The 57,671-nt window shown below is 40.6% G+C and carries 45 protein-coding genes and 1 tRNA gene (1 of these 46 running past the window's edge); 30 read left to right on the top strand and 16 right to left on the bottom strand.

What is annotated here, in order from left to right:
* From ACRD64_RS17410 to ACRD64_RS17400, 3 genes are all read right to left on the bottom strand, one after another.
* Positions 1-44, bottom strand: partial view of an SDR family NAD(P)-dependent oxidoreductase gene (locus tag ACRD64_RS17410; protein ID WP_430934735.1) — the 5' portion only. It extends 838 nt beyond the left edge of the window; only the first 44 of its 882 coding nucleotides appear in the window; it begins with the start codon at positions 42-44; its stop codon lies beyond the left edge, outside the window.
* A gap of 307 nt (positions 45-351) precedes the next feature.
* Positions 352-2,793 carry a TonB-dependent receptor domain-containing protein gene (locus tag ACRD64_RS17405; protein WP_430934734.1) on the bottom strand — a complete coding sequence of 814 codons (2,442 nt, stop codon included), beginning with the start codon at positions 2,791-2,793 and terminating at the stop codon, positions 352-354.
* Positions 2,794-3,078: 285 nt separating this feature from the next.
* Positions 3,079-5,100, bottom strand: a complete 2,022-nt coding sequence (locus ACRD64_RS17400) for a thioredoxin domain-containing protein (protein ID WP_430934733.1) — start codon at positions 5,098-5,100, stop codon at positions 3,079-3,081.
* Positions 5,101-5,711: 611 nt separating this feature from the next.
* On the opposite strand from ACRD64_RS17400, the gene ACRD64_RS17395 reads away from it, so the two are divergent.
* Positions 5,712-5,927: a DUF3820 family protein gene (locus tag ACRD64_RS17395; RefSeq protein ID WP_430934732.1), complete on the top strand. Its 216-nt coding sequence runs from the start codon at positions 5,712-5,714 to the stop codon at positions 5,925-5,927.
* A gap of 234 nt (positions 5,928-6,161) precedes the next feature.
* On the top strand, positions 6,162-7,385 hold the full coding sequence (serB, locus tag ACRD64_RS17390; RefSeq protein ID WP_430934731.1) for a phosphoserine phosphatase SerB: 1,224 nt from the start codon (positions 6,162-6,164) through the stop codon (positions 7,383-7,385).
* Between the two features lie 205 nt (positions 7,386-7,590).
* Here serB and ACRD64_RS17385 read toward each other — a convergent pair whose 3' ends face one another.
* Positions 7,591-8,742, bottom strand: a complete 1,152-nt coding sequence (locus ACRD64_RS17385) for a THUMP domain-containing class I SAM-dependent RNA methyltransferase (protein WP_430934730.1) — start codon at positions 8,740-8,742, stop codon at positions 7,591-7,593.
* 510 nt (positions 8,743-9,252) lie between these two features.
* A complete protein-coding gene (locus ACRD64_RS17380) occupies positions 9,253-10,563 on the bottom strand; it encodes a carboxypeptidase-like regulatory domain-containing protein (protein WP_430934729.1) in 1,311 nt (436 codons plus the stop codon).
* A gap of 459 nt (positions 10,564-11,022) precedes the next feature.
* Here ACRD64_RS17380 and ACRD64_RS17375 point away from each other — a divergent pair, with 459 nt between their 5' ends.
* The 8 genes from ACRD64_RS17375 to ACRD64_RS17340 all read left to right on the top strand — a co-directional run bounded on the left by ACRD64_RS17375 (position 11,023) and on the right by ACRD64_RS17340 (position 17,049).
* On the top strand, positions 11,023-12,381 hold the full coding sequence (locus tag ACRD64_RS17375; protein ID WP_430934728.1) for an MATE family efflux transporter: 1,359 nt from the start codon (positions 11,023-11,025) through the stop codon (positions 12,379-12,381).
* A 136-nt stretch (positions 12,382-12,517) separates the two neighbouring features.
* A complete protein-coding gene (locus ACRD64_RS17370) occupies positions 12,518-12,925 on the top strand; it encodes a DUF134 domain-containing protein (protein WP_430934727.1) in 408 nt (135 codons plus the stop codon).
* Between the two features lie 63 nt (positions 12,926-12,988).
* Positions 12,989-13,306 (top strand): NifB/NifX family molybdenum-iron cluster-binding protein, encoded by a 318-nt coding sequence (locus ACRD64_RS17365; RefSeq protein WP_430934726.1) that lies wholly within the window; start codon positions 12,989-12,991, stop codon positions 13,304-13,306.
* A gap of 271 nt (positions 13,307-13,577) precedes the next feature.
* Positions 13,578-13,919 (top strand): NifB/NifX family molybdenum-iron cluster-binding protein, encoded by a 342-nt coding sequence (locus tag ACRD64_RS17360; protein WP_430934725.1) that lies wholly within the window; start codon positions 13,578-13,580, stop codon positions 13,917-13,919.
* Positions 13,920-13,921: 2 nt separating this feature from the next.
* Positions 13,922-14,764 (top strand): damage-control phosphatase ARMT1 family protein, encoded by an 843-nt coding sequence (locus ACRD64_RS17355; RefSeq protein ID WP_430934724.1) that lies wholly within the window; start codon positions 13,922-13,924, stop codon positions 14,762-14,764.
* Positions 14,764-15,663: a P-loop NTPase gene (locus ACRD64_RS17350; protein ID WP_430934723.1), complete on the top strand. Its 900-nt coding sequence runs from the start codon at positions 14,764-14,766 to the stop codon at positions 15,661-15,663. The genes ACRD64_RS17355 and ACRD64_RS17350 overlap by 1 nt, the downstream gene beginning before the upstream one ends.
* On the top strand, positions 15,635-16,510 hold the full coding sequence (locus tag ACRD64_RS17345) for an ATP-binding protein (protein ID WP_430934722.1): 876 nt from the start codon (positions 15,635-15,637) through the stop codon (positions 16,508-16,510). Before ACRD64_RS17350 ends, ACRD64_RS17345 begins: the two co-directional genes overlap by 29 nt.
* Before the next feature lie 98 nt (positions 16,511-16,608).
* Complete coding sequence (locus ACRD64_RS17340; protein ID WP_430934721.1) at positions 16,609-17,049, top strand: acyl-CoA thioesterase; 441 nt, start codon at positions 16,609-16,611, stop codon at positions 17,047-17,049.
* A 922-nt stretch (positions 17,050-17,971) separates the two neighbouring features.
* Here the strand turns inward: ACRD64_RS17340 and ACRD64_RS17335 are convergent.
* From ACRD64_RS17335 to ACRD64_RS17295, 9 genes are all read right to left on the bottom strand, one after another.
* Positions 17,972-18,685, bottom strand: coding sequence for an SDR family NAD(P)-dependent oxidoreductase (locus ACRD64_RS17335; RefSeq protein ID WP_430934720.1), 714 nt, complete (start codon positions 18,683-18,685; stop codon positions 17,972-17,974).
* A 100-nt stretch (positions 18,686-18,785) separates the two neighbouring features.
* On the bottom strand, positions 18,786-19,100 hold the full coding sequence (locus tag ACRD64_RS17330; RefSeq protein ID WP_430934719.1) for a hypothetical protein: 315 nt from the start codon (positions 19,098-19,100) through the stop codon (positions 18,786-18,788).
* A gap of 108 nt (positions 19,101-19,208) precedes the next feature.
* Positions 19,209-19,282, bottom strand: a tRNA-Arg gene (locus ACRD64_RS17325).
* Positions 19,283-19,734: 452 nt separating this feature from the next.
* Positions 19,735-20,289: a 2-oxoacid:acceptor oxidoreductase family protein gene (locus ACRD64_RS17320; RefSeq protein WP_430934718.1), complete on the bottom strand. Its 555-nt coding sequence runs from the start codon at positions 20,287-20,289 to the stop codon at positions 19,735-19,737.
* 53 nt (positions 20,290-20,342) lie between these two features.
* Positions 20,343-21,104 (bottom strand): thiamine pyrophosphate-dependent enzyme, encoded by a 762-nt coding sequence (locus ACRD64_RS17315; RefSeq protein WP_430934717.1) that lies wholly within the window; start codon positions 21,102-21,104, stop codon positions 20,343-20,345.
* A 2-nt stretch (positions 21,105-21,106) separates the two neighbouring features.
* Complete coding sequence (locus ACRD64_RS17310) at positions 21,107-22,192, bottom strand: 3-methyl-2-oxobutanoate dehydrogenase subunit VorB (protein WP_430934716.1); 1,086 nt, start codon at positions 22,190-22,192, stop codon at positions 21,107-21,109.
* Between the two features lie 91 nt (positions 22,193-22,283).
* Entirely contained in the window at positions 22,284-22,508 is a 225-nt protein-coding gene (locus ACRD64_RS17305; RefSeq protein ID WP_430934715.1) for a 4Fe-4S dicluster domain-containing protein, read from the bottom strand.
* 162 nt (positions 22,509-22,670) lie between these two features.
* Complete coding sequence (locus ACRD64_RS17300) at positions 22,671-24,014, bottom strand: aminotransferase class I/II-fold pyridoxal phosphate-dependent enzyme (protein WP_430934714.1); 1,344 nt, start codon at positions 24,012-24,014, stop codon at positions 22,671-22,673.
* Positions 24,015-24,148: 134 nt separating this feature from the next.
* Positions 24,149-24,670 carry a flavodoxin gene (locus ACRD64_RS17295; RefSeq protein WP_430934713.1) on the bottom strand — a complete coding sequence of 174 codons (522 nt, stop codon included), beginning with the start codon at positions 24,668-24,670 and terminating at the stop codon, positions 24,149-24,151.
* 185 nt (positions 24,671-24,855) lie between these two features.
* Between ACRD64_RS17295 and ACRD64_RS17290 the strand changes: the two genes are divergently transcribed.
* Positions 24,856-25,746, top strand: coding sequence for an RluA family pseudouridine synthase (locus ACRD64_RS17290; RefSeq protein ID WP_430934712.1), 891 nt, complete (start codon positions 24,856-24,858; stop codon positions 25,744-25,746).
* Between the two features lie 333 nt (positions 25,747-26,079).
* Here the strand turns inward: ACRD64_RS17290 and ACRD64_RS17285 are convergent, their stop codons facing one another.
* Positions 26,080-28,137: an acetate--CoA ligase family protein gene (locus ACRD64_RS17285; protein WP_430934711.1), complete on the bottom strand. Its 2,058-nt coding sequence runs from the start codon at positions 28,135-28,137 to the stop codon at positions 26,080-26,082.
* Between the two features lie 530 nt (positions 28,138-28,667).
* On the opposite strand from ACRD64_RS17285, the gene ACRD64_RS17280 reads away from it, so the two are divergent.
* From ACRD64_RS17280 to ACRD64_RS17235, 10 genes are all read left to right on the top strand, one after another.
* Entirely contained in the window at positions 28,668-29,255 is a 588-nt protein-coding gene (locus ACRD64_RS17280) for an RNA polymerase sigma factor (protein WP_430934710.1), read from the top strand.
* Between the two features lie 271 nt (positions 29,256-29,526).
* Positions 29,527-30,570, top strand: coding sequence for a FecR family protein (locus ACRD64_RS17275; RefSeq protein WP_430934709.1), 1,044 nt, complete (start codon positions 29,527-29,529; stop codon positions 30,568-30,570).
* Positions 30,571-30,661: 91 nt separating this feature from the next.
* The gene (locus tag ACRD64_RS17270; RefSeq protein ID WP_430934708.1) at positions 30,662-34,042 is read left to right on the top strand and encodes a TonB-dependent receptor; all 3,381 of its coding nucleotides are present in this window, start codon (positions 30,662-30,664) and stop codon (positions 34,040-34,042) included.
* Positions 34,043-34,065: 23 nt separating this feature from the next.
* Positions 34,066-35,856 (top strand): RagB/SusD family nutrient uptake outer membrane protein, encoded by a 1,791-nt coding sequence (locus ACRD64_RS17265; RefSeq protein WP_430934707.1) that lies wholly within the window; start codon positions 34,066-34,068, stop codon positions 35,854-35,856.
* A gap of 156 nt (positions 35,857-36,012) precedes the next feature.
* Entirely contained in the window at positions 36,013-38,280 is a 2,268-nt protein-coding gene (locus tag ACRD64_RS17260) for an alpha-L-rhamnosidase C-terminal domain-containing protein (protein WP_430934706.1), read from the top strand.
* A gap of 330 nt (positions 38,281-38,610) precedes the next feature.
* Positions 38,611-39,696: a [FeFe] hydrogenase H-cluster radical SAM maturase HydE gene (gene hydE, locus ACRD64_RS17255; RefSeq protein WP_430934705.1), complete on the top strand. Its 1,086-nt coding sequence runs from the start codon at positions 38,611-38,613 to the stop codon at positions 39,694-39,696.
* A gap of 182 nt (positions 39,697-39,878) precedes the next feature.
* On the top strand, positions 39,879-41,414 hold the full coding sequence (zwf, locus tag ACRD64_RS17250; RefSeq protein WP_430934704.1) for a glucose-6-phosphate dehydrogenase: 1,536 nt from the start codon (positions 39,879-39,881) through the stop codon (positions 41,412-41,414).
* 275 nt (positions 41,415-41,689) lie between these two features.
* Positions 41,690-42,406, top strand: a complete 717-nt coding sequence (gene pgl, locus ACRD64_RS17245; protein WP_430934703.1) for a 6-phosphogluconolactonase — start codon at positions 41,690-41,692, stop codon at positions 42,404-42,406.
* 185 nt (positions 42,407-42,591) lie between these two features.
* Positions 42,592-43,452, top strand: a complete 861-nt coding sequence (locus tag ACRD64_RS17240) for a toxin-antitoxin system YwqK family antitoxin (protein WP_430934702.1) — start codon at positions 42,592-42,594, stop codon at positions 43,450-43,452.
* Positions 43,453-43,569: 117 nt separating this feature from the next.
* Positions 43,570-45,240, top strand: a complete 1,671-nt coding sequence (locus tag ACRD64_RS17235; protein WP_430934701.1) for a S8 family serine peptidase — start codon at positions 43,570-43,572, stop codon at positions 45,238-45,240.
* 39 nt (positions 45,241-45,279) lie between these two features.
* On the opposite strand, the gene ACRD64_RS17230 is transcribed toward ACRD64_RS17235, so the two are convergent.
* Positions 45,280-46,161, bottom strand: coding sequence for an AraC family transcriptional regulator (locus tag ACRD64_RS17230; protein ID WP_430934700.1), 882 nt, complete (start codon positions 46,159-46,161; stop codon positions 45,280-45,282).
* Between the two features lie 136 nt (positions 46,162-46,297).
* On the opposite strand from ACRD64_RS17230, the gene ACRD64_RS17225 reads away from it, so the two are divergent.
* The 9 genes from ACRD64_RS17225 (at position 46,298) to ACRD64_RS17185 (ending at position 57,498) form a co-directional block, all read left to right on the top strand.
* A complete protein-coding gene (locus ACRD64_RS17225; RefSeq protein WP_430934699.1) occupies positions 46,298-47,191 on the top strand; it encodes a dihydrodipicolinate synthase family protein in 894 nt (297 codons plus the stop codon).
* A gap of 15 nt (positions 47,192-47,206) precedes the next feature.
* Positions 47,207-48,688: an aldehyde dehydrogenase (NADP(+)) gene (locus tag ACRD64_RS17220; protein WP_430934698.1), complete on the top strand. Its 1,482-nt coding sequence runs from the start codon at positions 47,207-47,209 to the stop codon at positions 48,686-48,688.
* Positions 48,689-48,698: 10 nt separating this feature from the next.
* Positions 48,699-49,715 (top strand): 4-hydroxyproline epimerase, encoded by a 1,017-nt coding sequence (locus tag ACRD64_RS17215; protein WP_430934697.1) that lies wholly within the window; start codon positions 48,699-48,701, stop codon positions 49,713-49,715.
* Positions 49,716-49,800: 85 nt separating this feature from the next.
* Complete coding sequence (locus ACRD64_RS17210) at positions 49,801-51,054, top strand: NAD(P)/FAD-dependent oxidoreductase (RefSeq protein ID WP_430934696.1); 1,254 nt, start codon at positions 49,801-49,803, stop codon at positions 51,052-51,054.
* Between the two features lie 141 nt (positions 51,055-51,195).
* Complete coding sequence (gene xseA / locus ACRD64_RS17205) at positions 51,196-52,563, top strand: exodeoxyribonuclease VII large subunit (protein ID WP_430934695.1); 1,368 nt, start codon at positions 51,196-51,198, stop codon at positions 52,561-52,563.
* 501 nt (positions 52,564-53,064) lie between these two features.
* Positions 53,065-54,864: a DAK2 domain-containing protein gene (locus tag ACRD64_RS17200; RefSeq protein ID WP_430934694.1), complete on the top strand. Its 1,800-nt coding sequence runs from the start codon at positions 53,065-53,067 to the stop codon at positions 54,862-54,864.
* A gap of 10 nt (positions 54,865-54,874) precedes the next feature.
* Positions 54,875-55,648 (top strand): DUF1295 domain-containing protein, encoded by a 774-nt coding sequence (locus tag ACRD64_RS17195; RefSeq protein WP_430934693.1) that lies wholly within the window; start codon positions 54,875-54,877, stop codon positions 55,646-55,648.
* A gap of 15 nt (positions 55,649-55,663) precedes the next feature.
* On the top strand, positions 55,664-56,290 hold the full coding sequence (plsY, locus tag ACRD64_RS17190; RefSeq protein WP_430934692.1) for a glycerol-3-phosphate 1-O-acyltransferase PlsY: 627 nt from the start codon (positions 55,664-55,666) through the stop codon (positions 56,288-56,290).
* Between the two features lie 506 nt (positions 56,291-56,796).
* The gene (locus ACRD64_RS17185; protein WP_430934691.1) at positions 56,797-57,498 is read left to right on the top strand and encodes an SDR family NAD(P)-dependent oxidoreductase; all 702 of its coding nucleotides are present in this window, start codon (positions 56,797-56,799) and stop codon (positions 57,496-57,498) included.
* Positions 57,499-57,671 lie beyond the last annotated feature (173 nt).

Here is a 57,671-nt window from a genome sequence, read left to right as displayed (position 1 = left end):
CCGCTGGTAGCACCTGTTATTATTGCGGTTTTGTGTTTCGTCATTATTCGGTTGGCCTAAAAAATTGATAGAACTTATGGGGGTGTGCGTTCAAACCGTAAATATAAGCATGTATTGGAATATTCCGGATAAAAATTTTACGAATAGAAATTTTGGTGGAGTGGATGGACCATATGGTATACCGAAGTGATGGAAACCAGTCGCCAGTCATCAGTTCAGGATAAATCCAAATCTAAGATTTTGTGCTGTTTTAGAGGATTCCGGAAGAACCTTCCAAATTAAAATACGGTGTTGTTCGGGATAGTCAGTCAACGGTCACCATCAGATGTCACTCAACAGTTGTTGAATACATCATTCCATAGACTCATCGCCGCCCAGGGAGTCATCAACTGTTCCTTTTCTTTTGTCGGGCTTATAGTTGTTGAACCGGTACGTCAGCACAAAGGTAAGCACGGGTGTATGGATCTTCTGAAAATAATGGTCCTTGAAGCCGATTCCGTCATTGGTGTTCTCGCGGTTGTTGCTTGAGAATACATCCCTAAGCTCAACTATGCCGGTCAGCTTTCTTTTCATAAACTCCTTGCGTACGGCAATATCAAAGGTGTATACCGGTTGGTAAATGCCTTGGGAGGTGATCCTCTTGCTATAGTAACGCCAGTTGCCCTGCAGTTGCGTGAGTGAATTAAGCTTAACGGTTTGGTTAACCCGGTAATTCCAGGTCAATCTGTCTTCGTCGAAACTATAATCTTCCCATTGTCCTTTTACCCTGTAATTATACAGGCTTCCCGACAGATCCATCCTCCACCATTTTACCACATCAAAACTGTAACTTGCATCTACACCCAAATAATAATCCTTGCCTACGTTTTCGGGAAAACGTTGAATAATATTATCCTCATAAATACTTCTTACCCATTCCACTTTGTTATGGGTCATACTGTAATAAGTTTCCAGCGAGAAATAGGAATTTTCCATTTTTTTGAGGTAATTCAATTCGTACGAATCGATATACTCGGGAAGCAAACTGCTGTTCCCGTGCCGGATATTATAGGCGTCGACCCAGGTGTAAAAGGGCTCGAAATGATAACTTTGCGCGCGTTCAATCCTTCGGGAATAACTGGCCATCAGCTCTTGGTTGGCGGGGAGTTTATAGGACAGGTGTGCCGATGGAAAATAATCATATCTGTCTATGGTAGCTTTAATGTCGCCCACTAGGGTGTTTGACCCGGTGCGCAATGCCTCCACCGTTCTGTTTGTATATTCTCCTCTCAGTCCTATTTGATATCCAAATTTTGACGTTTGATTGCCATAAATAAAATATAGCGCATGAATGTTTTGTCTGAATTCAACGTGATTGTCGTACAAAGGATTATCTACCCATAGTCCTGAGCCTGCCAGGATGTCCGATTGTCCTGTTTCATCGTCGCTGTTGTTAAAGGTACTTTGGTATCCGGCCTCAATTTTACCGTGTTTACCGGTTGGTCGGGTGTAATCAAGCTTTGTTTCCAACCGCCCCATAGGGCCTTCTTCGGTACTCTTTTTGCCTTCGGTGATTGTTCCGTCAATATCGCGCAAAACATTTTTACTATACTCGTCCGATTCTCTTTGGCGATAGGTAAATGTTGCTCTCATCTCATGACCTTTCGTGTCGAATTGATGGGTGTAGAAAGCATTCACCGAAATACCCTCGTTGCCGCGATACACATCTTCATCGCTAATATATGGTGTTGGTGTTAAATGATAATTATTATATTCTGAATAATCTAAATCGGCATAGTCCCATTTGTTTCGGCCACCATAACCCACATCTATATTCATGGTTTTCAGGGTGTCGATTCTAAACTCAAGGCCACCTTTTATGTTATATCGGTCAAATTTATTCCGGATATCGCCATCGTGTTCGATGCTAAAAACGGAATCGCCTGAGAAGGTGTTCCTATAGCCGTTTTTTTCGCCGGAATATTCACCCAGGTAATAATCGCCGGAAATAAAATAGGTCATTTTCTTACGCTTCAAATTGAAAAGAAAATCCCCGGCGGCATTGTTTGTCCCGGCTTTTAGATTGTACACTCCGCTTAGCCCGCTTGAACTATTTTTCTTTGTAATAATATTGATAATACCGGATGTTCCGTCGGGGTTATATTTGGCAGACGGATTGGTGATGATTTCGATGTTTTCGATGGTGGAGGCAGGGATTTGTTGCAGGGCTTCCGATGGCTCCAATATAGATGGTACACCATTCACCAATACCGAAAAACTGGTGCTTCCCCGCAACGAAACATTACCTTCGATATCAACCACAATGGACGGAACATTTTCCAGGACATTGACTGCCGAGCCGGAGATAGACGTGTAATGTTTGCTTACATTGACTACCTTTTTGTCCAGCTGAAACTCAATGGCGGCTCTTTCTGCTACCACCTCCACCTCTTCCAGGTTTTCGGAATTTTCCCCCAATGTAATTAAACCAATATCTATTTGTTGGTTTTTACGTTCAATGACAACATCGTTTATCCGTTTAGTTGAGTAGCCAATAAAACTTATATCGAGATAGTAAACCCCCGGGGGCAAACCTTCTAATTTGAATTTGCCGTCAGCTTTGGTTACCGTGCCGCCCAACAGTGTATGGTCCGCCGAATGGTAGATGGCCACGGTAACATATTCCAATGCCACCATTCTATGTGCCGCCACCACTGTGCCACGTACAACACCGCTGTTAATCTCAGCCTCGGCAAAGCCCGTTGAAGGTATGCACCAAAGCATCGCCAAAATACAAATAAACACTCTACACATACAAAAGCTGTTTTTTAAATAGCCCACCTTGTTTATTTCAGGTCAACAGTAAGTATTATAATACCGGCCTGAATAATTCAAGTGTTTTTTACTTTTTGCTTATTACAGATAAAAGCCGAAAAAGTGTCCTTAAGCTTTTTCGGGGGATAACCCTCGATATATAGCCTGGACTGAATCGGCTTTGGGTGCAATATTCAAAAATATCATGAAATAAAGCAGGCTAGAAAAAAGAATTTCAAATATAGAAAAAGCTATTTAAGTAAATAATTCTTTGGCTAAAAAAAATTACGGTGTCGTGCTCATCAACTTTCTAAGTCCTAAAATGGACTGGATGGGTAGTTTGCAGGCATTGTTTTTGCAGAGATAAAACGTGAGTTGTTTATTTCGTTTTCCTTTTGCCACAGGAATTTTCTCGCTTTCTGCTGCAATAAAAACAAAAGGATTAAAGTCCATCAGGAATTCATCCCTGGCTTTTTCCTTGCCTTCCCCTGAAATTACCAATTCATAATTTTCGTGGATGAAGAACAGCTTAAGTCGCTGCCAGTTGGCGTAATATTTACCATGTTGATCAATTCTTCCGGACAGGTTTTTAAGCATTTGCAACGAGGTTGAATAAGCTTCTTTGTTCAAGAAATACTTGCTCAAGCGATAAAGATTAACCGCCATCACAGAATTTGATGCAGGTATTACGTTATCGGACAGCTCGGATTTTCTGATCATCAAAGGATCGTCCAGGATGGAGGTATAATAAAACAATTGGTTATCCTCGTTAAAGAAATGACAGGTCGCATATTCGCATAAGTCCCTGGCGTTAAAAAGCCAATCCTCGTTAAAAGTAACCTGATACAGGTCTATCCAAGCGTCAATCAGAAGCGCATAGTCGTCCAGGAAGGCATTGATGGTACCCTTTTGCCCTTTCAGACTCCTCCAAAGGCCTCCGTCAGTTTTAAATGCTTTGCGCACAAGGAATTCTGAAGCATGGATGGCATCCTTCAGGTATGAGTGCTGTCCTGTGGCTCTGTAAGCATGAACCAGACCCTTGATGATAATCGCATTCCACGAAGTCAGTATTTTGTCGTCCAAACCGGGGCGTTCCCTTTTGTTTCTGGCTTCAAATAAAATTCTTTTGCCTTTTTTCAGGAGGGTGGATAAATCTTTTGCATTTAATGCACGATCATGGGCGAATTGTTCAATGGAAGAGGTCTGAAACAATACGTTGGCACCATATTCCCAATTTCCGATATCAGAGATGTTGTAAAATGCGCAAAAAAGTTCGGCATCCTGATGGAGCAGTTCCGTCACCTCGCTTTTTGTCCAGACATAATATTTCCCTTCGGCCCCTTCGCTATCCGCATCCAGTGAGGCATAATAACCGCCTGTTGGAGATTTCAATTCGCGGTTTACGAACGTGACCGTTTCTTCCACGATTTGCTTGAATAATGGGTTGTGGGTGAGCTGATAGGCATTGGCATACACTTCGAGCAGTTGCCCCTGGTCGTACAACATTTTTTCAAAGTGAGGCACTTTCCAATAGGCATCGACCGAATATCTCGAAAAACCACCGCCAACATGGTCGTAGATCCCACCCCAGGCCATTCTGGACAAGGATAGGTTAATGTATTTTTCGATGTCGGTATTGGATTTTTTAAACAGATAAGAAAGCAGGAAGCTGTACTCCACAGGCATGGGGAACTTAGGTGCCCCTTTGTTGCCTCCCCATTCAAAATCGAGGTTATCCTTCCATGATTCTATGGTATGGTCCATGGTTTCCACGGTAAACAAGGCGGAATCTTTCACCAGACCGACAAAATCCATCCTTTCAATACCCTGTTTTATTTGTTTTGCCAACTGGTCCAACCGCTCGGGAGACTTTAAAAATATTTGCTGAATCTCGTTTAACAAATTCAGCCACTGGCGTTTTTGGAAATAGGTGCCCGCAAATACGGGTCTGCCATCGGGCAAGGCGATAATATTTAGGGGCCATCCTCCTTTGCCTGTCGTTAAATGGGCCACATCCATAAACAATTGATCCAGATCAGGACGCTCCTCTCTGTCTATCTTGATGGATATGAAATTATTGTTCATCACATCCGCCACCTGTTGGTCGCTAAAGCTCTCCTCTTCCATCACATGGCACCAATGGCAGGCGGCATATCCTATTGAAATAACGATTAATTTATTGTTTTTCTCAGCTTTTTGTAAGGCATTTTTCCCCCAAGGGTACCAATATACCGGGTTGTTGGCGTGCATCAACAAATAAGGGCTTGTTTCCTTAGCCAAAGCATTTTTATATATGTAGGTATTCATATGTCTATGTTTTCTTTAGTTCACTAAAGTCTCAATTTAAAAGTTATTCCAGATTACCCGTTGGACAATTCCATAATCAGATGCCTGCCCGACACAGACGGTGTACTCCCCATCAAATTTAACTCCCAATTTATGCCCGGGACGGGCTATTGGCTTGTGTGATAAGAGGAATACCTAAGTTTGACCATGGCGCTTTGCATGAAGTAATCCTTTGTAACATGTTATTAACATATAAACCATCGGTAAAGTTTAGAAAGCGTGGTTCAAAGTATATTTTTTATTCAAATATTGGCTTAGGTCAATAACTTTTTTACTTTTGTATACAGTCTGTAAAACCGATAAGAATTATTGTAAAATATATTTTATGGGATGACAATCAAATTTGGGAACAAGAAGCTCCGCAATGTTTATTTGCGGAGTTTTATTTTTTATAAGACTACTATATCGTTAACCCGGATGATGTATTAGCGGTGCATAACAGGATTTCTAATGGATATGGCGGGCTAAAACAGAAGAACACCGGTTTTAATTCCTTGTGGAATGATACTACGTAATAGAGAAACAGTTTTTTTAGCGTTATCAGCTAAAAGCATCAGAAAGATTTTTCAGCCATGGTAGATAAAAATATATTGCTTGAATTGGTTAAAATGCGCATGCCATACGGAAAATACAAAGGTACCATACTATGTGATTTACCCGAGTTTTACCTCGCCTGGTACCATCAAAAAGGTTTTCCGGAAGGGAAATTGGGAATGCTGTTGGCTACCTTGTATGAAATCAAACTGAATGGTTTGGAATACCTATTGCGCGAGATCAGAAAGATGTAACCGATGATCTGTGCCCGGTACTTAATTGTGGCAACAATGATTTATTGGTAACGGTAAACTATGTGTTTCATTTTCAAAATTCAACACAGGCTTTCGGGCATTTTAATCACTAATTAGGCCTGATCTGTAGCATCAATGTTAAAAAAGATGAAATAAGTCACTATTTTAGGTCTTCCCAAAGGATGGGTAAACGATGATTTATTACATTTGTTTATTGTAAACATTAAATTAAACATGGCTAACAATAGAGAAATTATCCTTGTAAATATTTCCGGTGATGACAAGCCGGGACTTACATCTTCCCTCACAGAAATATTATCGCATTACAATGTTCAAATTTTAGATATCGGTCAGGCCGTAATCCACGACGATTTGGGCTTGGGAATCTTGTTTGAAGTACCCCAGGCCTATGAGTCTGCACCCATCTTAAAAGATTTACTGTTTAAATCGTACGAAATAGGCGTTAAAATTAAGTTTACCCCGATATCCGATGCAAGATATGCCGAATGGGTGTCGCACCAAGGGAAGGAGCGTTATATCATTACATTGTTGGCCCGTAAAATTACAGCAGAACATTTGGCTAAAGTTACCAGGGTTATCTCCTCGCAGCAATTAAATATTGATACCATCACCAGGCTGTCCGGCAGGATTGATCTGAACTCGGAACCTACACATAATAAGGCCGTGGTTGAGTTTTCGGTAAGGGGTACACCCATCGATGCGGAGATCATGAAAAGCGACTTTATGGAGCTTTCCGGGAAAATTGGTGTGGACATTGCTTTTCAGGAAGACAATATCTTCCGCAGAAACCGCCGCCTGGTATGTTTTGATATGGATTCTACCCTTATTCAGGCTGAAGTAATCGACGAGCTGGCCGAAAAAGCTGGTGTTGGCGATAAGGTGAAAAAGATTACCGAAGCAGCCATGCGGGGTGAAATCGATTTTAACGAAAGTTTTGTGCAAAGAGTATCTTTGCTTAAGGGGCTGAATGAGAGCGTGATGAAGGAAGTCGCCGAAAACCTTCCCATTACCGAAGGTGCAGAGCGTTTAATGAAGACCTTGAATAAATATGGGTACAGAACAGCTATTCTATCAGGCGGATTCAACTATTTTGGTAATTATCTGAAAGCTAAGCTGGGTGTTGATTACGTATTTTCCAACGAACTGGAGATTAAGAAAGGAAAGTTAACAGGGAAACATGTGGGCGACATTGTGGATGGTAAGCGTAAAGCTGAGCTTTTGAAACTATTGGCTTTTAAGGAAGATATTCATCTGGATCAGGTTATTGCTGTGGGTGATGGTTCAAATGACCTGCCCATGTTACAGCTTGCGGGACTGGGGATTGCCTTTCACGCGAAACCAAAGGTAAAGGCCGGGGCCGATAATTCCATATCCACCATTGGGCTGGATGCTATTTTATATATGCTGGGATTTAGGGACAGGGAGATCAATAAATAGGTATTTTAACCTACGGTCCTTCGTTTTACCCGGATTTTGTAATAGAGATTATAAAAAGCATTTAAAATATAAAACAACAGCCATCAAAAGCTAGCTTTTGATGGCTGTTGTTTTATGGTATAGTTGTTTGTTTATTTGGATTGTAATCCCGAAGGATCCACTGTTCTTACGGATGGCGGAAGGTTATACCCATCGCCGTGGTCGATTATCTAAACTTAATGATCTTCTTCATGGTTCCGTCGTAAAGGTTGAATTTGTGGAAACCACATTCCAGTCCGCCGTTAAAAAGTTTTAATTTCTCCAGTGGTTTTAAACCCACATTTTTCAAGGCCTCTTTATCCGAGGTAATTACCCATGCGTCATATCCCGTGAAAGTTTTCTTTAGCTGATTTCCAATCATTCTATAAAAATCAACAATATCTTTGTCCTTCATCAAACGTTCTCCGTAGGGCGGATTCATAATGATCATGCCTTTCGGGTATTGGGGTTCCAAGCGCTCAAAGGAAGTAACGGAAAAGTTAATGTCGCGGTTAAACCTGAATTGCAGTGCAGATTCCCTTGCCACATCAATGGCTTTTATATTGGCATCGCTTCCGAATATTCTTAAGCGAGGATGCGAAATATTTTCTTTTGCCTCTTCAACTACTTTATTCCAAAGTGTCTCATCGTAATCTTTCCATCCCATGAATCCAAAGGATTTCTTATGCAGGCCCGGAGGATAGTTTTTTGCGAACATCACCGCCTCCATCAAGATAGTTCCGGAACCGCACATCGGATCAATCAGGGGCATTTTTTTGTCCCAGCCTGAAAGCATCACCATACCTGCGGCCAATACTTCATTCAGGGGCGCTTTGTGCTGACCCATTCGATACCCTCTTTTGTGCAAAGAATCACCGGAACTGTCCAGCGAAATAGTAGCCTTTTCCCTGGCCAGGTGTATCACCAAACGAATGTTGGGGTTCTCTACGTCTACCGAAGGCCTTTTTCCTTCTTTTTCGCGAAACTGATCGACAATGGCATCCTTCATTTTCAGGGCCACATATTGCGAATGCGTAAATACTTCCGAAAAAACCACCGGATCAATAGCCAAGGTCTCCTTAACGCTCATGATCGATGACCAGTCAAATTTTTTGACGCCATCATACAGTTCCTGATCGTTTTTGGCGGTGAAATGATGAATAGGAAGTAAAATTCTGATTGCCGTTCTTAACTGCAAGTTGGCCTTGTATAAAATTTCCTTGTCTCCCTCAAACTCAACGGCCCTGTTTACCGCTTTGACTTCCTGAGCTCCTATTTCCTTTAGCTCTTCAGCCAGAACCTCTTCCAGCCCATGAAATGTTTTTGCAATCAGTTTCAATATCGTAAGTCTTTAATAATTAATCCGAGGCAATATCGTTCATTGCCGTTTTCGGCTGCGAAGTTAATTAATACCTGTTGTTATGCAATACACTAAGCCGTAATTTTTTGGCTTGTTACCGTCACATTTCCTCATTTTGTGTACCGGGTTATCTTGAATACTGCCGGCATTTTTAAGCTCCAAACCTAAATTCCACTTACAACACAGCAATGTGAGATGTCTTAAACCGGGATTTCCTCGATACGGCTGATATTAAGGTGTTTTTCAGGTTCCTAATGACAGATCGAGGATTATGTTCCGGGAGGATTGATAGGTGGTTGTAGCCAAATGGAAATCATACGCCTGAAAAAAAGCCCCAAAAAGAATTGTTTCTATTGGGGGCTCATCCTACATGTTGTTTTGGAATAACGGATCAGTCTTGTCAGTCTATATGTTTATTATCTGTGCGACATGCTGTGATGGGACTTGTATTTACTTCATATTTATTTACTGCCTGAATAATCGCAGGGATTACTTTTCTCGTTTTTCCAATCTCTTTTTAATTTTCTTAATCACGGACTCGATGGAAGCTTCAGGTTCTATGACATTATAATCGCCCCAAAACTGCGGATCGGAAAACCCCTCGACATGATCATGCAATATAATATTGTGCTTGATGCGTTCGTTCACCTTGTATGGCCTATCCAATGATCTTTTCCAATCGGTCATAGCCATTTCGATGGTTGAGGTGTAATACGTGTTGAAGAACTTTTTCTTCCAGTTGATTTTAAAGGTGATTTGACCCCTGGAATAACTGTACATATACTTTCCGTCCTGCTTACGGTAATTCACCAAATAGCTTGCCTCGGTCGGATATACCCTGGCTCCGGCGGGTTTGCGTTTTATAAACATAGCCGATGCCTTGTTCTTGTCTTCGATATTTATACTGTAATTGGCACTGGTGATCGCCATCGATTCTACATCAACATACAATTTGCCATAAAACAATGGGTCTTCGATATATTCTTTTTGTTTAAAGTCGATGACATATATAATTTTATTGTCGACCTTGGTTATATTATCTAACTTAAAATGGTAATAATCCAAATCTTCAACAGTAAGGATACTATAGGGATCTTTCATAATATCCAACATCAATGTGGAATAAGGACCGCCTTGTAATTTGAAAGTGATGGTATCCATTTTGGAATAATCAGCATCTTTACGTGCCTTATAAAGTTTTAATCCATCCAAACGATGATTGGAATAGGGTTGTTTGTGTACGTCGATAACCGCCTCTGTCAATGATACATAAGATCGTCTTCGTTGTATGGTCTCACGATAAAAAGTAGTCATTCGTACGGGCTGCTGCATATAGTTGTTTCGCTTGTTGTGAATCACTTCCCGGATAATTTGGTGGGCGTCTTTAGGTGCAACATTTATCTCAGAAAGGGAGATAGACAGTAAATCGAGTTCAATTCTGTTTTTATCGGGTTTTAATTCCGAAAGTGCGATGTGTTTGCTTTTATACCCCAGGTACGATACCATTATCTTTGTGCTAATAGGCAAATCTTTAGGAACCTTAAGCAAAAAGTACCCCTCGGAATTGGATACGGTGGCAAAGTTTGTTCCATCGATAGTCAGTGTGGCAAAAACCAATGGGTTGCGAGAATCGCTATCGATAATTTTACCCCGGTACTGAACCGTATTAAGCGTATCCGGTATAATGTCTTCCTCTTCAAAAATGGGAGCTGCGCAAATTGATGCGGGTACAATGCCTACTACCATGATGAAAATCGAAAGCAACATTACTAAACGGAGATTAATATTTGAATTTTTCATGATCCTATATTTAAATTAGACTTCCTGTTACTGTATATAAGACATTGCTGGGCGCATTTTCCCCTATTCGTTAAGCGATTTTTTTTTACCGGATATAGTAGTGATTGTACAAAGCGGTTTGTTGACAAGGGTAAAATAAGTAACCCCATGGTAACCCAAATAGCGGTCTACTTTTTGCAGACTTGGAGAATGTGCCTATCCCGGTTGCTTCGTAGCCGTACTTCACCCGGTACCGGGGCTAAGGGGAAAGCAGAAGCCGTATCAGTAAGTGAAGCAAGCCAATTATTAAAAAACGTCATAAACAGGAGGCGTATTTTTCCGGAATAGATAACAGGGTATTTACGTCTTTCTTGCAAAGACTTTTTAAATATGTTTAACCATCTTTTTCCTGCTTGCAAAAATTGTATTGTTACCTTTGACCGCCTTTTTGATAAGGTTTTTCACAACTAATTTGGATACATGCGCCAGGAGGGGAGAATTCGGGAATTAGAGTTTGAATCTGTTCCGAAGTTACTTTGGAAATATTTTCTGCCAGCTTTTGCAGGGGTAATCATCAACTCGTTATACAATATTGTAGATAGAATATTTATTGGGCAAGGAGTTGGCGCCTTGGCTTTGGCCGGCTTAAGCGCCATATTTCCGGTGATGATCATCATGATGGCTTTTGGTATGATGGTGGGCATGGGAGCCGGGGTTCGGATATCTATTAACCTGGGTAAAAAGGACTTTGAAAGAGCGGAGCAGGTTTTGGGGAATGCTTTTATATTAATGATTGTTGTGTCGGCGATAATTACAGCCATTGGATTCTTGATCAGTGACCCCTTGTTGCAATTTTTTGGCGTCAACCAACAAACCTATGATTATGCAAAGGAATACCTCTATATTATTTTGGGTGGTAGTATTTTTAATATCTTAGGATATGCCCTTAATAATTTAATCCGTTCCGAAGGAAGTGCTAATGTTGCCATGATCTCGATGCTGATTAGTGCCGGATTGAATATTTTACTGGATTATATCTTTATTATTCACCTTGAAATGGGGGTGAAGGGGGCAGCATACGCTACGGTTCTTTCTCAAGTTGTGCTGACCGTATGGGTCATTGCCCACTTTAAGAGTAAGCGTTCCGTGATTAAACTGCGTAATTGCAGACTTAAGCTCAAGGGCGATATTGTTTGGTATATTATTAGCATTGGCTTTGCTCCTTTTAGTATGCAGTTGGCTTCTAGTGCTGTTTTTGGAATATATAATATTCAACTGATAAAATACGGAAGTGATATGGCCATCGGTGCCATGGGCGTAATTATCAGTATTACCATGCTGTTGGTGATGACCATCATGGCTATTACCATGGCCAATCAGCCGATTATAGGGTTCAATGTGGGTGCTAAAAAATATAAAAGAGTGAAGCAGACATTGCTGGTATCTATTGTATCGGCAACGGTTATATCCTTGATTGGTTTTGTGATTGCCCAGGTATTACCAGTTCCCATCATTAGATTGTTTAATAATGAAGATGCAGAATTGTTAAGGATAGGAATTAAAGGTTTGCGTATATTTTTACTTGCTTTACCTTTTATAGGTTTTCAAATAGTGATGGGTAATTATTACCAGTCCATAGGCAAAGCAGGCGTGTCTGCTTTCTTATCCTTGTTGCGTCAGGTTATTTTTTTAATACCTCTTCTATTTATTCTCCCTAATTATTATGGACTTAACGGGGTGTGGTTCTCGGCACCGGTTTCCGATACCATGGCGGCGTTAGTGTGTGTGTGTTTCATGATTAAAGAGTTTCGTAAGTTAAATAAAGCTACTGCCGCATAGGCTTGGATGGATAAGGAAAATTATCCATGCGGCTAGTGAAATAAATCAACAATAAATGTTAAATTATTTTTAAATGAGAATATTCTCAATATATTTGTATCGAGAATAATCTCATTACTGAGATAGTTTTTAAATTATGCCAAGAAGAAAAAGATTAAGAAAGGTGGTAGCGCCACCGAAATTCCAAGGGTATAAACCCTATGGTACGGTAGGCAAACCTACGGGTTCTATTGATTTGTTGTACGAGGAATATGAAGCCATTAAACTGGCCGATTACGATTTGATGAACCATAACGAAGCGGCTGTTTTAATGGGCGTTTCCAGGGCAACGTTTGCGAGGATATACGAAAGTGCCCGGAGAAAAATAGCGGTAGCCCTGGTAGAATCGAAAGAGATAAAATCGGTTTTTGGAAATGCCACCTTACTCGATAACTGGTTTATGTGCGTAAAGTGTAACGCAAAATTTACTATGCCGGCGTCAGTAGTCAGTAAAGATTGTCCTATTTGTAAGGCACCCGAAATTGAATTATTGCAAGCGGAGTAGTAACAGAACATCGAGTCTTAGGCCTTTTTTAGGTTTTAAATTTGAATACTTTATACTATAAAAATGAAAACAGTAATTACATCATCAGGAGAAAACTTAATGTCGTCATTCGATATGCGATTTGGCAGGGCAGCGTACTTTTGCGTGTTAGATCAAGATAGTGGTAATGCGGAATTTCTGGAAAACGTAAATAAAGACGACAGTCATGGAGCAGGCACAAAAGTAGCGGAAAGATTAATCGAATTGGGAATACAAAAGGTTGTGTCCGGCGATTTTGGACCTAAGGCCAAAGAACTTTTGGAGAAGTTTAATATTCAAATGGTTGTACTGCAAAACGCTGGCCTCACCATTGATGATATTGTTGGTAAAATGAAAAACTAATGTCGTGTCAAGTCTGAAATGACGGTTAAGTTAAAAGAACAATACTTGGGCTGTCAGATTAGGCGTGACGGGACACTTGTCTATCGCTCTTTAGGAATTATTAAAACGCAAAAAAGCATGGTGAAGAGGGCAGTCCGCTTTATCCCGCCATATGCATTTGAAAATATAATTGTTTTGCTAAATGGATGAGATGGTAGTTTTTGTTTGTACACCTTATAAATAGAATCTGCTACCTCATTCTGTTTGAAAAGCAGAATTAAATATTGTAAATATGAATCATTTAATAGCAGTCCCTGTGGACAACGAGGATGTTTTAGACGCTCACTTTGGGCATTGTAAATTTTTTTATCTGGCTACCGTTAAGGATGGAGAAGTGGTTTCTGCAGAAAAAGTAGTTCCGCCTCCTCATGAGCCCGGTTTATTGCCCAAGTGGCTGTCAGAAAGAAACGTAACCGACATTGTTGCCGGAGGAATGGGGCAAAAGGCCATCCAGTTGTTTAATGCCAACAAGGTAAATGCATTTGTAGGAGCTCCCAAAATGGATGCTAAGAGCTTGGTAGATGGGTTCTTAAGTAAATCGTTAAGTTTTGCAGCTAATTATTGCGACCATTAAAAATGGAGGAAGCATGTTCCCGGTGTCATCTAAAGTCAGTGAATAAACTGATCGCTAAGTTTCAGCCTTCATTGGAAGTTTCGGAAGCGTTGCAGGTAGAGGCCAAAAAAATATTGGCTGAAAATGCACACCTACCGAACCCCTATGTTGCGACCTACATTCAACGTCTGGCAAAAGACAAGATGAATGTGGCAAGTCTGTATCGGGAAGAAAAAATAAGAGCTAATACCGTTTTGCTCTCCAATTACGAGTATTGGAAAAACTATGTGTCGGAAAGTGAAGATCCATTTCGCACGGCGGTAAAGCTGGCCATGGCCGGTAATATTATCGATTACGGGGCACATACCGCGCCCGATGATATTGAGGCATCGATTAATGAGCTGATAAAAAAAGATTTATCTGAAGATAACGTGCGACAATTACATTCGGATATTGCCCGATCGAGCCATATACTTTATCTGGGCGATAATGCAGGTGAAATAGTTTTTGACAAATTATTGATAGAAACCATGCAGCACCCCCATATTACCTATGTGGTACGGGGCCAGCCTGTCATTAATGATGTTACCTTCGCTGATGCCAGGCAGACAGGAATAGATCAGCTATGTAAGGTTATTTCAAATGGTTATGATGCTCCGTCGACTTTATTGGAACATTGCTCGCCTGAATTGATAAAAGCCTATCATTCCGCCGATCTGGTTATTTCAAAAGGTCAGGGCAATTTTGAAGGATTGATGCAGGCAAAACATCCAACATTATATTTTTTACTGACGGCCAAATGTAAACCCATCGCACAAATGCTTGATGTATCGGAGGGTGATTTGGTCATTAAAAAACAAGGATAATGGATTACAAAATTGCCATAGCAAGCGGTAAGGGCGGTACAGGAAAAACAACCGTTGCCGTTAGCTTGTACCGGATGTTGACCCGTGAATTTGAGGCAATTGTGCAATTGGTTGATTGTGACGTAGAAGAACCCAATGATGTGATTTTTTTCCCGGAAGCGGAAAAGATAGGCGAAGAGGATGTGTTGCAGAAAATACCGCAAATTGATGTGACAAAGTGTACTTTTTGCAGAGCGTGTGCCGAATATTGCGCATTTAATGCGATTGTGGTATTGCCAACAGCGCGGTTTGCCGAAGTGAACCCTTCGTTATGCCATTCTTGCGGCGCTTGTTTGGAGGCCTGCCAACAGGGTGCCATATCTGAATATGATCAGATGATCGGAAAGATATCCGACTTTAAAACATCGATAGGGGAAGGGGTGATGGAAGGTAGACTGAGGATCGGTTCTTCTATGCAAACTATGTTCATCAAAGAATTGAAGAAAAAGGTTCCTTCGGGAGCCGAAATAACAATTTATGATGCGCCTCCGGGCACCAGTTGCTCTGTGGTAGAAACTACGGTTAACAGTGACTATGTTTTGTTGGTAACCGAACCGACGCCCTTTGGTTTGTACGACCTGAAACTGACCGTTGAACTCATGCATGACCTTAACAAAGAATTTGGTGTGATAGTAAACAAAGCAGGATTGGGCAATGACGACATCTACCATTTTATTGAGGAGAACAATATTGACCTGGTAGGCGAAATTCCATTTGTAGATGCTTTTGCGACTACTTATGCCCAAGGAAATTTAGATGAGGATATGCCTCAGGAAATAACGGATGCATTTTATGCTATTGTTGAAAAGTTGAAATTTAGAATACTGGTGGATGAAAGAGATAACCATACTCAGCGGTAAGGGCGGCACCGGAAAAACATCTGTAACAGCGGCGTTGGCATCGCTGGCGGGTAATGCAGTATTGTGCGACAATGATGTGGATGCTGCCGATTTACATTTGATTCTTGCCCCGGAGGTTCGGGAAGAACATATTTATCAAGGTGCATGGCAAGCCAGTATTCGTCAGGATATCTGCTTGCCATGCAATCTTTGCATGGATAAGTGTCGTTTTGGTGCTATTCACCTCAACGAAGGCGGCTATCCGGAAGTTAACCCATTTCAATGCGAAGGATGTAGGTTATGCGAGCGGATCTGCCCGGCCAATGCTGTTGAATCGGAACAGAGTACCAACAATCGCTGGTTTGTGTCGTCAACACGGTTTGGTACTATGGTGCATGCGAAAATGGGACCGGGTGAAGAGAATTCGGGTAAGCTGGTTTCTACGATCCGAAAAAAAGCAAAGGAGATTGCCATTGATACAAAAGCCGATTTTATTATTAATGATGGCCCTCCGGGTATAGGTTGTTCAACAATATCTGCGCTCTCGGGCACCAACCTGGTGGTACTGGTGGCTGAGCCCTCTAAGTCTGGTTTTTACGATGCCAGGCGGTTGGTAGAACTGGTACAGTCCTTTGATACGCCCATATTGGCAGTCATCAACAAAGCGGATGTGAACAACGATATGGCCAAGGTAATTGCAGATTTCTTCGAAAGCCAGCAAATTCCTGTATTGGCCAAAATACCTTTTAGCAAAGAGGTGGTGATGGCTATGGTGGAAGCCAAAACTATTAATGAATACAATGGCCAATCGGAAATTGCTCAATGCCTGGAGACAATTTGGGAAAAGATTAAACAAAAGAGTGTGTAGGATTGAATCATAAACTTGCAGGTCATTTTTAAGAATGTCAAGTGATTGTAGGGTAATTAAAAGTCCGTTATCCGGGACGGAAAAAAAGAGGAACAATTATGATAAAAGATGAATTTAAGTTAAGGCCTCGTTACAACGAAGTAGATAGAATGGGCTATGTGTACCATGCCAACCATGTGACGTATTGTCATCAGGCACGTACGGAATTGATGCGCAAATATGGCTTGCACGATGATGAACTGGAGAATAAAGGATATATGTTACCTGTTATTTCCTTTAACATAGAATATAAAACACCTGCTAAATATGATGAGGAATTAACCATAACAACCACGGTGAGAGCGTTGCCCAAAATTAGGTTTTGCCTTGAGTTCGAGATTAAGAACGGTGAGGATAAAATAGTTAGTAAGGGCAATTCTGAAGTTGTATTTGTGGACAGTGAAACAAGATTGCCTATGGCCGTTCCTGAGTTTGCAACGCAAGCATTGGCCGGGGCGTTTGTAAATAATCTGATCAGTCAAGAGGTATCAGGTTATTAAACCTGCCATATGGATTAGAAATTCTGTTACGCAAATCAACTACATAAAAACAAGGTGTTTCACTGAGTTGCTTCAACTCACCAAAGCGTTACCATGCTACTCTCAGCAATTCCTTGTTTTATGTTGTTTAAAATGCTCTTTACACACCGCTATTGCACAATCCGGGTAAATTAATATTGGTAAAACAACTGTTTTGCCCCATTCCTAACAATTAAATTCAATTTTCGGGTCTCTGAACATTGCGGCTTTCCTGTAGTTTTTTTATTTCTAATAAAAAGGTTTTGTTTTTGCTTCAGGAAATGCTGCAATGTTTTTTTGCAGACTATATGGTTTCAGCAGAAAATTTATACGCAAAATGGAAAATCCCATGGTTTACCCAGACCCCTGCGGTCCCGCAGCAGGGGCAATACGCTATTTTAAGATCGTCCCAAAATTGTCAATAGATTACATCTAAATGCCAAGGCTACTTCAACCTGTTTTTTCCAAAAATCTCGTGAGTTTTTTTCACTATTACGCTCACATTGTACTCGTTTGTCGCAAATAGAATAAAAAAGTTACCAAAGTGGTAATGTGTTTTGATTTTCAGTTTGTTGCCAACTCTAAAATAGATTCAATAAACCTGGGATCTAAGGTTGCTTTCTCTTTTTTCTTTTTAGGGTAAGTTCTTTGTTTTATCCCCATACGGTCCATCATTCTTTCAGAACTAACCCGCAAAGTTTACACTCACTTTCACCCCACAAGGAACAACGGGCCTAATGCCATCCATTCTTTTCTGGATAGTTCCCTGGGCTATATCATCTTCTGAAAAAGCTATCACCTGGATTCCTGTCTCGAGTGGTATGGTCCTTTCCTTACCGTGTTTTTGGCAGGTTTAAGGGTTTGTACCCCTATGATGATGTTAGTATATTTAATAAAGCCTGGCTTAATCGAAAGCCAAGCCGCTTTGTCTTCGAATATAGAGATGATCAATGGTACCTTTACCTTTTCGGGTGAGTAGGAATTCGATAAGTTCGGCAATTTCTTCCGGTTGAATGAGGTTATTGGTATCAATATCAGGACGCATTTCGCGCACCATCTCGGTGTTTACACCTCCCGGGGAAATAAGATGCACAAGAATACCATCGTCTTGTACTTCCTTTGCCAATACTTTTGTAAAGCCCGCCAAGGCATGTTTGGATGAAGCATAGACAGATTGATTAACGTAACCTTTGAAGTCGACGACCGAACCGATATTTATAATAATGGGTTTTGGGCTTTCTTTTAAATAGGGAATGGCTTCTTTGCAAATAAAAAAAGGCGCCCGTGCATTAACGGAAAAGATTTTATCCCATATTTCAACCGAAGTTTCTTTGATAGGTAATGCATTGGCAACACCGGCATTGTTTATCACCACATCAAGCTTCCCGAAAACACGAATTACTTCACGAATTATCAATAACGGGGCATCCGCCGTTAAAAGATCTGCCTCCAATATCGAACACTTAATAGGGTATTTTTCAACCTCGCTTTGTGTTTGGAGAAGTTGATCGCGGTTACGTCCCACGATAAGCATATCATAACCAATCCTGGCAAGTTGAATTGCGATTGTTTTGCCAATTCCTTTTGAGGCACCTGTTAACAAGGCTACTTTTTCCATTGATTTATATCCTTATGTAATTTTTTTTAAAAATACACTTAAGTATGTAAATACCCAGGTTATATCCCTTCTTTTTTCTGTGTTAAACCCGGCTAATACCTTATACCTGGTCATGAACTTTAAAAGGACAATAAAACAAGGCTGTACTGAAACGAGGCATAGCTTCGTTGCTGCAAGATGAAGTAAGGTAATGAAGTGTATTGTTTTGAAGCAATTTTAAAGTGTAATATATTCTCTGATACATATTGCGGGTTGTAATCATATCAGAAGTGTTTTTGCCATCCATTTTCCTATCGGGGGGGAGAACAATACCGTTAGGTTTGGCCATTGCAGGAAACCAATTCATTTGACTGGTTAAATCAGCAGATAACGTCACTTTAAAAATCTGGCTTCTCCATAAGGCGATAATGGGCATGATCCTCCATTCGTCCTGTTAGGTTTTATAATGATTTAATAAAAAACAGAAAAAGCCTGTAAATCGTACGATTTACAGGCTTTTAGTTTCTTTTTTTTTCTTTAAAAGTGATCCTGGCAGGATTCGAACCTGCGACCCACAGCTTAGAAGGCTGTTGCTCTATCCAACTGAGCTACAAGACCATTCATGACGCCTTTTTTCTAAGGCGATGCAAAGATAGAAAAATATTATTTTATACAATATAAAAACAAAAAAAAATTAGCGTGGCCATTAATCCGTGGGATTTACTGGGTTTAACCCGCACAATTCATCCCCAAATTGCCGTTTGACTTTTTAAAAATGTTAATTCGATATGGTTTATGCCTGCTGACATAGGGGAATTTTTCAAATTCCTATTGACAGATCCATGTTAATTCAGGATTAAGCATTAGAACTTCGTCATGAATATGGTAAGGGAAACCTTACTGGGTTTTCATCGTTCTGGTGAGATGAAGAGGCGTCACGAAGTGTCTTGTGTTGAAGCCATTTTAATGTGCAATAGATTTTATAATACCTACTTGCGGGTTAATCACAGAACAAAAAAGCCGGCGGTATAGATTACAGCCGGCTTGATATCTTCAACTAGATTGAAATCTTATACTTCAACCTCCACCGGATGTATAATTTCCATTCCCCTGTTGATGGCCTTTTCGTTCATCGGTATTAAATGATGGTGGCGTCCGGGTAATGATTTTTTGAGTCCATTGATTACATTTTCCATTTTCACTACGGGTTTCACTTTTAAGTATCCGCCCAAAACAATCATATTAAATGTTTTTGCTGAGCGCATTCGGGCTGCTTCTTCGGTTGCATCCACCCGGAAAATTTTGATGTCTTTGCGTGTTGGGTGATGGGTGATTCCATTGCCATCGTAAATTAATGTTCCGCCAGGTTTAATTTGGGCCTCGAATTTATCCATGGATTGTTGGTTCAGGATGATGGCGGTGTCGAACTCGTGTAATATGGGAGAGCTGATTTTTTCATCGCTCAAAATAACGGTAACATTGGCCGTGCCACCGCGCATTTCGGGTCCGTAGGAGGGCATCCAGCTTACTTCCATATCGTGCATAACACCGGAATAGGCTAAAATTTTACCCATGGAAAGTACGCCTTGTCCACCAAAGCCGGCTATAATTATTTCTTCTGTCATTTTATTTATTTTAGTATTGAACACAAATATGTTCAACAAGTAATAAATCTCGTTTATTCGTCTTTCATATCTCCTAACGGATAAAATGGGAACATGTTTTCCTCCATCCATTTGTTCGCTTTGGCAGGGGTCATTTTCCAGCCGGAGTTACAGGTCGAAACTACCTCGACAAATGAGGTTCCTTTGTTTTGCATTTGGTTTTCGAAAGCTTTTTTAATAGCCTTCTTTGTTTTGCGCACAGCGGCTGGGGTATGGGCAGCCTGACGGGTCACAAAGCATGTTCCCGGCAGCTGGGCGATTAGTTCGGTAATTTTTAAAGGGTGTCCATCATGTTTGGTCTCCCGGCCTGTTGGACAGGTAGATGCTTTCATGCCGGGAAGGGTAGTTGGTGCCATCTGACCACCGGTCATACCATAAATACCGTTGTTGATAAAAACCATCACGATATTTTCGCCGCGGTTGCAGGCATGAATAGTCTCAGCCGTTCCGATAGCCGCCAGGTCGCCATCGCCCTGGTAAGAAAAAACATTTTTTTCGGGCATAAGCCTTTTAACAGCAGTGGCCAATGCCGGAGCCCGTCCGTGTGCTGCTTCCTGCCAATCGATATCGATATAATCGTAAGCAAAAACGGAACATCCCACAGGCGCAATGCCAATAGTAGTTTCCTGAATGCCCATTTCTTCGATGAGTTCGGCTATGATTCTGTGCACCACGCCATGTGTACATCCCGGGCAATAGTGGGTGTCCTTATCGGTAAGAACCGCACTCTTTTTGTATACTATGTTTTCTTCTTTTATGATCTCTTTAATATCCATGGCTATTCTCCTATAAAGTTTGATTCAAGCGCTGTTACAACTTCACCCGGCGAAGGAATGATACCTCCATACCGACCAAAGTGCTCCACTTTTACTGAACCGTTAATTGCTAATCTAACATCTTCTACCATCTGACCGGCACTCATTTCAACACTTAAAACGCCTTTTACGTGTTGGGCTATTTCCTGAATGGGTTTTACGGGGAAAGGGAATAAGGTGATTGGACGAAGCAACCCTACTTTAATGCCTTTTTCGCGGGCTATCTGAACCGATTTTTGACAGATGCGGGCACTTGAACCGTAGGCTACGAGTAAATACTCGGCGTCATCGCACATGTACGTCTCGTAACGAACTTCGTTTTCCTCCACTTTTTTATATTTATCCTGAAGTTTGTGGTTGAATCGTTCCATTTCTTCGGAAGCAAGTTCTACAGATGTGATAATGTTACGTTTTCTGTTTTTTGTTTTTCCGGTAGTGGCCCAATCCCCATATTTTTCAATAAGTTCTTCTTCAGTCATTCGAGGCTTTTGGGATTTTAACTCCACTTTTTCCATCATTTGGCCAATCGCACCATCAGAAAGGATCATAACCGGGTTTCTGTATTTGAATGCCAAATCAAAAGCATCTTCCACAAAATCTGCCATTTCCTGAACGGATGCCGGAGCCAGGGTAATTAATTTATAATCACCATGTCCACCGCCTTTAACGGATTGAAAGTAGTCTGATTGAGCAGGTTGTATCGTTCCTAACCCCGGGCCTCCTCTCACAACGTTAACAACAACACAAGGAAGTTCGGCTCCTGCCATATATGTGAGCCCTTCCTGCATTAAGCTTACGCCCGGGCTCGATGAAGAGGTCATTACTTTTTTTCCACATCCGGCACCGCCATAAACCATGTTAATAGATGCTATTTCACTTTCGGCCTGGAGCACTACCATTCCCGTGGAGTTCCAGGGTTGTTCGGCCATTAATGTTTCCATAATTTCACTTTGCGGAGTGATAGGATATCCGAAATATCCATCGGCACCACATCGTATGGCTGCGTGGGCAATGGCTTCATTGCCTTTCATTAATTTTACTTCTTTCATTTCTAACTAATTTCTTGAATAGCGATTGAAATTAATGTCAATCCGGGTTGAGTGGATTGCGTTTCTTTGTTTGAAAGACTGGTCTTTCGTTTTAATCTTTGACTCTATACACCGTTATGCAACTGTCCGGACAAACTGCTGCACAATTGGCGCAGCCAATGCACGCTTCGGGGGTTCCCAGTTGGGCATAATGATAGCCCTTACCGTTGACATCCTTTGCCATTTCTATTGCGTTTGTAGGGCAGGCAACCATGCAAAGTTCACAGCCTTTGCACTTTACGTTATCAACAACAATCGCTCCTTTAGCTTTAGCCATAATTTTGAACGTTTTTATAATTTACTTGCAATTTATGTAAATATGCCATTTATTCTTATGATGGGAATCATGCAAAAGTTCTGAATTATTGCAGAGCGCAACAATGCAGGGATGTATCCATTTACAATCCCAATCAATCGGCATTTCTTTAATAAGAAACTACTATTTTTTTTCCTTTCCGTAGTGCAGTGAACAGCTTTGTTGGAACATTTGTAACCTTTTTTCCAATTCCACAAACCTGCTTTGTTCTGTTTGCGAAACACAGGCCCTAAGGCCTTGTATTTTGCTGCCGGTATTAGCTAATGCAATAGCGCTTATCCCAAAATATAAAAGTTTCTCGAGTAGTTCACCACCCATCATACCCGGATAAGATATTGTAAAATAAAAACCGTCGGCAATAGGTTCGTCAATGTCTTTGCTGTAAACAATGGAAAAACCATATTTGATAAACAGTTCTTTCATCAACTTAGCCCTAATACCGTATTCTTTTACCTCTTCTAAATAATTGTATGTTCCGTCGCAAGCCGCTTTGTATATGGCTGCTATGGCATACTGCGCGGAGTGACTAGCTCCTGCGGACAGCGAATATAGTAATCTTCCAACAATAACTCGCCCAAAATTACCTTCTCCAAACCTTATTTTTAATGATTCAAAATAAGTTTTGAACAGTTGGTGCGATATGCAAAGTGTTCCAAGTCGTTGACCTGCATAACTAAAGGCTTTGGAACTGGAAATAAGCAATGCATAGTTGTCGGTATATTTTGCTACGGTGGGTTGATAAGGTGGTTGAAACGGGACTGAAATATCCTGTCTGAAATCCATACCAAAGTAGGCGAGATCCTCTATGATTATGGTATCGTATTGGTTGGCAAGCTTTCCGATGACTTCCAACTCGTCTTCATGAAGACAAATCCAGGTTGGATTATTGGGGTTTGAATAAACGATACCTGCAATGTTTCCTTTGAACAGGTAGCTTTCGAGTTTCTCTTTTAATCGGTCGCCACGGAAATCGAATACATCGAATGTTTGGTGTTTTATGCCCAAAACATGGAGTTGAATCTTTTGTACCGGAAAACCGGGGTCAATAAATAATATGGTATCCTTTTTTTTATCAAGATTAGTAATAGCCATAAAGAGGGCAAAGCTGGCCTGCATGGATCCCACCGTTGGAATACAGCTTTCGGCCGGGATATCAATACCCATAAATGCTTTTACAAAACGACTGGCCTGTTGCTTAAACGGTTTGATGCCCTCGAGCATGGGGTATTTTGAAGCCACCCCTTGTTTTAGGGCATCTATTTCGGCTTGCACGCCAACCGGGGAAGGTGGAAGGCTGGGCACGCCCATTTCCATCCGGATAAACTGTGTATGGCTGCGTTCCTCAATTCTGTTAACAATGCTAACCACCTCGCGTATTGTAGCCTTTCCTAGATCTTCAATATTTTCCTCTCTTACTGCTGTTTCAACAATTTGCTTATCGACGACGGTGGGGCTTTCGAGTATCATGGTAAATTTTGTTAAGTTGTTAACAACGATTTTATATGGCAAAAGTGGGAGCGAACAAGGATATTACCTTTTATTGTTCCAACCACTATAATAGTAATATTTCGAACATTCAATAACACGGATCCTCCATGTTTTTAAAATCCTTCTTTTTTTAGCATGGTCAACCAGTTTTGAACTCTTTCTAAGGTTTTTTCAGGTTCGTTATCCTCATCCAATGGTAAACCGATAAATTCACCATCCAAAATAGCTTCGGAATCGTTATACTGATAACCTTTGTCAGCAACCTGTCCTACAACATCTACGTTTAAAGCTTTCAGTCGTTCATACAGCCAAGCTATAGCATCCACAAAATGGTCGGGGTAGTTTATTTGGTCGCCAAGGCCATAGATGGCCACCTGCTTATCTTTCCAGGATACTTCTTTCAGATGGGTAAAGAAAACATCCCAATCGTCGTCTTCGTGCTCCGAATCCCAATTGGTTCTTCCTAGTGTTGAAATACCGAATATTAATTTGTCATAGGTTTCCAATGCCGATGGATCACAGTTTTTAATCGGAATAAGATCGGTTGTGTCTTCACCCAATTGGTCTGCTAATATAGTTGCCACCTTGGCCACGTTCCCTTTTGCGGGGCCATAAAAAATGCCGATTTTACTCATGAAGATGTTTTTTGCGAGTTAGTTAATTTATTTGCTGAAAAATATGTTTGTGGAGAGCGGTTCTCCATGCGTTCTTATCAAAAATCTACTTTTATATGCAGAAAAACAAGAACATTTCTCATGAGCACCGAGATATTAAAGCAATATAGAGTAAGATAAGCGATGATTATTTGTTATTTTGCAATATGATTAGAAAAGAGTCTCAAACCATTCTCGAAACATTTATCGTTCCGCCATTGCCCGAAAGAGCAAGGTTATCGGATTATGCGCCTGGGGTTTTTAAAAGTCTTCCATCAAACAAGGCTACTAAAAAAGCGATCAAACAAGGCTTGGTAACCATAAATGGAAAGCAGGGATATACGGGAGATTTTGTTTGTGGTGGAGAAACGCTGATTCTTTTAGAAGACGGGAATAAAAAAGTATCTCCTGCAATAAAACTTGATATGAAAGTGGGTTACGAGGATGATTATATGGCTGTGGTAGACAAACCTGCAGGACTTATCGTGAGTGGCAACAAGCATCGAACATTGGAAAACGGTCTTGCTTCGGTATTAAAAAGGAGCTCGAAACCTGATGCACTGTCACGACCGGAACCCATCCACCGTCTGGATTATCCTACCAGTGGTGCTGTTTTGATTGGAAAAACACAGCAAGCGGTTATGCTTCTGAACAAATTGTTTGAAGAGCGGAGAATCGTTAAGAAATACCTGGCGGTAACTATTGGCGAGCAACCGGAACAAGGTGAAATTAACAAGGAAGTGGATGGGAAGCCGGCCAAATCAGTGTATAAAGTGATCGCTTCGGAAGCAAGTGAAAGGTTTGGATGTTTAAATTTGGTGGAGCTTACATTATTTACAGGACGGCGCCATCAGTTACGGATTCATCTGTCGTACATCGGTCATCCTATTTTGGGTGATGCACCATACGGTGAAGAGGGTAAGGTTTTGAAGGGGAAAGGACTTTATTTGCATTCGCACTCTTTAGAGTTTGTTCACCCTTTTACACAAGAAACATTAAAGGTAGAAGTTAATCCGCCCAAGAAGTTTTATAAGCTGTTTGATCGTTTTAGTGAATAGTTTTTTAATAGATCGTTAGATTTTACCCGCCCGTTTGAAGAAAGGGATAATAGGTAAGAGACTTCTTATCTGCTAATGGCCAAAATTGCCGATTTTTTTCAAACGGCAAACCGTCAGGGATTTAAGAGAGCTAAACGAAGTGTTGTTTTTTAACACAGAGGATTGATGCATTATCTGTTAAAGGTGTATGGTATAATCAAATAGAGGTTGCCCTTCGAATTTCTGTGTTAAAACTTAAATAAGCTGTTAATCAAACGTGCATTACCTCCAAAATTAAATGATATTTCATTTTAGTATGAGCGAATAAGCTATGGCGGTTGACCAGTGACTGCTTTATTTCTCTATTCTCACTCTGGCATCTACTGTAATAATCTGGTCTTTAGAACCCATCAACGGATTCAAGTCCAGTTCTTTTATCTCAGTAGCAAAACGGAGCATGGTGGAAAGGCGAACAAGGATGTCGGCAAATCCGTCTATGTCCACGCCTTCCTGACCGCGTATCCCCTCCAGAATTTTTTTGCTTTTCAGATCGTTGATCATCCCTAAAGCTTCTTCTTTGGAAAGTGGGGCCAATCCCGAAGAAATATCTTTTAAAACTTCAACGAAAATACCGCCCAAGCCACATAAAACCACATGGCCAAAAGTAGGCTCGTATTTAGCGCCGATAAACAGCTCAGTTCCTTTGAGCATAGGCTGAACGATAACTCCTTCAAATCCTTTAATGTGGGTCATGCGTTTTAACTCGCTTTGGAAAAACTTTGGGCCTGATATATTTAACGAAACACCATCTACGTCGGTTTTATGAACAGGGCCAACAACCTTCATCACCACAGGGTATTCAATATCATTTATTTTTGATGATAAATCTTTTTCGTCACGAATAAAAAGTTCCTTCACCATAGGAATGTTTGCGGCATGCAATAGGGCCTGGATTTGTTTGGGCTTTAAATATCCATTCTCGAAACCTGCAATAAGAGACCTAATCTTGGGTATGTCCACACCTTTCATCTGAATAGACGCACTGGCAGGCTTGACGGCATTGTGTACTTTGGATAAGGCATGTCCCAGATTCACCTCGTCGGGGAAGTTAATGTTGCCCTTTGACTGGAAATATTTTATGTCGTCATCGGCATTCACGACCGATGGCAATATAGGATAAATAGGTTTCCGGCACGTCCTCATTTTTTGGTGCAGCACCTCGTATACCTCGCGAACAGGGAAAAGTCCCGGACTGCCAAAGATCACGGCCATGGCATCGATGTGGTCAAAATCCTTTTCGCAAGCATCTATAATAATGCCCAGTTGCTCGGCTGTTCCTGTTGCCAGAAAGTCGATGGGGTTACTTACACTTGACCCTTCGTAAAGTTTTGCTTGCAACTGTTCTGCTTTGGGGCCTTCAATGGCGGGGATTTTAATGCCTCCCTGCGAGAGCGAATCGGTAAGCATTACTGCCGGGCCGCCGGCATGTGTAATGACGGCCATGTTTTCACCTTTAAGTTCTTTGGCCATGAAAACGGCGGCGACCGTGGCTAATTCCATACGACCGTGGCAACGGATAATGCCGGCTTTTTTAAATAATGCATCCACAACCATGTCGGAGCTGGCCAGGGCACCGGTATGGCTCTGGGCAGCTCTCATGCCCGCCTCGGATGTTCCTGATTTAATGGCTGCAATCTTACAACCTTTGTTTATCAACGAATTGGCATGGCGCAAAAGTTTGTCCGGATCTTTGATGCTTTCGATATACAGCAATTTTATTTTCGAGCTCTTGTCCGGATCAAAAGTATCATCCAAATATGCCAAAACATCTTCAATGCCGGTTTGGGCGCTGTTGCCCACCGAAATTATGCTGTTAAATTTAAGACCTAGTCCAACACCGGTTTCCAATATAAACACGGCCGTGGCGCCCGAACCGGAAATAAAGTCGGCCCCACTGGGATCCAGCATCGGAATGGGTTCGGTAAAAATGCTATGATGGTGATGGTTGATAACGCCTATGCAGTTTGGACCAATCAAACAACCTCCTGCTTCGTTAACTGCTTCTACAATTTCTTTTTCATATTTTGCACCTTCCTCGTTTTCCTCGCCAAATCCGGCGGAAATAATGATGAATGCTTTCGTGTTTTTTTCCCGGGCCAGGGTTTTTACCGTTGCGGGACAAAACCTGGCAGCAATAGCAATAACGGCCAGGTCAACAATTTCGGGCAAATCTTTGATTTCCTTGCACGATTTTACACCTTGAACAATTTCTTGTTTGGGGTTGAGCACCGAAATTTCGCCCCTGTAACATTCCAGGATATTATGGAGGATCTTACCGCCGGGCTTGTGCAAATCGTTCGACCCTCCAACCACCACTATACTTTGCGGGTTAATCAATTGTTCGTTAATCATAGCAAGAAAATAATTGAATTCCGTTTTTGTTTATTACGGAAGAGGTTATGCGTTGAATACAAAAGTGATGATTATTAAACCCGATAACTATGAAATAAGTCAACCTTAGCGCTTGAACTTATATTCCGAAGCGAATTATTTATTGTTCATGAAGATGATAGGAGGCAGAGGGTATTGTCCTTTTTTACTTTTTTGTAAAGTACAATTGTATAACAGACATGACGGTTATTCTGTGATTGGCGCATTAGCTTGTTAATTTTATACCCCTAATATTTAATTTACAAGAACAATATATATATGATCAATATCCGGAAGCTTACCCATCGCTCAATAATTTTTATGGCATACATGCACTAAATGTGCGAATCAACAAAAATCATATTTTTAATAAACAAGTTGTTGTTTCAAAATGGTCGCAGTTTTTGCTGGCAGTTGTAATAGTTAGGTTCAGGTATGGTACCTGTTGATTTTATAACTGTTGAAAAATATTTTTAATTTCTTTCATATATTTGTACAAAATTTAAATTTTAATGGCGATAAACGAACATCAATCCGATGGCGAACTGATTAATAAGCTCAAGAAGAATTATTCGGCAGCATTTGATACTCTTTTTGAGGTTTACAGTCCAAAACTATTTGGGTTTGCTTTAAAATATTTCAAAAATGAGAATGAAGCAGAAGAATTGGTTCAAGATGTTTTTATAACAGTTTGGGAAAACCGCCATTCTTTAAATTCAGAACTTTCCTTCAAATCTTATCTTTTTACCATTGCCTTAAACAAAATCAGAGCATACTTCAATAAAAAAGCTGTTTATCTCCGTTACGTCGAAAGTCTTAAGTATGAAACGGAACTGGTGGATAACCCGGATATTGAAAATAATTACGAATCTGTTCTTCAGGAAGTAAAGCAAATTATTGAAGAAATGCCAGCCAGAAAGCGTGAGATCTTTATGAAAAGCAAATTGGAGGGTAAAAATTCAAAACAAATTGCAGCCGAGTTGAATATTACACCTGGAACAGTTGATAATCAAGTTTCTGAAGCGCTTCGCTATGTTCGTTCCAGATTGAAAAACGAAAACGCCTCCTTGTTGCTTTTTGCCATTTTATTTATTTACTAAGGCTACAGTAGAAACAATAGCACTGTATTTTTCCAGAGCAAATGATATCGCTAAAATTATTTAATGCCAACAGTAAAGCGAAATTGGGATTACGTAAAGATGGCAGTAAATGTGTGATTTTATACGTCTGTAAATGAGTTGTTTGTTTTTTTTTGTAAAAAAAACTTAAAATTACCCATGAGAAAATGGACTTGAACTTATATTAGATATACCGGCTGTGAGAATATCGGTTTATTTAAATTAATATAAACGATTTGTATAATGATAAGTTATGAGTGAGCGATTCCAAAATATATTAACAAAATATTTTGATGGCAAAATAACCCTGAAAGAAGAGATCGAACTTTCAGAGCAACTGGCCGACAAAAAAAACAATATGGCGCAGCAATTTCTATCTGACGATTGGAAAGCGCTATCTGAATCGGAGCAAGTTCCTTACCAAAAACTTCCGTTTATTCTTAATCAAATACATCATACAATTCGACTGAATGAAGACAGTAAATTGAATAAGGTAAAATGGTGGAATACTTTTCAACGGGTAGCTGCCATTTTGATCATGCCTCTCTTGATCGCATTTTTAAGTTATTATTTTATTCAATCGGGCTCTAAAGGCATTGATTCGTATGCAGAGATTCAATGTCCAATGGGAGTGCGCACCAAATTTCAGCTTCCCGATGGAACCACCGGTTTTTTAAATAGTGGTTCAACTTTAACCTATCCGGTTGTTTTTGCTAACACTCGAAAGGTAAAATTAGTAGGAGAAGCCTACTTTGATGTAGTACGTAATACTAAAAAACCATTTATTGTTAATACACCCAATCAGAAAACCAAAGTGTTAGGCACCCAATTTAATGTTGTTGCCTACGAAAATGGAAGTATAGAGGAAATAATACTTTTAGAAGGTAAAGTTGAGGTTTATTCACATCAGGGCGAAAAATTGGAAACCCTTCAACCAAACCAGAAACTGGTTATAGACACCAATACCAAACTTTATAATAAATATCAGGTGGAGGCCAATCAATATATTTCATGGACTGAAGGAAAATTGGCATTTCGCAATGAAAACATGCAGCAAGTAGCTGATCGATTGTCCAGGTGGTATAATATCGACATTGAAATTCGGGATCCGGAATTATTAAAATATGCATTCAGAGCTACCTTTATTGATGAGCCGGTAGAGCAGGTATTGAAACTACTGGCTTTAACCGCTCCAATTAGTTATAAAGAGCAAGCGCGTGAAAAGAAAAGCAACGGTATATATAAAAAGAGAAAAGTGATAATTAGTATAGATAAATCAAGGTTAAATGCCTTTTAAATAAAAACAGGAGAGCGTTACCAGCACTCTCCTGCACTATCAAGCAGTGTGAATTACTTATTATTGTTTAACTACTTAATGATTCAAATTTATGAAAAAAAAGTGGATTGTGAGTGCCATTAATTATGGCATGGAAACTAAAATGTGGAAAATTATGAGATTGAGTATTTTCTTTCTTTTTCTTGTTCTCTCCAATATTTGGGCGAGTTCAGGATATTCGCAACAGACAAGGCTGACGCTGAAAATGGATAATGCCAGGGTTATTGATGTTCTTGATGAAATTGAGGACAACAGTGAATTTTACTTTCTTTTTAACCAAAAGTTGGTTGATGTTGAGCGAAAAGTAGATGTAGATGCCAAAGAAAAATCCATTAATACCATTTTAACTGAGGTGTTTGCGGATACTGATGTTAAGCATCAGGTCAAAGACCGACTTATTATTTTAACAACTGAAAAATCTGACTTTGGATCTGAAATGTTTCAGCAACAGCAAAAAACAGTTTCAGGAAGTGTAGTGGATAGTCAAGGAGAGCCTATTCCCGGAGTGAGTGTACTTGTGAAAGGATCCCTTACGGGCACTATAACAGATATTGATGGTAACTTTTCACTCCCAAATGTAACGGGCGAAACTGTTTTGGTTTTTTCATTTGTTGGAATGACTTCGCAAGAAATTATTGTTGGTAGTCAAAGGGTATTTAATGTTACCATGCAAGATGAAACTATGGGACTTGATGAAGTAGTTGTAGTTGGTTACGGTACGGTTAAACGTAAAGATTTTACCGGTTCGGTAAGCTCGTTAAAACTGGAAAATTCCGCAGTGGCCAATATTGCAAACTTAAATGCATTGGAATCGTTAAAAGGAACTATAACCGGATTAAATATAGGCGCTTCTAATTCAGCTGGCGACGAACCTTCCATGTTAATCCGTGGTCAGAATTCGATAAGTGGTACTAACGACCCATTAATCGTATTAGATGGTGTTGTTTATTTAGGAAGTCTAAGTGATATTAACCCCAATGATATTGCCAGTTACGATATTTTAAAAGATGCAGTTTCTGCAGCGGTTTATGGTTCGCGTTCGGCCAATGGAGTTATTGCGATTACCACCAAACGAGGAAGTTCGAAAAAGCCTGTCATCACATTAAATACTTCAACGTCTCTTCAAACATGGCAAGACAGGCCGGTAATGATGAATGGTGAGCAATGGATTGATGCTGTTAATGCCCGAAATGGTTTTGAAGAAGGAACTACCAGTTGGATGGAAACAGGTGAATTGCAAAATTATGAAGACGGTTCTGAAAGGGTGTGGTTAGATGATGTAACCAGAGTTGGGGTAATTGAAGACTATCAGTTAGCCATTTCCGGAGCGGGAGAAGGACTAAATTATTATTTGTCGTCGTCGTATAATAACAACAAAGGTGTGGTTGTTGGCGACGATTTCGAACGTATTTCTATTGTAGGTAAAGTGAATACCGATATTACCAGTTGGTTAAAATTTGGTGTGGACGGTAGTTACTCGCGTCGCGATTATTCAGGTTTTGCAGCTAGTCTTAGCTCGGCCCAAACCATGTCTCCTTATGGAGTTATGTACCGTAATGACCAAGGTGATTTAGAAAAATATCCATATACCCAATCGGGAGTTAATCCACTTTGGGGTGTTAACGATGGTACGCGCGAAAATGTAAATATTACGCAAAGTTACCGTTTAAATACTTTTGCAAACATCGATATTCCGTGGATTAAAGGACTAAGCTATCGTATTAATTATATTACTAATCAGTCGGAAAATCAGTCGGAAAATTTTTATTACGAGAGTTATTATGTGGCTGAAGGTGAGGGAGAAGAGCGCTACGATCCTGCGGTTATGGTTGGATACCTTTCAAAAGCAAATGGAAATATTGCCAGGGGAACTACTACCAGTTATGTTTTCGATAATATTCTTAATTATAAAAAATCATTTGGTAATCATAGTATTGATGTAACGGCTGTTGCAACGCGCGATCACAAATTATATAAGTATATTAACACAACCGGAAGCGACTTCTCCGATAATGGAAATACATCGTTGGGACTTGGAGGATTGCATAAAGCAACCGTTCAGAAAGTAAACCTAAACGAAATAGAACGATCGAATATTGGTTATTTGGGACGTTTTAACTACTCGTTTAACGACAAGTATTTTGTAACCAGCTCTTACCGTCGCGATGGTGCATCGGTATTTGGAGCCGAGAAAAAATGGGGTAATTTTGGTGCAGTAGGTTTGGCCTGGAAGATATCTAACGAAGGTTTTATGTCGAATATTGAGGTGTTAGATCAATTAAAATTAAAAGCTTCCTGGGGACAAAACGGTAACCAGGGAATTGATCCATATACTACCTTGTCGCAGGTTAAAAACGGGAATTCCAGTGGTGTCCGTTATGAGTGGGGCGATGAAGAAGGAGTAATTAATTATGGTATGTACCAAAGTACCCTTGGTAACCAGGAGCTTGGATGGGAAAGTACTGAGGCGGTAAATTTTGGTTTTGAATCGGCTTGGTTAAATAACCGTGTATTTCTCGATGTTGATATGTATGTTTCAAATACTACTGATCAAATTTTTAACAGAAGTATTCCGGTAATGACTGGTTTTAAAACCATTTACGATTCAATGGGAAAAGTAAATAACAAAGGTATTGATGTAACGCTTCGAACTGTAAACATTAAAAAAAGCGATTTACAATGGTCAACAAGCCTTACGTTCTGGAAAAATAAAAATAAGCTGGTTGAGCTTTATGGCGAAGACAACGACGGCGATGGTGTTGAAGACGACGATATTTCAAACGGTCTGTTTATTGGAGAATCACTCGGCGTTATTTATGGTTACGAACAGGATGGAATCGTACAGGAAGATGATCTCGAATATATTGAGGCTACAGGTGCAATTGCGGGTAATCCTAAATATAAAGACCTAGATGGTGTTGATGGAATTACTACTGACGACCGTAAAATTTTGGGTTATACGGGAGCAAATTTCCGTTTAAATATGAGTAATAGTGTTTCGTACAAAAACCTTGAATTTTATGTGATGCTAGCCGGAACTTTTGGAGGAAACGGTTATTATATGAAATCAAATACGGCAGCCTATTTGACTGGTGCTGACCGTTTTAATTCAAATATGACCTATAAGCCATATTGGACTTCGGAAAATAGCAGCAACGTTTATCCTGCTGCTACCTTTACGGGCGATGGTCGATTTAAAGGTTTACAGTCAAGAGGTTTTGTACGCGTTCAGGATATCTCGCTTTCATACACTTTCAAACAACCGTGGGTAACCGCTTCAAAAATAAAATCCTTAAAGGTTTTCTTATCTGCTAAAAACGTAGCAACATTTACCAATTGGGAAGGCGGCGATCCTGAAACAGGTGCTACTTATACCTCTAACACTTTTCCGGTAATGTCAACCTATTCTGTTGGTGCAAACATTAGTTTCTAACTTAAACTGTTAAAATTTAGATTATGAATAAATTAAAATATATAAGCGCTGGAATATTTGTTGTATTTCTGAGCTTAATGGGATGCGAATCTGATGAAGACTTTTTGGTGGAAGAGCCAGCTACTTTTTATACTGTTGATAATGCTTTTTCAACCTCCGACCAGGTGGATCAGGTGTTGGTTTCTCTTTATTCTCACATACGCGATTTGTGGGTAAACCCAACAACGACAAAATGGATTTTCAATTGGAAAGGAAAAGGAACAGATATGTACGATGTGGCAGTTATTCGTACGGGAAATACTTTTAGCGATTATAGTACAATTAACCCTGATCATAACACGTTTTATCAGGTTTTTAGTACATGGTACTACGTAATTGCACGTGCCAATACGGCTATTCATGCCGCCGAATTAGACGGTATATCGTGGGGATCGGAAGAGGCAAAAGCTTATGCCCTTGCGCAGGCCCGTTTTTTCAGAGCTTATGCTTACAAAAATTTAGGTGAACTTTTTGGCGGCGTGGCCTTGGTTACCAATATAGTTAGTGAGGCAAAATATGATTTTGAGCGTGCTTCGCGCATTGAAACCTATCAATTTGCCATTGATGAACTAGAAGCTATTTTGGATGATCTGCCTGAAACATCAACTTCGGGTGGCCGTTTGGTAAAAGGTGCAGCTCAGCATAACTTAAGCGAATTGTATTTGGCAATGGGTATTCAATACGATGCTGAAGGGAATTCAAGTGCAGCTCAAACTGCATATACTTCATCGGTGAGTTATGCCGACGCTGTAATTGATGGTGGTACATATAGTTTGGTCAATCAAAGGTTTGGATCACGCGCAAGCGAAGATCAATTTACAATTGATGTATATAAAGGCGGTTCTTATACAACAGAGAACTTAGTGGATACACTGCTTTTGGATGCGAATTATTACTGGGATTTGTTCCAGGAGGATAACGTAAATTATCAGGATGGTAACACCGAATGTATTTGGGCTGCCCAAATCGACTATGAAGCGTATAAAACGGAGGATACAAAATCACGTTTGTATTATGCCAATAATTATGGACCTGTTTTTCGTGATATTGCAAAAACGCATGTAACAGGTACATTAGAAAATGTAGGCGGTCGAGGTGTTTGTCAGGTAAATATTACTATGCTTGCACGCGACTTGGTATATGAGGGTGATTATGCTGATGATATGCGTAATTCCGAGAGTGTTTTGCGCAGAAGAATTAAAGGAAATGTGGAAACTTCTCCTTATTACAAACAGGTTATTCCCTGGAGTGAAATGTATGGCTCCAGTGATGATGAAAGTGCTTACCGAAATAATACCAGTGAGATTTATCCTATTTCTTGTAAAATTGCCGCGGATAAATTTACCGGTATTGAAGATGGTGAATCCAGAAGAAGTCTTTTCCGTGACGAATATATTATTCGTTTACCTGAAACTATTTTACTACGTGCCGAGGCGAAACAGCGCTTGGGTAACAAATCGGGTGCAGCTGCCGATGTTAACCTGTTAAGAGCACGTGCACAATGCGGTTATCTTGTTACGGCTGCCGATATGGATGATGATTTCAACATGATTTTGGATGAACGTGCGCGTGAATTAATTTATGAGGAAGCGCGTTGGAATACCCTGTTACGCATGGGAGGAACCGTTGCTGTTGACCGAATTAGAAAGTATGCTCACTGGCCTGTGACTGAAGCTACTTTAACGTTCGACTACAATTTGTGGCCTATTCCAAACACTATTCTTGATGCGAACAAGGATAATATTTGGGAACAAAATCCCGGATGGGACAGATAATTCCATAAAGCTAATATAATAATTGTCCCTGCTCTTTAAATTCAGATACGCTGTGATTTAGGGGCAGGGATTTTTTTATAATATGTATTGCTAATATCATTAACATATCGGTATTATTACGCATCTAAAAAAAATAAAAATATAAAGTAGACAGATATGAAACAATTACTCCTAATAATAGCCTGTTGCTTGCAGTTTCAGGGATTTTCGCAAATAGCTTTACCACCAACCGCGTTGCGATGTGATTTAATGAAAAATACTGATCGGGTTTTTATAAATGGAGAGCTCTCACAAATTGCTTTTGATGAAGTTGATAAAATAATTGAGCCATCGCAACTGGCATCCATAGAAAGTAGACAACCTGTTTTCTCCTGGATTATTGAAGACCAGAGAAACAATACAATGCAAACGCACTTTCATGTTCAAATTGGTACATCGCCTGGACAACTGGATGATAAGGAAGGGGTTGTTTGGGATAGCGGCAAGACAGCATCACAAAAGTCCCTGGTGAAATATGATGGTATGCCGTTAAAACCTGAAACGAATTATTATTGGCGTGTTAAAGTGTGGAACAACCATGGTGAGGAAACAGCATGGTCTGAAACGAGAGGATTCAGAACCGGAAAAGAATTAAAAGTTTACAGTAGCGGCGTTTATCCGCTTCAGCAGCGAGATGAATATCCTCAGTGTACAAAAAAAATAAAAGAGAATTTACAATTCATAGATTTTGGGAAGGCTGCTTTTGGAAGGGTAAAGCTTACTGTCGATTCCAAATTGAAAGAAGATTCACTCCTGGTCAGTTTTGGTGAAGTGGTAACTCCACAGGGCCGGATAAATACAGAACCGGGAGGTTCCAGACGTTACCGAACGGTTACCTTAGCACTTCTGCAAGGCATACATACCTATACAATTACCATAAAAAAGGACAAACGTAATACCCGTAGTGCCGCAATAAAAATGCCTGACTATACCGGGGACGTTTTTCCGTTTAGATATTGCGAGGTTGAGGGCGCAGCTAATATAACGGGTATAATTAGGGAAACCGTAACTTATCCTTTTAATGATTATAGCTCACATTTTGAGTGTTCCGATCCTGTTTTGAACGATATTTGGGATTTCTGTAAATATTCAATTAAGGCAACAAGTTTTGCGGGGATCTACGTTGATGGAGACCGGGAACGTATTCCATATGAGGCCGATGCATATATTAATCAATTGTGTCATTATGGTGTTGATGATGATTTTACCCAGGCAAGAAGGAGTCAGGAGTATATGCTTTTGAATCCAACATGGCCAACAGAATGGATACTATCTTCGGTGCTAATGGCATGGAAAGATTATCAGTATACCGGGAATGAAGATTTTATTCGCAAATATTATAACGACCTAAAACAGAAAACATTTACAAGTCTTACCGAAAAAAATGGATTGATAAGCACCCGTACCGGGAAATTGACAAAAGAGGTGCAAAAGTCGATTCACTTTACCGGGCGGAATATGCGTGACATTGTGGACTGGCCGCATAAAGGAATACTTGGATTAAGCAATGATGATTCGGGAGAAACGGATGGCTTTGTGTTTACTGATTACAATGCGGTAGTAAATGCCTACCATAATAAAGCCTTGCAAGTGATGGCTGTTATAGCCGATATTGTTGGAGAGGAAGAGGACAGTAAATATTATGCAGACCGTGCAAAGGAACATAAGAAAGCATTCAATAAACTATTTTTTAATCAGCAGAAAGGATGTTATAATGATGGGATTGATACCGATCATAACTCCCTGCATTCTAATATGTTTGCCCTAACTTTTGGTTTAGTGCCAGAGGAACATGTTCTTACCGTAACCGATTTTGTTGAATCCCGAGGAATGGCTTGTAGCGTTTATGGTTCTCAGCATCTATTAGATGCGGTATATGCCGGAGAAAATGCAGCGTATGGAATGGAGCTTCTTACGGCAACGCACGACAGGGGATGGGCGCACGCCATTTATGAGGTTGGAACAACGATATCTTTGGAAGCGTGGGACAATAAATATAAACCAAATCAGGACTGGAATCATGCCTGGGGAGCTGCTCCTGCAAATGTAATCCCCATGAAACTGATGGGAATTGAGCCATTGGAACCCGGGTTTGAAAGAATACGAATTAAACCGCAGCCTGCAAATTTGGAGTGGGCTAATATGGTTCATCCTACCATTAAAGGAGACGTTAAATTGAGTTTTGAGAATGTGCGAGGAGAAAGCTTTACGATGAAAGTGGAACTGCCTGCCAATACGAAAAATGAGGTGTGGATACCTTATTCCGGAAAGGGAAAATATAGTCTTAGCATGAATGGAGAACGTATAAGTGCGAAGAGAATTAGAGATTTTATTGTGGTTGAGAATATAGGTTCCGGGAAATATGTTTTTGAACTGGATTTATAAGCCATTAATCTCCAGAAAAGAAAATAATATCAAGTTGATTCAAATAAACAATGGCGAGCCTGATTAATTCATAAATTTTCGTGATGAGAACTCAAAAGGCAAAAAGAAAAAGTGAAACGGAAATTTTAAGCTCACAGGAATAGTGAACTATTTTGAGAATTTAAATTGAGCACTTGCTTTTTGTTACGGCGTTTGGAGTTTGCAATAGAATAATTTATGAATAGATCAGGCTGGATATCACTGTTAAAAGATGCTTAAGTTTTAGATGTAAACCACATATATCTTATTTTTTGCATTCTAATGCTTAAATTGCGGTATAATTTTACGGTCATGAATAATCAGATTCAAAATATACTTCAAAAAGAAGAACTGGATTTCAAAGATATTGTGGCGCTTTTACAAACCGAGGGGGAGGAGCAGAAGCAGTTGTTTGCTAAGGCACAAGAGGTGCAACTCGAGTATGTTGGGCGAAAAGTGTTTTATCGTGGTCTGGTAGAGTTTTCCAATGTATGTTCAAAAAATTGTTTTTATTGCGGCATCCGGAAAGATAACAAAGAGGTTGAACGTTATAATTTAGAAGACCATCATGTGGTTGAAGCGGCCAGGTTTGCCCACCAAAACAAATATGCGTCAATGGTTCTGCAAGCCGGAGAACGCAGGGATCCATATTTTGTGGAAAGGGTTGATCGGTTATTGAAACAAATTAAAGCCGTTACCCATGGTGAACTGGGTATCACTATTTCGCTGGGCGAACAGACCGAAGAAACCTACCAACGATGGTTCGATAGCGGCGCACATCGCTACTTGCTGCGCATAGAATCCACCAATAAAGTATTGTATAACCAGATTCATCCCAATGACGACAATCATGATTTTGAGAAAAGGATGAGTTGTTTGAGATCGCTGAAGAAGGTGGGGTATCAAACCGGTACGGGAGTGATGGTGGGGTTACCCTGGCAAACATACGAAGATTTGGCCAGGGATCTTCTCTTTATGAAGGATTTCGATATCGATATGTGTGGAATGGGTCCTTATATTGAGCATCAGCAAACGCCATTGTTCGAAAAAAGAGATTTGTTGTGGCCCATCGAAACACGTTTTTCAGTTACCCTAAATATGATAGCCTTGCTTCGTATTATAATGAAAGATATTAACATTGCCGCAGCCACCGCGTTACAGGCTATCGACCCAATGGGACGTGAAAAAGCGCTGCGAATTGGCGCCAACGTGATCATGCCTAATATAACGCCTACCTTGCATCGAAAAGATTACCAGCTATATGAAAACAAACCTTGTACCGATGAAGGAGCCGAAGATTGTGGTAACTGTTTAAGCATGCGCATTGAACTGGCCGATCGTGAAGTGGGTTTGGGCGAATGGGGCGATTCGAGACATTATTTTAATCGGAAAGGGTAAGGTCTTAACCGGTCTATAATTCAGAGGCTGATACCGGTAAGCAACACCCCGGGTACATCAAGTAGCGTATTTCAACCAAATTAGATTTTGATTGTTTAAGTCAGGAACCTATTTTAGTGGCAATATAAATAAACCAAAACATAGCGTCATACTATGTTTATTTACTCGACAAAACATTGAAAATGAAAACACCCAAAAACCATATACTTGTTATTTTTGGCGCGTCGGGCGACCTGACGTATCGTAAACTTGTACCTGCCGTATTTGATTTGTACGATCAAAATGTATTACCTGAAAATTTTGCCATATTAGGTTTGGGAAGAACGCAGCTGAGCGATGATGCATTTCGTGAAAAAATGAAAGAAGGCATCGAGCAATTTGCGTTGAACCATAAAAATGTATCCCAAAATGATAAGGTGGACAGCTTTCTTCAGCAACTTTTTTATCATGGTTTTAATACAAAGGAGGAAGGTGAATATGAGGGGCTAAAGGATAAGTTGTTTGAATTAGATGGAAAGTTAGGAACAGACAGAAATCTTATTTTTTATCTGGCAACACCGCCGAGTATGTATACCGTTATTCCATGTCATTTGGCCAAACATGGGTTGAGCAAGGAAGAAGATGGGTTCAGGAGACTAATTGTTGAAAAACCATTTGGATACGATTTGGAAACAGCCAGGGAGTTGAATGTTAGCTTGCTAAAACACTTTAATGAAGAACAGCTTTATCGTATCGACCATTATCTGGGCAAGGAAACCGTTCAGAACCTGTTGGTTACGCGTTTTTCAAACGCCATTTACGAACCGCTTTGGAACCGGAATTATGTGAATCATGTGGAAATTACTTCTTCGGAAAGTATTGGGGTTGGGAACAGAGGTGGTTATTATGAAGGTTCGGGGGCTTTGCGGGATATGGTACAAAACCACTTGTTACTTTTGGCCGGACTCGTAGGAATGGAGCCTCCCGCATTGATTGATTCAAACAGCATTCGTAACGAAATTGTAAAAGTATTGCAATCTCTCCGCCCTATCAAGGAAGAGGAAGTGGAGAAATACGTTATACGGGGCCAATACGTAGGATCTACTGTAAAAGGTGAGCAGGTAAACGGTTACCGCGAAGAAAACGGGGTTGATCCCGAATCGAGAACCGAGACCTATGTGGCCATGAAATTTTTTATCGACAACATGCGTTGGGGCGGTGTTCCATTTTATATCCGTACCGGCAAGATGTTGCCTACAAGGGTTACCGAGGTGGTTATCCACTTCAAACCTACCCCGCATCACCTATTCGCCAGTAATACCACTATTGCGCAGCAGCAAAATCAGTTGGTTATCCGCATACAGCCGGACGAGGGTCTGTTGTTAAAATTTGGCATGAAGGTTCCGGGAGCTGGTTTCAATGTTCAAAACGTGAATATGGATTTCCATTATTCCGAGTTGGCAGATGCATATTTGCCAAGTGCCTACGAGCGCTTGCTTCACGATTGTATGTTAGGCGATTCCACCCTGTATTCGCGGGGGGATGCTGTTGAGGCAGCCTGGACTTTTGTGAAACCGATTCAAGAGGCCTGGAAAAACAATAAGTATATTAAAGTTCATGGTTATCCGGCTGGTACCTGGGGGCCGGATGTGGCCGATGATTTAATAGAAGAGCCACACCTAACGTGGAGATATCCGTGTAAAAACCTGGCCAACGATGGTAACTATTGCGAGCTCTAATCGGAAGAAGGGAAACTGCAGCGGTTAAAAAGAATTATAACGCAGAGGGCGGGTTAAAGTTAACAGGAGTGTTCGGAACCCTGAATGTTGTACTGATATAACCAGGCCCCGGATTTATCCCTTGTAATTTAGCCGGTAAACAAGTCGGTTTTACCCTGAAGATATGTTTGGGTTGAAGACGGTCTTGCTCACTTTTTGTGCGTTAACGGGATGGTAAAAACTGAATTTATTGCGGATTGTTCGAAAACAATAATCATTGTTAATTTGTAGAATTAATGGATAAAATAGAAAATAACATAAAAATATTTGGTTCGAAACAAATGCTTGCCCAATATTTTGGTCAGCTATTAAAGGAACGCACCGAGCAAAGTGACAAGATAAACATTGCCTTGTCGGGAGGCAGCACGCCCAAGGCCATTTTTGATGAACTGGCGGCAAAATATGCAAATGTTATACAATGGGAAAAAGTATTTCTGTTCTGGGGCGATGAGCGATGTGTGCCCCCATCCGATGAGCAAAGCAATTATAAAATGACCATGGATCATCTTTTATCCAAAGTGTCTATTCCCAAGGAAAATGTCTTCAGGGTTAAAGGAGAGATGGAACCGCAGCTGGCCTGTGAGACCTACAAGAAGTTGCTCAGGGATAAATTGCCGCAGGCAGATGGACTCCCACAGTTTGATATTATGTTGTTGGGCATGGGCGATGATGGACATACGGCTTCCATTTTTCCGCATGAAATAGCATTATGGGATGCCAAAGCAGACTGTGTAGTGGCAACACACCCCGAATCGGCTCAAAAGCGTATTTCGTTGACCGGAGAAGTGATCAATAATTCCAAAGAGATATTCTTCCTGGTAACAGGTGCCGGAAAAGCAGACAAACTGGATGAAATTATACATCAAAAGGAAGGGTTTCAGAAATATCCGGCGGCAAGGGTTGCCAATCCGGTATGGCTTTTGGATAAGGAAGCGGCAGCAAAAGTAGGGTGAATGTGGATGGGTACGAATTTGGGTTTTACAATACCTCGACCCGCATTGTTCACTACATTTCACTTCCATGGAGACAAACGAATTTTCCGGGTTGAACATCAACAATAAAGATGACGCGAAAAGCACGGTTATTTAAACTTTTAGCTTTAAATTTGCCCGCAATCATCATATTCAACAAATTCATTATGCGTATTCTATTTATTTCTATATTATCTATTGTTTTTTCTACGAGTCTGGTTGTCGGGCAGATAACAGACGTGTTTGGAAATAATGTGCCTGCCAGGCAAGGAGCTTCCACCAAAGGGGTTTCGTCCGAACACAATAAAAAAGATGAACAAGGACTTAAGCAAGGTTATTGGGAAAAGCGTTTTAGTAATGGTAAACCTGCTTACACCGTAACATTTAAGGACGACAAACCGGTGGGGAAGATGACCCGTTATTATTTTAACGGTAATAAAAAGGTAGTGGTCGATTATAACGAAGATCAATATGGAAAAGCCATTCTTTATAGCGAGAATGGGAAGATATCCGCAAAAGGATTTTATCAGGGAACACAAAAAGATAGCCTTTGGCAGTTTTTTTCGCCCGAGGGTGTACTTTATACCAAAGAATCGTACAAGGAAGGTTTGAAAAATGGGATATCTACGCATTTCTTTAGAAAGGGAAATGTAGCCGAAGAAGTGGAATGGAAAGATGATGTGAAAGACGGGATATGGAAAAAGTACCACGAAAACGGTCAGCTAAAGATGACTTCGTCGCATAAGGATGGGAAAATAGAAGGTGAATACATCGTTTTTTATCCCGATGGTAAACCCGAGGTCCAGGGAAAATTTGAGCATGGACTGGAAGAAGGTACCTGGTTGGTTTTTACCCATGCCGGTAACCTGGCCTATAAAATTGAGTACAAAGAGGGGAAAACCTTGAATGCCGCTGACTTTGACGAGCAGCAACAGTCGCTTTTTGAAGAGTTTGAAAAAAACAAAGGAAAAATTAAAGACCCTGAGGAGTTTAAGCACGACCCGGATAGTTATTTGAAAGGGATGTGATCGGTTAGCAGCGATCAGAGCACAGTCAACAGTTATTAGTGCTAAGAATACCAAAGTCAATGATTTTGTAATATTTTCGAGGGTCTTCGAAAAACTATATCAATTAAATTGCAGAGTTTGCCGGATAAACGGTCTACAGGTATTGATAAAATAGTCATCAGATTATATAATTTGAGAAAAGTTGCACATATCGCTTTGTTTTTATTGGTTTCTGCCCTTCCTACAGAAGCACAAAAATATTTTGTGTCCTTTTCCGATAAAAACAACAATTCATACTCCATAGAGACCCCTGAATATTTCCTAAGTCAAAGAGCCATTGACCGCAGAACAAAACACGATATTCAAGTTTTAGAGCAAGACTTGCCTGTGACTTCATTATATGTTGACAGTGTAAAAAAGATGGGGATTCGGGTGCTTTGGCCATCGAAATGGTTAAACGGAGTTCTTGTTGAAAGTAGTAACCAACCGTTAATGGATACGATCACCAGGGTATCGTTTATTTCGGATTCAAAAATGGTTTATCAACCAACTATAGGTGTTGCTGCACGTAAGTTTGTTGAAACGAAGGATGTTGAGCCTTCGGATCTTAAAAGTTCGAGTGTGTATGGCGCCAGTTGGGATCAAACGCAAACCTTAAATGGGCATTATCTGCATCAAAACAATTTTGAAGGCCAAGACATAGAGATTGCCGTGATAGATAATGGTTTCGACCAGGTAAACACATTACCGCTTTTCACGCATCTTTGGAATGATGACCGGATACTGACTTACCGGGATTTTATAAAACCCGGCGGTAATGTATTTGAAAGTGATTCGCACGGCACGAAAGTACTGTCTGTTATTGGGGGATATTTGAACGGAGAGTTTAAAGGAAGTGCACCGGAAGCCAAATTCCATTTGTTGCGGACCGAGGATAACGCTAGTGAAACTCCAATTGAAGAGTATAATTGGGTGGTAGCTGCCGAATATGCCGATAGTATTGGTGCCGATGTGATAAATACTTCACTGGGATATTATACTTTTATTGGCGATTATACCGATTATACCTATCAGGATATGGACGGTAGGACCACCATTGTTGTGCAGGGTGCTGAGACCGCTTTTTCAAAGGGGATGGTAGTAGTATGTAGTGCCGGAAACGAGGGGAACAATACCTGGGGCAAGATCATCTCTCCGGCAGATGGGGCAAATGTGTTATCGGTGGCGGCTATGGATAGTGATAGCTTACGCGCATCGTTTAGTAGTTACGGTTATTCTGCGGACGGAAGGGTAAAACCCGATGTGGCTGCCATTGGACTTGGTACCGCTTTGCAGGGAACAGACGGCAGTATCGAATTCCTGAACGGAACCAGTTTTTCGGCTCCGGTAATCGCCGGTTTTACGGCGTGTTTGTGGCAGGCTTTCCCTGAATTGAGTAATGCGGAAATAATACAACTGGTAAAGGAGAGCTGTAATAATTATAGTGTTCCGGATAATTCGTTTGGCTATGGAATACCGGACTATAAGAAAGCAATGGATATTAATAATGGGATTGGGAATGTCAGTAAAAATTCCATCTTTACCTTCCCCAATCCGTTTAATGACCAGCTCTATATAAGCTGTTCGGAAGGGAAAGTTAGCGCGGATTACCTTTTGATTTACGATATAGCGGGTAATTTGGTGTATGAGGACGTACAACTAAAGCTTCCGTCCAGTATCGATGGGCTTGGAAAACTTCCCAAAGGAATTTATCTGTTAAATATTAAAGTTGGCAGGAAAGTGATGGTTAATAAGCTGGTAAAAAAGTAACCACACCATTTTTTCTCCTTTGCTTTTCTTTTATGGTTGCTATCCTTCTGTTTGGTACAAACTGTATTTGTTTCTGTATTCCGTAGGCGTTTGTCCCATAACTAACTTAAACTGACGGTTAAAATAAGATAAACTGTTATACCCGCAGTCTGCTGAAATACGACCAAAGTTATCCTGCGTATTGGCCATTAAATGACAAGCGTATTCAATACGCATATCGTTTAAAAAATGGCTGAAAGATTTACCTGTTCTTTTTTTGAAGTATCTGCAAAACGAATTTGGGGTCATGCTGGCGACGTGGGCTATACAATCCAATTGTATTTCTGATGTAAAGTGTTTAGAAAGATATTGAAATACCACATTAATCCGTTCGCTTTCCTGTTCGCTGGAAGGTTCCATAAAGGGTACGGGACTCAGTAACTGCACATTGTGAATCTTAGATATATAGTTAAACATTTTAAGAATATGCTGGAATCGATCAAAATCTTCGTACGTTGATACATCCTTTATCATTTTTTTTATGACTGTATTGTCTTCTTTATTAAACGAAATACCATACAGTGCTTTATTTAAAAGCCTTTTGATAGAGGCCATCTCAGGTAATTCAAAAAATAACTTTCCAAAAGTGTCGTCATTTAAAAATATGGATATACTGTAGGATTCTAAACTTCTATTAGCGTTGTAGTATTTATCGTCGGATCGGAATACGTGTGGCACATTTTTGCCGATTAAAAATATATCTCCCGGTTTAAACCTTTCAACCGAGTTTCCGATAAAGCGGGTTCCTTCTCCCTTAATGATCAAGGTTAGTTGATATTCAGGATGATAGTGTATGGTTTCGTAAAAATATGGTGCACGGTCTTCTTGTAATCTAAAAGAAGTACTACTGGTTTTGGGAATGACAAATCGTACAGCTTTCATTTCATTAGATTAACGCAATTAATGCAGGTAATACGCATAAAGGGTAAAATAGTTCAAATACATGATAATATAAGAATAAAAAAAGATCTGATTATCCTTTAGGTTTGTATAAGTACAAATAACAAAAAATACAGATATGAAACCAGAATGGAAAGGGGTATATCCCGCAATTACAACAAAATTTACAGAATCAGGTGAGCTGGATATCCCATTGTTCCTGAAAAATATAGATTTTCAGATTGAGAGCGGGGTGTCAGGGATAATCATTGGAGGCTCGTTAGGTGAGTCAAGTACCCTCAGCAAGGAAGAAAAGCTAAAGTTAGTAGAGGTATTGCAGCCATACCGAAGTAAAATACCTGTAGTCATGAATATTGCCGAGTCAAGTACCGGTAGGGCCATTGAAGCTGCTCAAGAAGCGGAGGACAAAGGGGCGGATGGTATCATGCTTTTACCTCCCTTGTTGTACAAACCGGACGAAGCAGAAACTGTTGCGTTTTTTTCTGAAATAGCCCATAGTATTAACTTACCGGTATTACTATATAATAACCCGGTTGACTATAAGGTTGAGATTACTTTATCCATGTTGGAGGAACTACAAAGGTTGCCCAATATTCAGGCTATTAAGGAATCTACCCGAGATGTAACCAACGTAATTCGATTGAGAAATGCCTTTGGCGACAGATTTAAAATTATGGGCGGTGTAGATACCTTATGTCTGGAAGAGCTAATGCTTGGAGCCGACGGTTTGGTAGCTGGTTTGGTATCTGCATTTCCTAAAGAAACGGTGGTGCTCTACGACATGGCCAAAGCAGGTAATTTTAAAGATGCGCTTGAGCTATATAAGTGGTTTATGCCGCTACTCGAAATGGATATTCATCCAAAGTTAGTCCAGTATATAAAAATGGCTGAGGTGTATACCGGTATTGGTTCTGAGTATGTAAGAGCCCCTCGTAAGGTATTGGTTGGCCAGGAAAGAGAATTGATTCAGTCAACCATTGAAAAAGCTTTGGCTGCCCGCCCGGTATTTTAATTTAATTTTTTAGTCATGTCAAGTTTAGCAATACAATATAATGAGATAGTAGATTCAGCATCCCGGGCATTCTTGCTTTATAAAAAGATTTCGGGTACGAAAAAGGCAGTTTTTTTAAAGCAGATAGCATTAGAAATTGAGGATATAGGAGATCAGCTGATTGAAACGGTCATGCGGGAAACCTCCTTGCCTGAAGGCAGGGTAAGAGGGGAGAGGGCAAGAACAATCAACCAGATTCTGCAATTTGCCCAACTGATTGAGGAAGGTTCGTGGGTGGAAGCCGTTATTGACCAAGGAAATCCCGACAGGGAGCCATTGCCAAAACCTGATCTCAGAAAAATGTTAATACCCATGGGGCCGATAGTGGTTTTTGGGGCAGGAAACTTTCCGCTGGCCTTCTCTGTAGCGGGGGGCGATACCATATCGGCTTTGGCCGGCGGCAATCCGGTAATTGTAAAAGGTCATCCGGCTCACCCTAAAACAGGACTATTGGTGGCAAATGCCATTTTAAAGGCCGTTGAGGTTTGTAAATTGCCCCAAGGGACTTTTTCTTATGTTGAAGAAAGTAGTTATGAGGCAGGTCAGCTTTTGGTGAAGCATCCAATGACCAAGGCTGTTGCTTTTACAGGTTCGGAAAAAGGAGGCAGGGCCTTATTTGATATAGCCAATGAAAGGGATGAACCCATCCCTGTTTTTGCAGAAATGGGAAGTGTGAATCCGGTTGTTATCCTACCCAAAGCGCTAGAAAATAAGGGGGCGGAAATGGCAAAGCAGTTGGTGGCATCCATAAATCTTGGGTCAGGACAATTTTGTACCAATCCAGGTTTGATTTTGGTGATTAAAGGGCCGGGTTACGCCGAATTTTTGCAAACCCTGGCTAGCGAGGTAATCGCGTCCGATCCTACGGAAATGTTTAGCGAAGGCATCTTAAAAAATTATAAGTCGGGATTAACAAGCATACTGCATCAAGAGGGAATATCAGCGCTAAACGATAACCCTACGTATATGGCTCAGCCTAAAGCAGTGCCAGTATTGGGGACGGTTGACGCAGAAACCTTTGTCAACCATAAAAACCTACATCAAGAGGTTTTTGGACCATTCAGTTTGGTCGTTACTTGCACTTCGGCAGATGAACTAATAAAAGTGGTTAAATCCTTAAAAGGGCAACTAACCTGTACGCTTCAATCTGACCACAACGAAGAATCAGATTATAAAGAGCTGATAGAATACCTGGTTTTAACCTGCGGACGATTATTGTTTAACGGTGTACCAACAGGTGTAGAGGTTTGTCCGGCCATGCAACATGGGGGCCCCTATCCGGCTTCGACCGATGTGCGCTTTACTTCGGTGGGCACGGCTGCTATCAAACGCTTTGTAAGGCCAATCAGTTATCAGGACTGTCCCGAAGAATTGTTGCCTGAAGAATTGAAAAACAGCAACCCTTTGGGTATTTGGAGATGGCTAAACAGCGAGTGGACAAAGCAAGTAATTACTTAATTGAAAAATTATGGCCAGAAAAACTTTTTTTTGCATAGATGGGCATACCTGCGGCAACCCGGTGCGTGTTGTGGCGGGAGGGGTGCCTCCGCTCAAAGGAACGTCAATTTTTGATAAGCGTGAACATTTCCTTAAAGAATTTGACTGGATAAGAACCGGGTTGATGTTTGAACCCAGAGGACATGAGCAAATGTCGGGTAGCTTAATTTTCCCTCCCGAAAACCCCCAGAATGATGCCGGTATTTTGTTTATAGAAACCAGTGGATGTTTACCCATGTGCGGGCACGGCACCATCGGAACGGTTACTATTGCCATAGAGGAAGGGTTGATTATGCCTAACGTTCCAGGTAAACTGCGGCTTGAAACACCGGCCGGATTGGTTATTGCCCATTACGAACGTAATGATAAAGGAAAAGTCACTTCAGTTAAACTTATCAATATTCCTTCTTTTTTATATGCATCCGATATGACTGTGGAGAGTTCCTTTTTGGGTGAATTAAAAGTTGATGTATCGTATGGCGGTAATTTTTATGCCATTATCGACGAGCAAATTAATTACCGGGGGATGAGTCAGTTTACTGCTGATGAGCTGATTACCTTTAGTGGGGAGATACGGGAAAAGCTCAACCGGAATTACAGTTTCGTCCATCCTGAGAATCCTAAGATCAACGGGCTGAGCCATGTGTTATGGACAGGTGCTCCCATTCATGAAAATGCCCATGCCCGAAACGCTGTTTTTTATGGAGAAAAAGCCATTGACCGGTGTCCGTGCGGAACGGGTACATCCGCCCGAATGGCGCAATGGTATGCTAAAGGTAAATTAAAACCTGGTGACCAATTTGTGCATGAAAGCGTAATTGCCAGTCAGTTTATCGGAACAGTTGAAGAACGGGTGAGAGTTGGCGATTACGATGGCATTATTCCGGGAATTGAGGGTTGGGCAAAAGTTACCGGCTATAACCAAATTATTATCGATCCGGAGGACGATCCCTATGCGCATGGGTTTAGGGTTGTGGGTAAATTGTAACCTGAGGGTTTGGTTTTAAATAAAGGGTTAGTTAACTTGTCAGTATCCCGGTATGTTTTTGCCGTAAAAAGATAACAATATACACATGAAGAAAATACTTATTGTTGGAGCTGGTACCATAGGATTGCACATCGCCTATTATTTGCGTCAGAATAATTATGAAGTGGAGGTACTCGAAGCTGCCGAAAAAGAGGATTTATCGGGTTGCTCATACGTTAACTGCGGTTATACGGTGCCGAGTCATTTTATAACCATAGCTTCTCCTTCGATGTTACAAACCGGATTAAAAATGACGTTAGTTAACAATGGTCCGGTTTCTTTTAATTTAGTTAAAAACCTGGGTCATATCGGGTGGTTTTTAAGATTTTCAAAAGCAGCCATTAATCGGGCTAAAGTGAATGATGCCATACCGCTTCTTTATCAACTCAATTATCAAAGTGATAAGCTTTATCAAGAGTTAAAGCATGATCACCACTGGGATAATGAATATTGTTCCAAAGGATTGTTGATGGTCGCATCTACTCAGAAGGCGTTGCACGAAGAGATAGAACTAGCTTTGTTGGCGAATAATTTGGGAATAAAAACCAAAAGCATGGATGCACAAGCGCTTTCTGAATCGGAGGGTAACATTCGGTTTAATGCTACGGGAGGTATCCTGTATTATTCCGATGCCATGTTAAATCCGGGAATGCACATGCGAGCGTTAAGAGATTGGCTGACAAAGAACGGGGTGGTATTTAATTACGGTAGTAGGGTCAGCGAGATTTTACAAAAAAACGGTACGGTGAACGCGGTTAAATGCGGGCTTCACACATTTAAAGCAGATGAGTTTGTTCTGGCCACTGGTGCCGGCACAAGCTACCTTGGAAAACTGTTGAACATGAATTTGCCGGTTATGCCGGGTAAAGGGTATAGTATTGATTTTGGTAAGGAAGTATTGCCTTTAAATACCCCCATGATATTAACCAACGAAAAAATCGCTATTTCTCCCTTTGCGGATATGGTAAGAATTGGGAGTGGAATGGAGTTTAATGGTCAACTAAACAGGTATGATTACAAACGAATTCAAGGAATACTTGATGCGACCAAAACAGTGATACCAAGTTTTCCATATTACCGGGCCCATAAACTAAAATTGCAGCAAGGGTTGCGGCCCTTAACACCTGATGGCATTCCTATTATTGGGCGAACCCAAAAATACGGTAACCTCACGGTAGCGGCAGGTCATGCTATGATGGGTATGAGTCTTGCTCCGATTACGGGACAAATAGTGACGGAACAAATAGCCGGTATGAAACCAAGTTTTAACATGGATATGTTAAGCCCCGATAGGTATTGATCCGATAAAATGACCAGTGAGCGTCAGAAAACTTTCAATGGGCAGGCACAATATTTAATTTTCAGGTGTTAACTATGTGTCAGGTTATTACCTTTGTAAGGTTTTATTGTTAAGTTTAAGTCTAACTTTCAGTTATCATATATGTCCGATTCTTCATTGTCTCTCTTTGAGTTAAACCAGAAAATTAAGAAAACCATCCATTCTTCTTTTGCCGAAACCTATTGGGTGGTTGCCGAAATAAGTGAGATACGCGAAGTGCGAAACGGTCATTGCTATCTGGAACTGATAGAAAAAGACGAGAAAAGTGAGCAGATCATAGCCAAGTCAAGAGCCAATATTTGGGCTTATACCTATCGGATGCTTAAGCCCTATTTTATGTCTGCTACAGGTCAAGCCCTAGTCTCCGGACTTAAGGTCATGGTGCGGGTGAGTATCGATTTTCAGGAAGTATACGGTTTTAGCCTTAACGTGCGTGACATTGATCCCACCTATACTTTGGGTGATATGGCACAAAAAAAACAGGCCATTCTCAACAAGCTGAGCGAAGAGGGCGTAATCCATATGAACAAAGAGCTGGAAGTGCCCCTGGTGCCTCAAAAAATAGCCGTTATCTCTTCCCCAACGGCGGCGGGTTATGAGGATTTTTGCAATCAACTCAACCATAACCCGGGAAATTATAAATTCTATATCCAACTTTTTTCCGCCATGATGCAGGGAGAACAAACCGAGGAGTCGGTCATTGCCGCGTTAGACAGGATTTATGAATATGAGGATGTGTTTGATGTGGTGGTTATTATTCGCGGGGGAGGTTCCACTTCCGATTTAATGTGTTTCGACAATTACTGGATAGCCTATAACATAGCGCAGTTTCCGTTGCCTGTATTTTCGGGAATAGGGCACGAGCGTGATGAAACGGTGATTGATTTTGTGGCACATACCCGTTTAAAAACCCCGACGGCAGTGGCGGAACACCTGATTGAGTTAGTGGGTGATTTTGATAACCGGTTAAACGCGGTAAAAGATGAGGTGGTGGCACTTACCCGTGAAATAATTAACGATAGCAAAGCTTCTTTTGAATTGGCTTACAGCAGGTTTAAACCAGTTGTAAACAATGCGCTGCTGGTTCAGAAAAATAAACTGGACAGGCTGGTGCGTCAGTTAGGCACTTCATCCCAGCGATTTATCGAAAGCAGAAAAAACAAAATAAATCTTTCTGCGCAAAATTTAAAGTCTTTAACCTATGGTTCTATACAATATAAACGCAGCGACCTGGATCATGTTCCGGCAAGGTTATCGAGTCGGTTAAACCATTTCTTCAACCACAGGCATGCACAATTAAACTTGCACGAAAAAACAAATAGCCTGCTCAATCCCGAGAATATTCTGAAAAAAGGATATTCTATTACCTATCATAACGGGAAGGCGGTCAAAGATGCGAAGGAACTTGCCAAAGGTGATGTAATTACTACCCGGTTAAGCGATGGCGAAGTGGATAGTACTGTAAATTAATCAAAATATTCTCCCGATTGGTCAACATGTTTTTATAGGTGGTCATGTAGTGTTTTTCAAATTCCTGATGACAGATTTCGGCTAAAAAGGGAGTATTTATATCTTTACGGTTTAACCTGCCATATGCATTAAAATTCCTGTTGCGTCATCAAACTACTTCAAAACAAGGCGTTTCACTGAGTTGCTTCAACTCACCATAGCGGTGCTAAGCCTCGTTTAAGCACTCCTTGCTTTATGGTATTTTATATGCCCATTACGTATTCAAATCCGGGTTTAATGAAATAATCTTATCTTTAGGTAAGATCCGGATTCAGGGTTTCACATTATCTTGTTATCCCACACTTAAATCAGCCATCTAAATCATGAGGGAATTGTAATGACTGAAAAAATAATAGTATTAGCTTATCTGCGTACCTATATGGTTTCTATTGCCCTATTATGGGAACAGCTCTTTGTGCAGGGTGCGCTTTTTTGTTTTTTATATTGTAAAATGGTTAACTAATGCACAACATTGAAGCAGCCCACATCAACGGTAAATTTCTTTACTATGCATTTGTTGCCGGAGGGAATCAAGTGTTTCAACATCAAGTAGAGATTAACAAGATTAATGTATTTCCGGTAAACGATAAGGATACGGGTACCAACCTGGCCTCTACCATACGTTCGGTAATCGATAATATTAAACCGCATAAATCGTATAAAACTACCGTTAATAATATGGCAGATGCTGCCTTAATGGGTGCGAGAGGCAACTCCGGGGTTATTTTTGCCCAGTTTTTGCATGGTTTGAGCAGGGAAACATTAAACAAGCCCAGCATTACCTTTCCGGAATTTGCGGAAAGTGTTCATAAATCAATCCCATATATGTATAAGGCCATTGCCAATCCGGCAGAGGGTACCATGTTGACTGTAATTAAGGAGTGGTCCATTTTTTTGAATTCCCAAAAAGAAGCCATTCACGATTTTAGAAACGTCATTATCGATTCAATTGCAATACTCGAAAAGTCACTCGCCGAAACTACACTACAACTAAAAATATTTAAAAAAACAGGTTTGGTAGACGCCGGGGCAAAGGGATTTGTTTTATTTATTAAGGGCATTATCGATTTTATTAAGCACAGAAACATACGTGATATAGTATCGGGGGCGGGACAAAATATTTCGTTAATCCATACCGAAGAATTAGTTGATGAGGAAATAAATTATCGTTTTTGCACGGAAGCTATTATTAAAAATTTAAAGGTCAGCAAAAATGACCTGCAACTGATATTACGAAAAAATGGTGATTCGGTGGTTGTGGCGGGTTCACAAAGCATTAGTCGTATCCATGTGCATACCAATCATCCGGCACCACTTTTTCACCAGTTAAAAGATCTGGGAACTGTTTCTTATCAAAAAGTGGACGATATGGTGCGTCAACAGGAGATTGCCACCAAGCGAAAGTGGAACATTGCGCTGGTAACCGATTCTACCTGTGACTTGTCGCAGGAATTAATAGATTATTATCAAATAAATGTGGTACCTGTGAGTTTAAACTTCGGCCACCATCAATATTTGGATAAGGTTACGATGCAGCCCCACCAGTTTTACGATATGTTGGAATCCCATCCTGAGTTTCCTAAAACATCCCAAATCAACGAACAAACTTTTGTCAACTTGTATTCGCATCTGGCATCGCATTATGATGCCGTTATAGCCATCCACCTTACGCGGAATTTTAGTGGAACGTACACCAACAGTGTTAAAGCGGCGGAGCGAATTAAAAAAGAGTTCAAGAAACCAATCCATGTTATTGACTCCAAAAACTTATCGGGCGCCTTGGGGTTGCTTGTGTTGAACACTGCTCTTAACATTGAAAAGGCTGAATCGCTATCGTCTATAGTAGAGTCGCTTAAAAAGAATGTGGGGCAGGCTCATATTTTTGTCAGTGTCAGGGATCTGAAATCGATGATCAGGGGAGGTCGGGTCTCAAAACCTAAAGGCTTTATTGCGAACACACTCGGATTAAACCCGGTGGTGTCCATGGATAAGGATGGTAAATCTTTGTTGTTCGGTAAAACTTTCAGCCAACAGGCCAGTCTGAATAAAATTTTCAGGCACATTCAAAAGTTAAGTATTAACAAGACTGTATGGAACTATATGGTTTTGCATGCCCATAATTTGCAAGGCGCGGAACAAGCCGAAGACAGGATGAAGCGGATTACAGGAAAAGAAGCCGTTTCAACCGTTGATATTTCGCCGGTCATCGGTATGCACGCCGGTAAGGGTGCTATTGCAATTTCAATTTTGTTAACGCCTTAAAAATTAACTTATGACGACTTTGTTTTTTCAGGCTTCATTGCTCATTTGGCTGCTGGTTACACTTTTGTGGATTTGGAGCGTGATTATAAAAAATGTGAGCATTGTTGATTTGTTTTGGGGATTTGGTTTTGTAGTGATCAATACGTTTTACGTTTGGATGACAGGTGAAGTGAATCCCAGAAAGATTTTGATTTTCACGTTGGTCACCCTTTGGGGTTTGCGGCTTTCTGTTTATCTGGCCTTCAGGAATATTGGCCAGGGAGAGGATTTTAGGTATCAGGAATTCAGGCGAAAGTATGGGGCAGAACGATATTGGTGGTTTAGTTATTTTCAAACCTTTATTTTACAAGGGGTATTGATGATGATTGTTTCCTTGCCATTGTTGGGTGTAAGTTCGGGTACTGGATCAGGAGAGCTAAATTTATTGGATTATGCGGGCATAGTGCTTTGGTGTATTGGTTTTGTTTTTGAAGCTGGAGGCGATTACCAGCTATCGCGCTTTAAAAGTGATGCCGCAAATAAAGGGAAAGTATTAAACACGGGTCTATGGAAATATACCCGGCACCCCAATTATTTTGGCGATTCGGCAGTGTGGTGGTCCTATGCCCTTTTTAGTGTTGCCGCGGGAAGTTACTGGCAAATTGTAGGTTCGGTGATTATGACATGGCTGATTATTAGAGTGTCGGGAGTGGCCATGCTCGAAAAAACATTGCAGCATTCAAAGCCTGAATATCAAGAATATATTGATAAAACCAGTTCGTTTTTCCCCTGGTTCCCTAAATAAAAAACCGCTCAATAAATGACGACCACGCTTCAAATTGTTTTTGTGATTTTTTCCTACCTTCTGGGTTCCATACCTACGGGATACTTTTTAACCAACTATTATACAGGTAAAAACATTCTGGAATGGGGAAGCGGAAATATTGGGTCGACAAATGTGCGCCGTGTTGCCGGGAAAAGAATCTCCGTTGTTACCCAACTACTGGATATGTTTAAGGGTTTTTTGCCGGTAACGGTTTGTTGGTTTTGGGCAGACAGGACAATACATGGCACTGATTATCTTATTTACTGGGTTGCATTGGCTGCTATATTAGGTCACGATTTTAGCATCTTTCTAAGGTTCAGGGGAGGCAAAGGAGTAAATACTACCCTGGGCGCTTCTGTATTACTCGCTCCTTTTTCCGTTTTTATAGCGGTAGCCATATACTTTGTGGTGAAATGGCGATTTAAATTCGTTTCGCTGGGTTCTTTGGTGCTAGGAGTTACCATGCCGCTAATTGAAATTATACTGCGCGGAGGTGGCCCTACATTTTATTATCTGCTGGTTTGTACCCTTCTTATCTTTATGATGCACAAATCGAATATTAAACGCTTACTGAATAGCAATGAACTTACACAGGAAATAACAAAAGAACGTAAAGTGTAAACGAAGAACCTCTCATTCGCATAGGATGGTTTACGGATCCTATAAAATCCTAATATCGCAGAAATGTTTAATAAATAATAAATAAAACTAAACAAAAATAAATATGGAATGTTATTTAGTAACAGAAGGAGTAGTATACAATACTGCTTTGGAGACGACAATACACCAGTGTGATGTCATGTTTGTAGTGTTGGTGAAGTTGAACTTATTTTAATTTTTGACAAGCAAAAAATCTGTGTTTAGCAGCGTTCTGTAAACGATTTATTTAACGCAGTCAAAAGTTAAATGTGTAAGGCTTGGGCTGAAAGGTTTTGCCTGCCTGACACGAGTTAAACCTGTGGTAAATTAATTGGGAAGGGATCAAACGAGCTTTCAAACTCAACTATTTCAGGCACACACACAGAATGAGATACAACGTATTCGTGAGTACAATTGGATGTACAATCAGGTGAATCATAAATTTTACGGGGAGTTATATACGACAAATGGAAGAAAATTGTAAGGATATGAAAAATTACTTGATAGTAGGCGGATCAAGCGGAATAGGTAAATCCATTGTGGAGGAATTAAAGAATGACTCGGATAAAAACATATGGGCTACCTATAATACCAGTACAGATAGGAATTGGGTAAACGATGAGAAATATATTCATATGGATGTTACTTCTAATGAATACAATATACAATCTTTGCCGGATACACTGGATGGGATGGTTTATTGCCCGGGAACCATACGTTTAAAGCCTTTTGATAGAATTAAACCCGAGGATTTTATAGACGATTATCAGATTCAGCTACTGGGCGCGGTGAAGGTTGTGCAGCAATTGTTACCGAAGCTTAAAAAGGTTCAGCATGCTTCGGTCGTATTTTTTTCCACAGTTGCCGTGTCGCAGGGCTTTAAGTTTCATTCATTGGTTTCTGCATCAAAAGGCGCTGTGGAGGGATTGACTAAAGCCCTGGCAGCGGAATACGCACCGGCGATCAGGTTTAATTGCATTGCCCCCTCCTTGACCAATACGCCACTGGCAGCATCCATGTTGAATACAGAAGCTAAAATAGATTCAAATGGGAACAGACATCCATTAAAAAGAATTGGTAATCCCAAAGACATTGCGGATATGGCCGTCTTTTTATTGTCGGAAAAAGCCTCATGGATAACAGGTCAGGTACTGCATGTGGACGGGGGTATTTCTACCATAAATATTTAGTAAGGATAAATCTGTTGTACCAGAAATAGGCGAAACCATAAAAGTTAAACCCGCAATATGCATTAGAAATTGTATTACACATTGAAATTACTTTACAACAAGACACTTCGTTGCATCACTTCAACTCACCAGAACGATGCTCCCGAAAGTAATCCATAGCCGTTAACTTTAGC

Source organism: Saccharicrinis sp. 156 (genome assembly GCF_050589685.1).
In the GTDB taxonomy this organism is placed as follows: Bacteria; Bacteroidota; Bacteroidia; order Bacteroidales; family Marinilabiliaceae; genus Saccharicrinis.
Note: the sequence above shows the minus strand (reverse complement) of the source record. Positions and strands in the feature narration are given on the sequence as shown.

Coding starts and splice junctions, on each gene's coding strand:
- ACRD64_RS17405 (WP_430934734.1), bottom strand. CDS start 2,793: ATGTGTAGAGTGTTTATTTGTATTTTGGCGATGCTTTGGTGCATACCT.
- ACRD64_RS17400 (WP_430934733.1), bottom strand. CDS start 5,100: ATGAATACCTACATATATAAAAATGCTTTGGCTAAGGAAACAAGCCCT.
- ACRD64_RS17395 (WP_430934732.1), top strand. CDS start 5,712: ATGGTAGATAAAAATATATTGCTTGAATTGGTTAAAATGCGCATGCCA.
- serB (WP_430934731.1), top strand. CDS start 6,162: ATGGCTAACAATAGAGAAATTATCCTTGTAAATATTTCCGGTGATGAC.
- ACRD64_RS17380 (WP_430934729.1), bottom strand. CDS start 10,563: ATGAAAAATTCAAATATTAATCTCCGTTTAGTAATGTTGCTTTCGATT.
- ACRD64_RS17375 (WP_430934728.1), top strand. CDS start 11,023: ATGCGCCAGGAGGGGAGAATTCGGGAATTAGAGTTTGAATCTGTTCCG.
- ACRD64_RS17370 (WP_430934727.1), top strand. CDS start 12,518: ATGCCAAGAAGAAAAAGATTAAGAAAGGTGGTAGCGCCACCGAAATTC.
- ACRD64_RS17365 (WP_430934726.1), top strand. CDS start 12,989: ATGAAAACAGTAATTACATCATCAGGAGAAAACTTAATGTCGTCATTC.
- ACRD64_RS17360 (WP_430934725.1), top strand. CDS start 13,578: ATGAATCATTTAATAGCAGTCCCTGTGGACAACGAGGATGTTTTAGAC.
- ACRD64_RS17355 (WP_430934724.1), top strand. CDS start 13,922: ATGGAGGAAGCATGTTCCCGGTGTCATCTAAAGTCAGTGAATAAACTG.
- ACRD64_RS17350 (WP_430934723.1), top strand. CDS start 14,764: ATGGATTACAAAATTGCCATAGCAAGCGGTAAGGGCGGTACAGGAAAA.
- ACRD64_RS17345 (WP_430934722.1), top strand. CDS start 15,635: ATGAAAGAGATAACCATACTCAGCGGTAAGGGCGGCACCGGAAAAACA.
- ACRD64_RS17340 (WP_430934721.1), top strand. CDS start 16,609: ATGATAAAAGATGAATTTAAGTTAAGGCCTCGTTACAACGAAGTAGAT.
- ACRD64_RS17335 (WP_430934720.1), bottom strand. CDS start 18,685: ATGGAAAAAGTAGCCTTGTTAACAGGTGCCTCAAAAGGAATTGGCAAA.
- ACRD64_RS17330 (WP_430934719.1), bottom strand. CDS start 19,100: ATGCCCATTATCGCCTTATGGAGAAGCCAGATTTTTAAAGTGACGTTA.
- ACRD64_RS17320 (WP_430934718.1), bottom strand. CDS start 20,289: ATGACAGAAGAAATAATTATAGCCGGCTTTGGTGGACAAGGCGTACTT.
- ACRD64_RS17315 (WP_430934717.1), bottom strand. CDS start 21,104: ATGGATATTAAAGAGATCATAAAAGAAGAAAACATAGTATACAAAAAG.
- ACRD64_RS17310 (WP_430934716.1), bottom strand. CDS start 22,192: ATGAAAGAAGTAAAATTAATGAAAGGCAATGAAGCCATTGCCCACGCA.
- ACRD64_RS17305 (WP_430934715.1), bottom strand. CDS start 22,508: ATGGCTAAAGCTAAAGGAGCGATTGTTGTTGATAACGTAAAGTGCAAA.
- ACRD64_RS17300 (WP_430934714.1), bottom strand. CDS start 24,014: ATGATACTCGAAAGCCCCACCGTCGTCGATAAGCAAATTGTTGAAACA.
- ACRD64_RS17295 (WP_430934713.1), bottom strand. CDS start 24,670: ATGAGTAAAATCGGCATTTTTTATGGCCCCGCAAAAGGGAACGTGGCC.
- ACRD64_RS17290 (WP_430934712.1), top strand. CDS start 24,856: ATGATTAGAAAAGAGTCTCAAACCATTCTCGAAACATTTATCGTTCCG.
- ACRD64_RS17285 (WP_430934711.1), bottom strand. CDS start 28,137: ATGATTAACGAACAATTGATTAACCCGCAAAGTATAGTGGTGGTTGGA.
- ACRD64_RS17280 (WP_430934710.1), top strand. CDS start 28,668: ATGGCGATAAACGAACATCAATCCGATGGCGAACTGATTAATAAGCTC.
- ACRD64_RS17275 (WP_430934709.1), top strand. CDS start 29,527: ATGAGTGAGCGATTCCAAAATATATTAACAAAATATTTTGATGGCAAA.
- ACRD64_RS17270 (WP_430934708.1), top strand. CDS start 30,662: ATGAAAAAAAAGTGGATTGTGAGTGCCATTAATTATGGCATGGAAACT.
- ACRD64_RS17265 (WP_430934707.1), top strand. CDS start 34,066: ATGAATAAATTAAAATATATAAGCGCTGGAATATTTGTTGTATTTCTG.
- ACRD64_RS17260 (WP_430934706.1), top strand. CDS start 36,013: ATGAAACAATTACTCCTAATAATAGCCTGTTGCTTGCAGTTTCAGGGA.
- hydE (WP_430934705.1), top strand. CDS start 38,611: ATGAATAATCAGATTCAAAATATACTTCAAAAAGAAGAACTGGATTTC.
- zwf (WP_430934704.1), top strand. CDS start 39,879: ATGAAAACACCCAAAAACCATATACTTGTTATTTTTGGCGCGTCGGGC.
- pgl (WP_430934703.1), top strand. CDS start 41,690: ATGGATAAAATAGAAAATAACATAAAAATATTTGGTTCGAAACAAATG.
- ACRD64_RS17240 (WP_430934702.1), top strand. CDS start 42,592: ATGCGTATTCTATTTATTTCTATATTATCTATTGTTTTTTCTACGAGT.
- ACRD64_RS17230 (WP_430934700.1), bottom strand. CDS start 46,161: ATGAAAGCTGTACGATTTGTCATTCCCAAAACCAGTAGTACTTCTTTT.
- ACRD64_RS17225 (WP_430934699.1), top strand. CDS start 46,298: ATGAAACCAGAATGGAAAGGGGTATATCCCGCAATTACAACAAAATTT.
- ACRD64_RS17220 (WP_430934698.1), top strand. CDS start 47,207: ATGTCAAGTTTAGCAATACAATATAATGAGATAGTAGATTCAGCATCC.
- ACRD64_RS17215 (WP_430934697.1), top strand. CDS start 48,699: ATGGCCAGAAAAACTTTTTTTTGCATAGATGGGCATACCTGCGGCAAC.
- ACRD64_RS17210 (WP_430934696.1), top strand. CDS start 49,801: ATGAAGAAAATACTTATTGTTGGAGCTGGTACCATAGGATTGCACATC.
- xseA (WP_430934695.1), top strand. CDS start 51,196: ATGTCCGATTCTTCATTGTCTCTCTTTGAGTTAAACCAGAAAATTAAG.
- ACRD64_RS17200 (WP_430934694.1), top strand. CDS start 53,065: ATGCACAACATTGAAGCAGCCCACATCAACGGTAAATTTCTTTACTAT.
- ACRD64_RS17195 (WP_430934693.1), top strand. CDS start 54,875: ATGACGACTTTGTTTTTTCAGGCTTCATTGCTCATTTGGCTGCTGGTT.
- plsY (WP_430934692.1), top strand. CDS start 55,664: ATGACGACCACGCTTCAAATTGTTTTTGTGATTTTTTCCTACCTTCTG.
- ACRD64_RS17185 (WP_430934691.1), top strand. CDS start 56,797: ATGAAAAATTACTTGATAGTAGGCGGATCAAGCGGAATAGGTAAATCC.